Here is a 57,671-nt window from a genome sequence, read left to right as displayed (position 1 = left end):
GCCCATGTCCAGCAGGTTGGTGAAGAAGTCGTTGCTCAGCGTTTCAGTGCGCGAGGTGAACACGCCATGCCGGCTCTGTCCGACGTTGGTCCCCAATACCCGCAGACCACCGACCAGTACGGTCATTTCCGGAGCGGAGAGGGTCAGCAGTTGGGCCTTGTCGATGAGCAGGGCTTCGGCGGAAACGGTGTATTTGCCTTTGCTGTAGTTACGGAAACCATCGGCAATCGGTTCAAGGAAGCCAAACGACTCGACATCGGTTTGCTCCTGAGTCGCATCGGTTCGACCTGGATTGAACGGCACCGACACCGAGTGCCCGGCGTTTTTCGCCGCTTGCTCGACCCCGGCGTTACCCGCCAGCACGATCAGATCTGCCAGCGACACTTTCTTGCCGGATGAGCCGGCGTTGAACTCGTTCTGAATGCCCTCAAGGGTTTTCAGCACCTTGTCCAGTTGCTCCGGCTGATTGGCCTGCCAGAATTTCTGTGGGGCCAGACGCAGACGGCCACCGTTGGCGCCGCCACGCTTGTCGGAACCACGGAAGGTTGATGCGGCGGCCCATGCGGTGGACACCAGTTGCGACACCGACAGCCCGGACGCCAGCACTTTGCTTTTCAGCGCGGCGGCATCGTTGCTGTCGATCAGCGGGTGCGTGGCCTCAGGAATCGGGTCTTGCCACAGCAGTTCCTCGTTCGGCAGTTCCGGGCCGAGGTAGCGCGACAGTGGGCCCATGTCACGGTGGATCAGCTTGTACCAGGCGCGGGCGAAGGCGTCCGCCAGTTGGTTCGGGTTGGCCAGAAAGCGTCGAGCGATCGGCTCGTAGATCGGGTCGAAACGCAGCGCCAGGTCGGAAGTGAGCATGGTCGGCGAGAGCTTTTTGCTCGGATCGTGCGCATGGGGAACGGTGCCCGCCCCGGCGCCATTTTTCGGTTTCCACTGGTGCGCACCGGCCGGACTCTTGAACAGTTCCCACTCGAAACCGAACAGGTTTTCCAGGTAGTTGTTGCTCCACTGGGTCGGGGTGGTGGTCCAGGTGACTTCGAGGCCGCTGGTGATGGTGTCGGCGCCTTTGCCGGTGCCGAATGCGTTGCGCCAACCGAGACCTTGTTCTTCCAGTCCGGCCGCTTCCGGCTCAGGCCCGACATTGTCGGCAGGGCCAGCGCCGTGGGTCTTGCCGAAGGCGTGACCGCCGGCGATCAGGGCCACGGTTTCTTCGTCGTTCATGGCCATGCGGCCAAAGGTTTCGCGGATATCGCGACCCGAGGCGACCGGATCGGGATTGCCTTCCGGGCCTTCCGGGTTGACGTAGATCAGGCCCATCTGCACGGCGGCCAGCGGGTTTTCCAGGTTGCGTTCGCCCTGATCGGTGCGGCTTTCCTCTTTGCCATGCAGATCCGGTTCGGCCACCAGTGTGCCGTCCCCGGGTTCTTGCATGGCTGACTTGTCTTTGCCGTAACGGCTGTCGCCACCGAGCCATTCGCGTTCCGAACCCCAGTACACGTCTTCATCCGGCTCCCAGACATCGGGACGGCCGCCGGAGAAACCGAAGGTCTTGAAGCCCATGGATTCCAGTGCGACGTTACCGGTGAGCACGATCAGGTCGGCCCAGGAAATATTGCGACCGTATTTCTGCTTGATCGGCCACAGCAGGCGCCGGGCCTTGTCGAGGCTGACGTTGTCCGGCCAGCTGTTGAGCGGGGCGAAACGCTGCTGGCCGGAGCCGGCGCCCCCGCGCCCGTCGGCGGTGCGATAGGTGCCGGCACTGTGCCAGGCCATGCGGATGAACAGTGGGCCGTAGTGACCGAAGTCGGCTGGCCACCAGTCCTGCGAGTCGGTCATCAGCGCGCGCAGGTCTTGTTTCAGGGCCTGGAAGTCCAGGCTCTTGAAGGCTTCGGCGTAGTTGAAGTCCTTGCCCAGCGGATCGGACTTGGGCGAGTGCTGGCTGAGGATCTTCAGGTTCAGTTGATTCGGCCACCAGTCACGGTTTGTCGTACCACCACCGGCAGCGTGGTTGAACGGGCATTTCGATTCATTTGCCATGTTCGGATCCTTATCAGGTCTTGTGCGGCCGGCTCATGCCGACTTCGGACTAGTAAGGCTAGACCCGACTCGGGCAACCAGCTAATAGGCCGACTATTGGAGGTTGATAGGCGCAGTCTTTCAGCGTTTTCGCCTATTGCGCAGGCTGGATGATTGTCTGATTCGACCCTGAAATCCCCGTGCTTGAGGGCTTGCTGCAAAACGGATTGCGAGAATCGTGATGACAGAAAGAAATGTTATTGTATAACATAAAAAAGATTTCATTCTGTTTCTGCCAGCGTTACTCGCCAAACGCCGGCAGCGATCTCATTTTTCTGCTCATGGAAGTTCTGAAATGCCTGCCCGTTCCCAACCCCTTCAACGACGCCTGGCTCCTCTGGCCGCCGCGCTGCTTGTTGCTTCACCCGTGTTCGCCGCCGAGCCGCTCGAACTGCAACCGCAAGTCATCACCGGCAACCCGCTGGGCGGTCAGAGCCTGGCATCGCCCTCGACCGTCCTCAGCGGCGACGACCTCACGTTGCAGCAGAAGGGCAGCCTCGGCGAGACGCTGAACAAGCAGCCCGGTGTGTCCTCGTCGTACTTCGGCCCGGGCGCGAGTCGGCCGATCATTCGCGGGCAGGACGGTGACCGCATTCGCATCCTGCGTAACGGCGTCGGCGCGCTGGACGCCTCGTCGCTGTCCTACGATCACGCGGTGCCGCTGGACCCGGTCAACGTCGAGCGCATTGAAGTCGTCCGTGGCCCGGCGGCGTTGCTGTACGGCGGCAGCGCGATCGGCGGGGTGGTCAACACCTTCGATAACCGCATCCCCACTGAAGCCATCGAAGGCATTCACGGGGCCGGCGAGTTGCGTTACGGCGGTGCCGACACCACCCGCAGCAGCGCGGGGAAACTGGAGGCCGGCAACGGTCAGTTCGCCTTGCACCTGGACGCCAGCGCCCGTGAATTCAATGACCTGAAAATTCCCGGCTACGCCAAGACCGGCACGGCACGCGCCAACGACGACGGCGACTCGCGCAAGCATCGGCTCGCCAACAGCGATGGTCGTCAGGATGGCGGTGCCGTCGGCAGTTCCTACACTTGGGATGACGGTTACGCCGGGCTGTCCTACAGCAATTACGATTCGAACTACGGCTCGCCCGCCGAAGACGACGTGCGCATTCGCATGCAGCAGGAGCACTACGCGTTCGCCTCGGAAATGCGCAATCTCGACGGGCCGTTCAGCTCGATCAAACTCGATGCCGGCTACACCGATTACCAGCACCGCGAAATCGAGGGCGGTGAAGTCGGCACCACCTTCAAGAACAAGGGTTACGAAGCTCGGGTCGAGGCTCGGCATCAGCCGCTGGGCCCGTTCAACGGGGTGATCGGCGCCCAGGTCAGCCGCAACGAATTCTCGGCACTGGGCGAAGAAGCCTTTGTGCCGCACACCGATACCGACGCTGGCGCACTGTTCATTCTGGAAGAGTTGCAAGCCACTGAGCGCTTGCTGTTCACCCTCGGCGGACGCCTCGAACACACCAGCGTCGACCCGGACGCCAAAGGCAATGAGCGCTTTGCCAATGCCGACCGCTCCAGCAGTTTCACCGCCGGCAGCCTGTCGTCCGGCGCGGTGTACACGCTGACGCCGATCTGGTCGGTCGCCGCGACATTGGGCTACACCGAACGCGCGCCGACGTTCTATGAGTTGTACGCCAACGGCGCCCACGTCGCGACCGGCACCTATGAAGTCGGCGATGCCGGGCTGTCGAAAGAAAAAGCCGTGTCCAGCGACCTCGCATTGCGCTTCGACAACGGCACGCACAAGGGCAGTGTCGGTGTGTTTTACAGCCACTTCTCCAACTACATCGGCTTGCTCGGCACGGGCCGTACACTGAATGACGAAGGCGAAGAGGATGCTGGCGGGATTCCCGAATACACCTACTCGGGTGTGCGTGCACGTTTCAGTGGCATCGAGGCGCAGGATCGCTGGACGCTTGGCGAAAATGCCTACGGCAAATTTGCTTTGGAGCTGTCAGGCGATTACACCCGCGCCAAGAATCTCGACACCGGCCAGGACCTGCCGCGCATCGCGCCGCTGCGCTTGAACAGTGGTTTGCTGTGGGAACTGGATCGCTGGCAGGCGCGGATCGATATCGAACACGCCAGCTCGCAGCATCGTGTGCCAGACAACGAAAGCAGCACCGACGGCTACACCACGCTGGGCGCCAATGTGGGTTATCACTTTGATGTCGGCCAGAGCAAATGGCTGGCCTTCGTCAACGCCGAGAACCTGACCAACCAGACCGTGCGTTACGCCAGTTCGATCCTGCGTGATATTGCACCGGCAGAAGGGCGCAGCATTCAGGTCGGGTTGCGCACGACGTTCTGATAGCCCTTCGCCCCCCTGAAGGAGCTGCCGCAGCCTGCGGCAGCTCCTGCACGGGCATCAGCTTGATTGTGCGGTGTCATTCTCCGGCAGTGCATCCAGCGGATTTTCCTGCCCCGGCAACTCGGTGATCACACTGAAATCCGTGACCTCGACCGCGCCCAGTCCATAGCCGGCTCATACATTGTCGCAAACTGCTTTGATACCGCATTTAATTGTCTTTTTTAAACTTCTTATTTCGATTTCAGCTAATAACCTGTCAGTTATGACAGTAGCGCCCAAGATAATTGAGGCATAGCTTTTCAATCGCAGGCAACCGCCTTCAAACGGATCGGAGCGCATCGACATGCAAAATTCAAATAAATCAGAAAAGCAAATTTTCGACCTGATTAATGAAAATCACCATCAATATAAAGGAACGTTTAGTGCACACGTTGATGGAAGAGAGTTCATGGTCGCGAAGACAAACTTGCTTTTTCATACGGCAGATAAGGACTATTTCATTGTTGGGGCTGATGATTACAACCACAACGTCGTTACCTTCTGCGTTCCACAGGACTTGATAAAGGACGGCCCTCACCAGGTGAGATGGTACGAAGGTGGGCTGGTTTGGAGCGTTAGGATCTCAAACGTGTCTCACGTTATTAAACAAGGACTGGCAAATGTCACGTTCTTACGGACAGGCGAAAATCGATCCGGTGTTTCAGGTGACATCGATTTTGTTTTGCCTGATGGAAAGACAGTTACAGGTAAATTTGAAATTAAGCGTCTTTAGTAAATGCCAAGGGACGGATCCAACCAATCCGTCCCCTCCCTGATTTCAACTCGATTGCATCGTTTCATCCTCCGGCAGCGCATCCAGCGGATCTTCCTGCCCCGGCAACTCGGTGATCACACTGAAATCCGTCACCTCGACCGCACCCAGTCCATAACCCAGCAAGTGGAACGAAAACGCCTTGCGCTGTTGCGGGTTGTCGAAGCTGAAATCCATCTCCAGCGGCTGGTCCGCCGTGGCGACCATCTCGGTCGGCAGGCCCAGTTGCACGTCCTGTTCGAACTCCTTGGCCTTGAGCTGAATGTACGCCGCCTGCTGCGGGTCCACCGAGCGCACGGTCAGGCGCACGCGGGTGTGCGAGCCCTTGGGCATTTCCAGGTACTGCGCGCCGATCAGGTTGTCGGCCCAGTCATCGTTGATCTGTGCCTGCAGCGGGATGACGTTGTTGCTGCCGAACTGGTAACGCTGATTGAGCGGGGTGCGCAGCAGCGACAGGTCCAGCGCCATGGCCCGCGCGGCAATCTGCCGGGCCTGCTGGCTGCTTTCATTGCCCTTGAAGGTGGCCCGCTCGGCAATGAACCCGGCGCTTTCGTAGTAGCGGCAACGGCGCGGCATGTCGCACTCGGAGAAGATCCCCTGACCATTGTGGTAGCGCAGTTTGCCGTTGGTGTAGGACATGATTTCGCGCCCGCTGTCGTAGTCGCGAAACAGCGAGCGGCCGCTCAGCGCCGTCGGCACGGTCAAGTCGAAATAGTCGAGGATCGATGCGCTCAGATCGACATGACCGTACACCCCGGCATTCAGTCGCGGCAGTTGCTCCTGTTCGGGTGCCAGCGTCAGGTTGAAGCCCCACGACGACGCCAGACGCACGCCGTCGATGCCGTGGGATTCGTCCGAGGTGATCACCACCAGCGTGTCCCTGAGCACGCCCTGGCGTTCGAGGCCGCTGAGGAACTGCTCCAGCGCATCGTCGAGATAACCGACAGCGGCCTGCTTCGGCGTCTCGTAGCGAGCCAGATAGTCTTCCGGTGCGGAGTAGGGCTGGTGGGTGCCAACGGTCAGCAGGGTGAGCATCCACGGTTGCTTCTGCTGCTTCAGTTGACCAACGTAATCCAGAGCGCCTTCGAAGAACGCCTTGTCATCCTTGCCCCACGGAAACTCCAGATAGTTGGCGTTAGAGAACCATTCCAGGCCGTGGGTCGCATCGAAACCGATGTGCGGCATGATCTTGTCTTTGGCCATGAAACGCAGACCGGCGCCTTGCAGGTAATGAGTGCTGAAGCCGTTCTGCCGCAGTTGCGCCGGCAGGCAGGCCTGATTGCGCTCCTGCTGAGTGAGCATCTCCACGCCTTTGGGCGTGCCGTTGTTGAGCTTGTCGTAATCGCCACAGAGCATGGCGTACAGGCCGCGAATGGTCTGGTGCGTATGCAGCACGTAATCCGGGGTGTTCATGCCGCGCTCGGCCCAGCGGCTGAGGTTGGGCATCAGGTCTTCCTGATAATGGCTGCCGATGGCCTCGCGATTGGCGCGGATGTACGCGCCGGGAATGCCTTCCAAGGCGATGATCAGCACGTTGCGCGCCTGCCCCGGCGCGGCCAGCAGTTTGTGGCCATTGAGATCCAGATCGGTCAGCCCGGCCATCTGTGGCGCGGCGGGTTCGACGTCACCGTCCAGCCATTCCTCGGCCTGCAACTGCAGATCGGCGACTTGCGAGGCAAGCAACTGATGCGGCAGGTTGTACAGACGCCACGGATCTTCCTCGCTCGGCCACTGGTTTTGCACGCCCCAGTGCGCGGCGAACAGCAGCGCCGGTGCGGCCCACACGGCACGGGGCAGGGCAGCAGCGGGCTGCGCGCGATTGGCGAAACGCGTCAGCAACCAGAGCAGCAGCGCCAGCAACAGGGCCACGCCCAGCGCCGGATGGGCAAAGCCGCCACCGGTGGAGTTTTCCACGAACTGCGGGTCAATCAGGTAATGCAGGTCGGCAGGATTCGGCAGCCGGCCGACAGCGCTGACCAGCTCCGCCGTCGCCACCGCCAGCAACCCCCAGAACAGCAGCAACGGCAACGCCAGCCACCACGCACGGCGATGCAGCAACAGCACCAGCAAACTGCCAATCGCCAGGTCGGACAAATAGCCCAGCGGCGACGACCAGCCCAATGCAGCGCGCAGGCACACCGGTACAATCAGTACCAGCAGAATCAGGGAAAACAGGCGGGCATGCGGTTGCCGCAACCAACGCAAAAGAACGCTCACAAACACAGACCTTCCAGCCATCAAACCGTCATAAAAGTGTGCGCGATGATACCAAGGGTGGGCTGCGTGATCGCCCTTTTAAACGCGTGGCTGATCTGCTCGCACAGACACGGCGCAGGGCTTGAGGCCGTGACCAGCGCTGGTGTCAGCCCGCTAGTGACTGACGCACAACGTGTAACCGATGGCAGATTTATTGTTTCAGGCTGTTTAAATCAGCGCATGACGGCCCATGCGAGCGTGCTATGGATATTCGATAACGGTATTTAATTTCTGTTTTTTATAGCGATAGAGTTCGGCCTTTCAGCCAAATCCACCCTGCTGCGAGGTTGTCATGGCCACACCGTTCAAACGTTCTGCGCTGACCCTGTTGGCCGCATCTCTGGCGAGCAGCATGCTGTTCAGCAGCGGTGCGCAGGCCGAAGGCAAGATCAGCATCGCCCAGCAATTCGGCATCGGTTATCTGATTCTCGATGTGGTTCGTGATCAGCAACTGATCGAAAAACACGGCAAGGCGCAGGGGCTGGAGATCAAGGTCGACTGGAACAGCATTTCCGGCGCCACTGCCATGAACGAAGCACTGCTCACCGGTGCGCTGGACGTGGTCTCCGCCGGGGTGCCGCCGATGCTTACCGTGTGGGATCGCACCCGCGGCAAACAGAACGTCAAGGCCATTGCCTCGCTCGGCTCGATGCCCAATTACCTGCTGACCAACAACCCGAATATCAAGACCCTGAAGGACTTCAGCGACAAGGATCGCATCGCCGTACCCGCAGCGGGCGTGGGGTTCCAGTCGCGGACCCTGCAGATCGAAACGGCCAGGGAGTTCGGCAATGACCAGTACAAGAAATTTGACGACATCTCGGTCAGCCTGCCGCATCCGGACGCCACGGCGGCGCTGATTGCCGGCGGTTCGGAAATCAACGCGCATTTCTCCAGTCCGCCGTTCCAGTATCAGGCGCTGCAAAACCCCAACGTGCACAAAGTGCTGAGTTCCTACGACGTGCTCGGCGGTCAGGCCACCTTCAACGTGCTCTACACCACGGAAAAATTCCACGACGACAATCCCAGGACCTACAAGGCGTTCTACGATGCGCTGGCCGAAGCGGAAAAAATCATCAAGGCCGACAAACCCGCCGCCGCCCAGGCGTACATCCGCGTCGAACAGTCGAAGCTGCCGCTGGCGCTGGTCGAGAAGATCGTCACCGATCCGGAAATCGACTTCACGGTGGTGCCGCAGCGCACGTTCATCTATGCCGAAAAACTGCAGGAACTGGGCGTGCTGAAGAACAAGGCCGGCAGCTGGAAGGATTACTTCTTTGAAGAGGCGCATGGTGGCGCGGGGAGTTGATGCATAAAAACAGCCGCTGAGCGGCGGCTGCCGGAGTTGAGTGATCAGGACTGCAAGGCTTCCATCAACACCTGCACCAGTTGGCCACCCTCAGGGGTTGCCCAACTGCCGGCCAGTTCGGCGATCAACTGATTGGTCGTGGTCAGGGTCACCCCCCCTTTGTCCATGCGGCGCAAGGCGATATCGTCGGCCATGACGCTCGGCGATCCGCCGCCATCGGCAACCACCTGCACTTCATAACCGTCGCGCACCAGACTCAACGCCGGGTATACCGTGCAGACGTCGTTGGTGACCCCGGCAATAATCAGCTTCTTGCGTCCGGTCGCCTTGACGGCGCCGGCAAAGTTTTCATCATCCATGGCGTTGACGATGCCAAGGCGTTTGACTCGTGCGGCGAACTCGGCAGGCAGGATCGTCTCAAGTTCGCTGAGCAATGGACCCTGAGCGTATTCCTCCATACTCGACGTCAGCACCACCGGCAGTTTGAGAATGCTTGCGGTTCTGGCGAGCATCAGGGCATTGCGTTTGAGTTCTTCGAACGGAATGGATTTCACCCAGCCCATGGTGCCCACCTGATGGTCGATCAACAGCAGGGCAGCATTATTGGCACTGAATTTCTCGTAACTCATGGTATCTCTCCTGGCAGATGTTACGGGGCACGGCGCCCCGGTCGATGGAACGGTTCAACGGGGTTGCAGAGTTCCGAACTCACCGCGCTGATAGGCCGCAACCGCCCGGCTCAGCGCGTCTGACGAGGCAAGTGCCAGCGGCCCCTGCCAATACACCGGTTGATGCAATGGCACACCACGAAACACCACGGCGTGGGCGGGCGCATCTGTAGCCCGCAGGGTGATGCTGTGCGCTTCGCCGATGGCCAGGCTCACGGGTACCTGCGCGTTGTCGATGGTGAAACGCTGGTCGTCGATCCAGATGTCGCCGTCGATTGGCATGACGAACGCCGACTCGCCGCTGGCAACGGGAATCCGCACTTCGTGCCTCGGCTTGATGCTGATATCGAGCAGGCTTACGTCGGTCGGCAGATCCAGCGGCGAGCGGGTGTCGAGAAAGGCACCCAGTGGCACCCGGATTTCGGCCCCCGGCAAACGCAAGACCGGCACGTCTTCAGGGGCAAGACTGAGGGCAAAAGGCGCAGCCTCCTGAAATGCGAGCGGCAAATTGATGAAAATTTGCAGCATGTGTACGGTCTTGCCGCTTTCGTTCGGGACCTCTTCGTGAACGATGCCTTTGCCGGCGGCTGTCCAGTGCAGGCCGCCCGGTCGAATCAAGTTGCGGTTGCCCAGCGAATCACGGTTGTCGATTGCGGTTTGCGAGTCGGCAAACAGATACGACACCGCGCTGAACCCAGCGTGTGGGTGGGGCGCAAACGTCGGCCCGCTGATCCACGCATGGTCTACGGCAAGAAACGGGTCGATGCTGACACCCGGCTGCCCGCCGTGCAGAGAAAAGGCACGGAAATGGCTGCCGTGACGCATGGACTTCAAGGAGGCGCGGGCGGACATGGCAGACTCCTTACACTTGGCTCAATGTCGGATAGTCGATATAGCCCTTGGCGCCCGGGGTGTAGAACGTATCTTTGTCCGGTGCATTGAGTTCGGCACCGAGACGCAGACGCTCGGGCAGATCCGGGTTGGCAAGGAACGCACTGCCGAACACCACAGCATCCGCTTGTGCGTTTTCGATCAACGCCTGGGCGGCGGCTTGATCGAGTCCTCCACCGATCAAGTAGCGACCATCGAAGAGTGGCCGCAGCAACGCGTGATAGTCGGTCTTGGCGCCAAACAAGGCGACGTGCAAATAAGCAAGGTCGAGACTGTGCAGGTGCTCGACCAGATAGGTGTACGTTGCTTGTGGGTCGGCATCGATGATGTCGTTGAAATTCATCTCGGGGGAGATTTTCAAGCCCACGCGATCACTGCCAATTTCCGTGGCAACTGCCGCCAGCACTTCGAGGAGGAACCGCGCGCGGTTTTCCACCGAGCCGCCATATTCATCGCTGCGCTGGTTGCTGCCAGAGGAGAGAAACTGCTCTGGCAGATACCCGGAGGCCCCATGCACTTCAACACCATCGAAACCGGCCTCAATCGCCCGGCGAGCTGCCTGACGGTAGCCTTCAACCACTGCGGCAATTTCGACCACGCTCAGTGCATGCGGCGTGACGAAGTCTTGCAGGCCATTCGAGGTCCAGGTCTGACCAGCCGGTTTGATCGCCGACGGTGCCAGGGGCAGGGCGCCGCGGGGTTGCAGCGACGGATGGGAGATTCGTCCACTGTGCATCAATTGCATGAAAATTCGGCCGCCTTGAGCATGCACCGCGTCGGTGACCTGTTTCCAGGCGCTGACCTGTTCGTCGGTCTCGATCCCGGGAGTACGCACGTAGCCTTTTCCCGTCGCCTCGGGATACACGCCTTCACTGATGATCAGGCCGGCGCCGGCGCGCTGCGTGTAATAAGTGGCGACCAGATCACTGGGTACGCCGTCGTCATCGGCACGGGATCGAGTCATCGGCGCCATCACCAGACGGTTCTCAAGTACAACGCGACCCATCTGGACGGGCGTGAATAGCGAACTCATTTTGCTGCTCCTCGGTAATTGATGTGGCTATCATTGATCAATCCGTTTTCGGGATAAATCCGCTAAAGATGAAATGACTATTCCACTCATGGAGCAATTTCCGTGGAGCTTTTGAACGATATGGCGCTGTTTGTGGAGGTAGTGAAGGTGCGCAGCTTTCGTCGCGCGGCCGAGGCACTGGGCATGCCCAATTCGACTCTATCGCGGCGCATCAGCGGCCTTGAAAAGGCCATTGGCCTGCGTTTGCTACATCGCACCACGCGCAAGCTTGAACTGACTGAAGCCGGGCAGCTGTACTTTGACCGCTGCAAGCGGATCGTCGAGGAGGCGCGCCTGGCGCACGAGCAACTGGGTGAAATGCTGGCGCAGCCCAGTGGACTGTTGCGCGTGTCGATGCCGGTGGATTTCGCTAACGTTTATCTGGCACCGCTGATCGCCGAATTTGCCGGGAATTACCCGGGCATCAGCTTCGATTTCGACCTTACGCCACGCCAGGTGGATCTGGTCAGCGAGCCGGTGGATGTCGTGATCCGCATGGGTGAGCCGGCGACGTCCAATCTGATCGCCCGCAAGCTCACCACGTTACGACGCGGGTTGTATGCATCACCGGGGTATCTGCAGCGTTTTGGTACGCCGCGGCAACCGAGTGATCTGGTGAAGCACGAGTGCTTGCGTTTGCGCACGCCAAGGCCGGACAACTGGATCCTGTCTACGGCCGGAGAGACGATTGAAGTCGAAATCGCCGGACGCTTTCAGCTCAACAGTGTCGGCATGCTCAGGCGCCTGGCCATGCTTGATCAGGGAATCGCCGTGTTGGCCGAAGGCATTGCCGCCGAAGATCTGGCCAGCGGCGCGTTATGCCGGGTGTTGCCAAAGTGGCAGTCCAGTTCAATTGCGGTATACGCACTGACGGAAACCCGCTTGTTGCCGGCCAAGACCCAGCGTTTCATCGAGTTTTTGCGTGAGCGGCTGGTGGATGCCTGAGGATGTTGTCGGCGCCAACCTGAAGCTGTTCACCTGGAAAACCGTACTGATCACCCTTGGGCTGTGGACAGTGGTCAACCTGATCACTGGTTGGCTGGGGTTCTTTGCGGCGGCCGGTTATCTCGGTTATCGCTGGAGTCAGGTGTTGAAGCGCAAGCAGCAGTTGGCTGCGGCGCCCGTGGAGAAAACTGCGGCGGCACCGCGCTCGGGGATGTCGAGAGAAAGTGTGCGCAACGCACTGGCTCGCAAACGCGGCTGACTTGCGCAATAAAAAGGGGCGACCTGATCATCAATCAGGCCGCCCCTTTTTATTGCCGCGCAGTCAGATCAATGCATCTTGCTGTGATCGTGACCTTCCATGTGCGTCAGCGCACGGACTTCGGCTTTGACTTCGACGGTTTCCTTCTCGCCCTTGGCGTTTTCCACGGTCAGGGTCAGCGGCACGCTTTCGCCTTCCTTGAGCTGAGCGGTCAGGCCCATCAGCATCACGTGGTAGCCGTTCGGGTCGAGGCTGACCGCTTTGCCGGCCGGCAGGTCGACCGATTTGACCGGGCCCATGCTCATCACGTCGTTCTTCATGGTCATTTCGTGGATCTGTACATCTTTGGCCACTGGCGAGGCCACGCTCAGCAGTTTGCTGTCGCTGTCGGCGGTGACGGTCATGAACGCGCCGCTGGCCGATTGGGTCGGCACGGTCGCACGCACCCAGGCGTCGTCGACCTTGGTCTGAGCGCTGGCCTGAAACGCCAGGCCCAGCAGGGACAGGGCGAAAACGGCGCGTTTGATGTTGTTCAAAACGGGGTGCATCAGCAGACCTCCATAACGGTGAGCAAATCTTCCGTGCACTCTTGTGCCGAAAGCGATACAGACAGACCCAGGCGCAACTGGCCGCGCGAGTCGTAGACGTAACTGGTGGACGTGTGGGAGATCGTGTAGGTATCGCCCGCCGGGACCTTCTCGTAGAACACGTCGAATTCCTTGGCCGTGGCCTTGGTTTCCTCGACGGTGCCGTACAGCGCGACGAAGCTCGGGTCGAAGGCTTTGACGTAGCTGTCGAGGATCTGCGGAGTGTCGCGTTCCGGGTCGAGGGTGATGAAGATCACCTGCAGACGGTCGCCGTCCTTGCCCATCAGTTTCTTGATTTGCGCGGCGCGGGCGAGGGTGGTCGGGCACACGGCCGGGCATTGGGTGAAGCCGAAGAAGATCATCGGCATCATGCCGCGAAAGCTCGACAGCGTCATGGTTTCGCCGTCGGTGTTCTTCAGCTTGAAGGTGCGCCCGAGGATCTTGTCGCTCAGGTCCTTGCCGTACTTGTACGACAGTTGGCCACGGGTGTCGCAGCCGGCGAGCAGGCCCAGGCCCAGCACGCCCATTCCCGCAAGCACCTTGCGGCGAGTCAACAAAGCCGTCATCTAATACCGCCTTTTGCAGCCCGTCAGTCGGCAGGACTGGCGGGGGGTTAACCGTAAAAGCGGCGCATGATACCAAACTGACGGCAGACGCCGGCCACGGATCGCTGCGTGGCGCAGGATCGGGCGACAAAAGGTGTAAGAAAAAGTGACGGGGGGCTAATTAAAACTCGCCTCATCGGCCCGCCAGCCGCCGCCCAGCACGATGTACAGGTTGACCTCGGCGACCAGTTGCGCGAGCCGATCGGTGATCAGCCCCTGCTGTGAACTGAACAGCGAACGCTGTGCATCGAGAAACGTCAGGCTGCTGTCGACGCCATTCTGATACCGATGCTGCGCCAGGTTGTAGTAGTCCTGAGTGGCCTGCACCAGATCGCGTTGCGCCTGCAATTGCTGCTGATAAGTGCTGCGCGCCGCCAGGCCATTGGCGACTTCCTGAAATGCGGTCTGAATCGATTTCTCGTATTCGGCGACTGCGACGTCTTTCTGCAATTTCGAATAATCCAGGCTCGCGCGCAGGCTGCCGGCGTTGAAAATCGGCAGGTTGATTTGCGGCTGGAACGTCCAGGCGCCGGAGCCGGCGCTGAACAGCCCGGACAGATCGCGGCTGGAGGTGCCGGCACTGGCGGTCAGGCTGACACTGGGGAAAAACGCCGCGCGCGCCGCGCCGATATTGGCGTTGGCCGCCTTCAGTTGGTACTCGGCCTGGAGAATGTCCGGGCGCCGTTGCAGCAGATCCGACGGCAACCCCGCCGGCAGTTGCCGGATCAGATCGCTGGCCAGTGGTTGCGCCGGCAGTTGCTCGGGGACTGGCGCGCCGACCAACAGCGTCAGGCTGTTGAGATCCTGCGCCACCTGGCGTTTGTAGCGCGCCAGATTGGCTCGCGAACTGTCGACGCTGGTCTTGGCCTGCGCCTGTTCCAGCGCCGAAGACTTGCCGGCGTCACGGTTGCGCGTGGTCAGGCGCAGGCTCTGTTCATCGGCGGCGAGGGTCTGGCGCGTCAGTTCGAGCAACTCCTGATCGGCGCGCCAGGTCAGGTAGGCATTGGCGACGTTGGCCACCAGACTCAGCTCGGCACTGCGCCGCGCCTGCTCGGTCGCCAGCCAGGTTTGCAGCGCCTGCTCGCTGAGGCTGCGCACCCGGCCGAAAAAATCCAGCTCATAGGCACTGACGCCGAGATTCGCCGCATAGGTCGAATTGATCATGGCTTTGCTGCGGGTCACGCTGGGCGGCAGGCGTTGGCGCGACTCGCTGGCATTGGCCGACACTGCCGGCAGCAGATCGGCGCGCTGGATCCGGTACTGCGCCTGGAACGCCTCGACGTTCAGCGCCGCCACGCGCAGGTCGCGATTGTTCAGCAGTGCGCTTTCAATCAGCTGTTGCAGCGCCGGGTCGTTGAACAGCGTGCGCCAGTCTTCAGAGCGCGCTGCGGCGGTTGTCTGTGTCGGGTAAATCGCGCCTTGCGGGTACTGCGCCGCGCTCGGTGAGGCCGGACGCTGGTACTCGGGAATCAACGAACAACCGGCCAACAGGACGGCGAGGGACAGCAGGGACATGCGCAACATCGAACGCTCTCATGCAGAAAAAATACGTGCCGGGGACTCAGTCTCCATACACCCTCGCGAACACCGTTGAAGCCTGACTTCGCCGTTACGCCCCCGCCATCCAGCGCGCCAGGCCATGCCGTCCGCTGACGCCCAGTTTGGCGGTGGCACGCTTGAGGTAGGTCTCGACCGAACTGCTCTTGACCCGCAGCTGCTCGGCCAGTTGCGGCACAGTGCCGCCGGTCAGCAGCCCGAGGCAGACTTCCTTTTCCCGGGCCGAGAGGACAATGGCGCCCAGCGCCAGGCGCTCGTCGAACACCTGCTGCAACGGCGCCTGCTCCAGATCGGCCAGGGGCAGGCGCGGTTGTTTGGCGACGATCTGTCGACTGAGTTGCGCGTGCCGTTCAATCAGCGGCAACAGGGTGTCGGACAGGCTTTTGAGAAACGACAGCTCCGGCAGGGAAAACACCCGTTGCGTATGCGGTCGGTAGAACGAGATGACACAACGGCGGTTGGAGGTGCGCGACACCAGATTGCACTGGTGCACGCTGTGCTGCGGATGGCGGGGCTGGAGTGAGGCTTTGAGTTGAATCAGCAGGGAATCATTCATCTCGATCATCTTCTGCAATAGCGGATGATCGTCCGGACTCGTCAACGGGTCTGGCGGCGGAAAGGTCTGCGGCAGGCCAGCGCTGCCCAGCGCCTTGATCTCGACCACGCTGGCCTGGCGTTCGTCCAGCGTCCACTCGCTGAGATCGACGCGATTGACCGGCACCAGGGTGTCGACCAACTGGAACAGGTTATTGGCGAAATGATCATCGCCGGTGCTGGCAATCAGTTCCCCCAGTTGCCAGTAAAAGTGCGGGTTTTCCATGTTGCGAATGCTGCCGGTCAGATTCATATCCTTGTCATCCCTGGTTCCGAGTCATCACCGAGTCGTCCGCTGTTGATGCAAAAGCCGCCCACGCAATCGTCTCTCCTTGAAACTGATCTGGGGCGGGATTTAAGCCTATGGATTTGTCCTACGTCTGTAGGGGAAAACAGGGACACAAAGTGCCATCATTTCTGAAAATTGGCGCCGGCCTTCTGACGGTTCCTGGTACAGCGGTCGCGCTTTGCGTGACTGTTCGGTCACGGCAAAGGCTTGAAAACCGGGGCAGTTACCTTTTCATATGCTGACTGCGCTGGTCGATGGCGGCGTCAGCGTGTGGCATTTTTCCTACAAGAATTTCAGTATTTCCTCTCCGAACTTTTAGTGTGTTCCCACCCAATAAGGCTGTTCAAGCGCGGACTGGCCGGCGCGTGGGACGAGGTTGTCCGGGTTTCAGGTGTCATGTCGGCCTCGGGGCCGATGCTTGAATAGGCGCAAAATCACCTGAGAAGGATCTTATGCCGCCTATTTCCGCCCCTGCGGTGGCCACGCCGTCCGCATCGCTCCAGACGTATCCGCTGACCGCTGCGCAGCTGGATATCTGGCTGGATCAGCTGAGTCGCGGTGATTCGCCGCTGTACAACATCGGCGGCTACATGGACCTCAGTGGCCCGCTGGAGCCGGCCCGGATGCAGGCCGCGCTGGAAACGCTGGTGGCCCGGCATGACGCAATGCGCACGGTGCTGTTGCCCGGCGCCGGTGCAACAGGCTTGCCGCTGCAGCAGTTTGCCCGGTCAGTCGCGGTGCCGATGCCGATCCACGATGTGTCGACGCACGGCGAGCCTGAATCGGCGGCGCGGCGATTGGTTCAGGCGCGCATCGATCAACCCTTCGTGCTGGACGGCGGCTGCCTGTTCCGCTTTCAGTTGATCCACCTCGATGACCAGCGACATTGGTTAGCCGTGCAGGCTCATCACTTGATCTTCGATGGCTGGAGCTTTGGCGAAATGTTCAAGTCGCTGGACGAGATCTATAACGCGCTGGCGCACGGCCAACCGGCACCAGTCGCGGCGCCGTCGTACATCGACTTCATCGAAGACAATGCGCGCTACCAAGCGTCGCCGCGTTATGCGCAGGATCGCGCCTACTGGCTGGACAAGTACCGACAATTGCCCGAGCCGCTGTTGCTGCCACGGCATCAGCAGAGTCTGGCCGGTCAGACCGCGCAGACGCAGGTCTACGCGCAGCCCTTGCCGGCGTTGCTGCATGAGCGCATGCAGCAGGTGGCCCGAGCGTTCGGCGCGTCGGCGTTCCATGTGTTGCTGGCGGCGCTGCATGTTTACTTCAGCCGTACCGCGCAGCGTGACGAATGGGTAGTTGGATTGCCGATTCTCAACCGCTCGGGTGCGCGCTTCAAATCCACCCTCGGGCTGTTCGCCCAGGTCAGCGCGGTGCGCATGGGTTTCGGTCGCGAATCTACCTTCGCTGAACTGGTGCGCGCGATCCGTGATGAGCTGCGCAAGGATTTCCGCCATCAGCGCTTCCCCGTGAGTGAAATGAACCGCGCCCTGGGTTTGCTGCGCGAAGAGCGCTCGCAGCTGTTCGAGGTCACGGTTTCCTACGAACAGGGCACTCATGATTATCGCTACGGCGAGGCATCGGGACGGATCATCAAGGCCTCGAACGTCGAGGAGGCCACGCCGCTGGCGGTGCACCTGCTGAGCAGTCTTGCCAACGACGATGCGCGCCTGTACCTGATCTACAGCGAGGCATATTTCAGCGCCGATCAAGTCAAGGCCCTGGCGGAACGCTGGTTGTTGATTCTGGAGCAGGGGCTGGAGGCGGTGAACCTGCCGGTGGCGGATTTCGACCTGAGCACGCCCGAGGAAACCGCGCTGCTGCAACAGTGGAATGCCACGCGGGTGGACTACCCGGCTCCGACCCCCCTTGCGCAGCGTATCGAAGCGCAGGCAATGCTGCGGCCGCAGGCACTGGCGGCGATTGCTCAAGGGCAATGCCTGAGCTATATCGAACTCAATCAACGTGCCAATGCGCTCGCTCATCATCTGCTCGACCTCGGTGTGCGCCCGGATGACCGGGTGGCGATCATCGCCCGTCGCGGGCTCGACACACTGGTCGGGTTGTTGGCGATTCTCAAGGCTGGCGCCGCTTATGTTCCGCTGGATCCGGCGCATCCGGCCGAGCGCCTGAGCTATCTGCTGGAGGACAGCGCGCCCATCGCGGTGCTGACCCAGCGTGTGCTGCGCGAGCATTTGCCGGCGCTGTCGGTGCCGGTGATCGAGCTGGATCAGCCGACCTGGCCCGTCGAACATGTCGGCGCGCCGAAGATGCCGGGGCTGACCCCGGCCAACCTCGCTTATGTGATTTACACCTCTGGTTCCACCGGCCTGCCCAAGGGGGTGATGGTCGAGCATCGCACCCTGTGCAATCTGGTCGATTGGCACGCTGACGTTTTCGACCTGCGCGCCGGCAGCCATACCTCAAGCCTGGCCGGCTTCGGTTTCGACGCGATGGCCTGGGAAGTCTGGCCGGCGCTGTGCGTGGGCGCGACCCTGCACCTGGCGCCGGTCAGCGAGGGTGGCGAAGACATCGATGCGCTGCTCGACTGGTGGTGTGCGCAGCCGCTGGAGGTGAGCTTTTTGCCGACCCCCATCGCCGAATACGCGTTCAGCCGCCAACTCGCTCACCCGACGTTGCGCACGCTGCTGATCGGTGGCGATCGCCTGCGCCAGTTCCCGCGTCAACAATCCTTCGAAGTGATCAACAACTACGGGCCGACCGAAGCCACCGTGGTGGCGACCTCGGGTCGCATCGACGCCGGGCAGTCGCTGCACATCGGCAAACCGGTGAGCAATGCCACGGTGTATCTGCTGGATGAACAGCAGCAACCGGTGCCGCTGGGCGTGAGCGGCGAGTTGTACATCGGCGGGGCCGGCGTGGCTCGCGGTTATTTGAACCGCGCCGACCTGAGCGCCGAGCGCTTCCTGCGCGATCCGTTCAGCGCTGAACCGGGGGCGCGCATGTATCGCACTGGCGATCTCGCACGCTGGCGCGCCGATGGCAATCTGGAATACCTGGGGCGCAATGACGATCAGGTGAAAATCCGTGGCGTGCGCATCGAACCGGGGGAAATCGAGAGCGCACTCACCAGCCATCCAGCGGTGCGCGAAGCGGTGGTGCTGGTGCGCGACGGACAATTGTTGGCGTGGTTCACCGAGCGGGCGCCGTTGAACATCAATGAACTGCACGCACACCTGAAAACCCGCCTGAGCAGCGCCATGCTGCCGAACGCCTACGTGCGTCTGCCGGCGCTGCCGCTGACCGCCAACGGCAAGGTCGATCGCAAGGCGCTGCCCGCGCCCGAGGCAGGAGATTTGATCCGCCGCGAATACGAGGCACCGCAAGGCGAGGTCGAAATCGCCCTGGCGCAGATCTGGGCCGAAGTCCTGCAAGTGGAGCGGGTCGGGCGTCACGATCACTTCTTCGAACTGGGCGGGCACTCGTTGCTGGCGGTGATGCTGATCGAACGCATGCGTCAGCTCGATCTGAGCAGCGACGTGCGCGTGCTGTTCAGCCAGCCGACGCTCGCTGCACTGGCCGCTTCGGTCGGCAGCGGTCGGGAAATCGAAGTGCCGGCCAACCGCATCGCCGCCGATTGCACGCACATCACGCCGGCGATGTTGCCGCTGGTACAACTGCAGCAGATGGACATCGAGCGGATCGTCGCCAGCGTTCCGGGGGGCGCCGCCAATGTGCAGGACATCTACCCGCTGGCACCGTTGCAGGAGGGGATTCTCTACCACCACATCACCGCTGAGCAGGGCGATCCGTACCTGCTGCAGTCGCAACTGGCGTTCGACAGTCTTGAGCGCGTCGAGGCCTTTGCTGCGGCGCTGCGCGAGGTCATGGCGCGCCACGACATTCTGCGTACTTCGGTGCTCTGGGAAGGCCTGACCACCCCGGTGCAAGTGGTGTGGCGTGAAGCGATTGTGCCGTTGCAGGAGGTCGAGCTTGATCCGCGTGACGGGCCGGTCCTTGAACAGTTGCACGCGCGTTTCAACGCCCGGCGTTATCGCCTCGACGTCAGTCAGGCGCCGTTGCTGCGTCTGGTGTATGCCCGTGATCCGGCTATGGAGCGAGTGGTGGGGATTCTGCTGTTCCATCATCTGGCCATGGACCACATCGCCCTTGAAGTGATGCGCGGCGAGCTGCAGGCCAGCCTGTGCGGACACACTGTGGCGCTGGCGCCGCCAGTGCCGTATCGCAATTACGTGGCGCAGGCGCGGCTGGGCGTCAGCGAGCAGGAACACGAGGCGTTTTTCCGAGCGCAACTGGCGGACATAGACGAGCCGACCCTGCCATTCGGGCTGATGGAAGTGCAGGGCGACGGACGCGGCATTGACGAAGCGCAGCAGACCCTGCCGGCTGACGTCTATCAACGCTTGCGCACCCAGGCGCGCCAGGCGGGGGTCAGCGTGGCGAGCCTGGTCCATCTGGCGTGGGCGCGGGTGCTGGCGGCGACGTCCGGCCAGCAGCGTGTGGTGTTCGGCACGGTACTGATGGGGCGCATGCAAGGCGGCGAGGGCGCTGACCGCGCTTTGGGCGTGTTCATCAACAGTTTGCCGTTGCGCATCGATGTCGATGCCGGGGTGCTGGACGCCGTGCGCGCCACCCACGCGCGACTGACCGCGCTGCTCGGGCATGAGCACGCGTCGCTGGCACTGGCCCAGCGCTGCAGTGGCGTCGCTTCGCCGTCGCCGTTGTTCAGCGCGCTGCTCAACTACCGGCACAGTGACGAAACCGAACTGCTGGAGCCGTCGCGGCAAGCCTGGCAAGGCATTGAAACCCTGGCCAACGAAGAGCGCACCAACTATCCGCTGACCATGAGCGTGGATGATTACGGCAACGGCTTGCGCCTCACCGGCAGGGCCGTGGCGCAGATTGGCGCGCAACGGATTTGCGGCTACATGCAAACCGCGTTGCACGGTTTGCTGCAGGCCCTGGAACAGACACCGCAGCAGCCGTTGAACCGCTTGCCGATCCTGCAAGCCGAAGAGCTGCAACGCGTGCTGATCACGTTCAATGCCACTGAGGTCGATTGTCCGCTGGATCAGCCGTTGCACGTGTTGTTCGAAGCAAAGGTGCGGCGTAAGCCAGACGCCATCGCGCTGCAATCCGCGCAGGGAACCCTGACTTACCTCGAGCTCAATCAGCGCGCCAATCGTCTGGCCCATCACCTGCGCGAACTCGGTGTGCAACCGGATGCGCGGGTGGCAATCTGTGTCGAGCGCGGGCTGGATCTGGTGGTCGGTCTGCTGGGGATTCTCAAGGCCGGCGGCGCTTATGTGCCGCTGGATCCGGACTATCCGCTGGAGCGCCTGAACTACATGTTGCAGGACAGCGCGCCTGTCGCACTGTTGGTGCATGGCCCCACACGGCAATTGCTGGGTGAGCCGGGTGTGACGATGATCAATCTGGATCACGGCAGTTGGGAGCAGCAGCCGTCAGACAACCCTCAACTGCCGGGTCTGAATGCTTCGAACCTCGCTTACATGATCTACACCTCGGGTTCTACCGGGCTGCCGAAGGGCGTGATGATCGAGCACCGCAGTGCCTGCAACATGGTGCATTGGGGTTCGCAGATTTCGCCGCCGACCGAGCACGGCGCGCTGCTGCAAAAAGCGCCGTTCAGCTTCGACAGTTCGGTGTGGGAGATCTTCTGGCCGCTGTGTTCCGGCATGCGCCTGGTATTGGCGCGACCGGACGGCAACCGCGATTCGGCGTATGTGGTGCAGACCATTCGTGAGCAGCAGGTGACGGTGGTCAAGTTCGTCCCGGCGCTGTTGCAGCAGTTCATTGAACAGGACGGTGTCGAGCAATGCACCAGCCTGACCGATGTGCTTAACGGTGGCGGCGAACTCAGTGCCGCGCTGGCGCGTCAGGTGCGCGATCGCCTGCCGTGGGTGCGGTTGCATAACGTTTATGGCCCGACTGAAACCACCGTGGACAGCACGGGCTGGACGCTGGAACCTGACATGCCGGTGCCGGACAACGTGGTGCCGATCGGCACAGCACTGAGCAATACCCGGCTGTACGTGCTCGATGGGTACGGTCAACCCGTGCCGCAAGGCGTCAGCGGTGAGTTGCATATCGGAGGCGTCGGTGTGGCGCGCGGTTATCACGGGCTGCCGGAGATGCAGGCCGAGCGCTTCATCGACAGCCCGTTTGTGCCGGGGGATCGGCTGTACCGCACCGGGGATCTGGCGCGCTACAACCACGCTGGCGAGCTGGAATTCCTTGGTCGCAACGACTTCCAGATCAAGCTGCGTGGCTTGCGTCTGGAGCCGGGGGAAATCGAGGCGCGGTTGATCGAGCATCCGGCAATTCGCGAGGCGGTGGTGATGGTCCGTGATGAGCGTCTGGTGGCCTGGTACACCGTGCGCGCCGGCATCGACGCGCCATCGTTGGAAACCTTGCGCGGCCATGTGCTGGAGCGTTTGCCCGAGTACATGGTGCCCGGTGCGTTCGTAGTGCTCGACGCTTTGCCGCTGACGCCGAACGACAAGATCGACCGCAAAGCCCTGCCGGAGCCGGGGGCAGATGCAGTCATCAATCGCCCATACGTGGCGCCACAGGGTGAAGTCGAAACCGCGCTGGCGCAGATCTGGGGCGAGGTGCTTGGCGTCGAACAGGTCGGACGGCACGACAACTTCTTTGAACTCGGTGGGCATTCGTTGCTGGCGGTGAGTCTGGTGGCGCGCATGCGCCAGAGCGGTTTGCACACCGACGCCCGGGCGCTGTTCAGCCAGCCGACCCTGGCGGCGCTGGCGCTGAGCACCACACCCGAGGCGCAGCAAGTGGTGATCCCGCAAACCACCATCCCGAGCCTCACCCGCAAACGGCGGCTCTGAACTCTGCGTCTGACACCGAACCTGTGGCGAGGGAGCTTGCTCCCGCTGGGGCGCAACGCGTCCCCCGGCTCCTGATGCAAACCATCGGGGCCTGCTACGCAGTCCAGCGGGAGCAAGCTCCCTCGCCACAGGTATGCGGTTGCTCAGCCGCAGGGAGGCCGGCTTGTCCCCGCTTCCCATGTCAGCCCCGCAAGCCCCGATGTTTTAGTTTTTCCAGGCTGCGCGCAGCAGGCACGGACTCGCGGCTGCGCGCTCCTTTTTCTCGTATTTACAGCAGGTTATCCCATGCATTTCAGCGAACTGATGGCTGTTCTTTCCACCCATGCGATCCGCCTTCAACAGGAAGATGAAGACCTGGTCATTCTGGGCAGCGACGACGCCCTGGACGATGCGTTGTGGGACAGCCTCAGCGAACACAAGGCGCAACTGCTGGAACTGGTCGCGCAGCACGGTGGCGACTGGTTGAGCCCGGCGTTTCGCATCACCCCGGACATGCTGCCGCTGGTGACGCTGGATCAGCCGACCATCGACCGGCTGGTGGCCAATGTGCCCGGCGGTGCCGCCAACCTGCAGGACATTTACCCGCTGGCGCCGCTGCAGGAAGGCATGCTCTACCTGCACCTGTCGGCACCCGCCGGCGATCCTTACGTGTCACAAGCACGGTTCGCCTTCGACAGCCGCGAACGGCTGGAGGCCTTCGCTGAAGCGTTGCAGTGGATGATCGAACGCCACGACATTCTGCGCACTTCCTTCGTCTGGGAGCGTCTGGACGAACCGTTGCAAGTGGTGCAGCGGCAGGCTCGTCTGCACTGCGAGGAAATCGCCCTCGACCCGGGCGCGGATGTACTGGCGCAACTGCTGGAGCGCCACGACCCGCGGTTCTTCCGCCTCGACATCCGGCAGGCGCCGCTGCTGCGTCTGGTGTACGCCATGGATCCGGCCAATGGGCGCGTGGTCGCGCTGTTGTTGTTCCATCACCTGATCATGGATCACGTCGCGCTCGATGTGGTGCGCCGCGAAACCCGCGCGCACCTGCTCGGCCAGACCGCGCGGGTCGGGCCGCCGGTGCCGTACCGTGATCATCTGGCCAAAGCCCGTCTGCGTCTGGACGAGCAGGTTCACGAAGCGTTTTTCCGCGAGATGCTCGCCGACATCGACGAGCCGACCTTGCCCTGTGGTCTGCAGGATGTGCAGGGCGATGGCCAAGGCATCGAAGAAGCCTTGCTGATGCTCGACACCGATTTCAGCCGGCAACTGCGCGGCCAGGCGCGTCAGCTCGGCGTCAGTGTGGCGAGCCTGATGCACCTGGCGCTGGCGCGGGTGCTCGGCCAGTTGTCGGGCCGCACCGCCGTGGTGTTCGGCACCGTGTTGCTGGGGCGGATGGAGGCGGGCGAGGGCGGCGAACAGGCGCTGGGGATGTTCATCAACACCTTGCCGCTGCGGGTGGATGTCGGGGCGGACGGCGTGCGTGCCGGGGTGCTGGCCACCCATCGACGCCTGACCGCGTTGCTCGGCCATGAACAGACCTCGCTGGCCCTGGCCCAGCGTTGCAGTGCGGTGGCGGTGCCGACGCCGTTGTTCAGCGCGATCCTCAACTATCGCCACAGCAGCAGTGAAGAGATCGCCGAGGTCAGCGAACTGGCCCCCGGCGTGCAAGTGCTGGGCGCGCGCGAACGCACGAACTACCCGCTGACGATCAACATCGACGACCTCGGCGAAGACTTGCGCATCACTGCGCTGGCGGATACGGCGCTGGGCGCGCAACGCATTGCCGCTTACCTGCACACCGCGTTGCACAGTCTGCTGCAGGCCTTGCAAGCGACCCCGGATGCGCCGCTGCATCAGCTGAATATCCTGCCGGCCGCCGAGCGCGAATTCTTGGTGCACGGGGTCAACTCGCCGTTGCCGCAATTCCCGGAAACGCCGTTGATCCATCAGCAGTTCGAAGCGCATGCGGCGGCACGCCCGGAGGCCACAGCGCTGCTGTTCGAGGAGCAGACGCTGAGCTACGGCGAGCTCAACCGCCGCGCCAACCAGCTTGCGCACCACCTGCTGGCGCTGGGGATTCGCCCGGATCAGCGCGTGGCGATCTGTGTCGAGCGCGGCCCGCAAATGCTCATCGGCCTGCTCGGTATCCTCAAGGCGGGCGCCGGTTATGTGCCAATCGACCCGGCGTATCCGCTGGAGCGCATCGCCTACACCCTGCAGGACAGCGCCCCGGTGGCGGTGCTGACCCAGGCCGATACGCTGGACCGGGTTGGCGCGCTCAACGTGCCGAGCATCGATCTGGACAGCGTGCAGTTGCAGGCTGAACTCAGCAGCAATCCGCAGATTCCCGAGCTGAGTCCGAGTCATCTCGCCTACGTGATCTACACCTCGGGCTCCACTGGGCTGCCCAAAGGCGTGATGGTCGAACACCGCAACGTCACGCGCCTGTTTTCCGCGACCCACGACTGGTTCAACTTCAACCCGCAAGATGTGTGGGCGCTGTTCCATTCCTTCGCCTTCGATTTCTCGGTGTGGGAAATCTGGGGCGCGCTGGCGTTCGGCGGCCAGTTGCTGCTGGTGCCGCAGGCCGTCAGCCGCTCACCGGACGACTGCTACGCGCTGCTGTGCCGCACTGGCGTCACCGTGCTCAATCAAACGCCGAGCGCCTTCCGCCAGTTGATCACCGCGCAGGGCCGCAGCCCGCTGCAGCACTCGTTGCGCGAAGTGATCTTCGGCGGCGAAGCGCTGGAACCGGGCCTGCTCAAACCGTGGTACGCGCGGGTCGGCAATGCCGGTACGCGGCTGGTGAACATGTACGGCATCACCGAAACCACGGTGCACGTGACCTATCGGCCACTGGAGGCAGCGGACGCGCTGCTGGTCGGGCGCAGCCCGATCGGTGTGGGCATTCCCGACCTGCAACTGTACGTGCTCGACGCGCAGCGCGAGCCGGTGCCGGCCGGCGTGATCGGCGAGTTGTACGTCGGCGGCGCCGGGGTTGCCCGGGGTTATCTCAATCGTGACGCGCTGACTGCTGAACGCTTTATCGCCGACCCGTTCAGCGGCCGTGCCGAGGCGCGACTGTACAAGACCGGTGACCTGGCGCGCTGGTCAGCGGATGGCAGCCTCGAATACCTCGGGCGCAACGACGATCAAGTGAAGATCCGTGGTTTCCGCATCGAACTCGGTGAAATCGAAGCTCGCCTGGCAGCCTGCGCCGGTGTGCGCGAAGCGCTGGTGATCGCTCGCGAAGACAGCCCCGGTGACAAGCGTCTGGTCGCCTACTGGCTGGCCGCCGCAGGCACTGAACCGAGCGCCGCGCAATTGCGCGACGCGTTGCTGCAATCGCTGGCCGACTACATGGTGCCAAGCGCGTTTGTGCGCCTCGACGCCATACCACTGACCACCAATGGCAAGCTTGATCGCAAAGCCTTGCCACAACCGGACAGCGATGCCTTCGCCCGTCGGGGTTTCGAAGCCCCAGTGGGGGAAGTTGAAACCCTGATCGCCGGCATCTGGCAGACCTTGCTCGGGATTGAACTGGTCGGGCGACACGACAATTTCTTCGAGCTCGGCGGCCATTCGCTGCTGGCGGTGAAACTGATCGAGCGCATGCGCCAGCACGACTTGCAGTGCGACGTGCGCGTGCTGTTCGGCCAGCCGAGCGTTGCGGCGCTGGCGGCGACCTTGAGCCACCGTCACGCCTGGCAGGTGCCGGACAATCTGATTGCTGCCGATTGCACGCGGATCACCCCGGACATGTTGCCGCTGGCCACGCTGGATCAGGCCGCCATCGACCGCGTGGTCGCCAGCGTGCCTGGCGGCGTCGGCAATGTGCAGGACATTTACGGCCTGGCACCGTTGCAGGCGGGGATTCTCTACCACCATCTGGCGACCAGCGCCGGTGACCCCTACGTGTTGCAGGCGCAATTCGCCTTCGCCGGTCTGGCGCAGATCAAGGCCTTCGTCCGTGCGTTGAATGCGGTGATCGAGCGCCACGACATTCTGCGCACCAGCGTGGTCTGGGAAGGACTTGAAGAGCCGGTGCAAGTGGTCTGGCGTGAAGCGCCGCTGGCGCTGGAACGGGTCGATGCCGACCTGCTGGAAGGCGATGTGCTGGAGCAGATGCAGGCGCGGTTCGATCCACGGCACTACCGCCTCGACCTGCGCCGCGCGCCGCTGATGCGTCTGGCCTACACCGAAGACCGTGAACAACAGCGCTGGGTCGGCATCCTGTTGCTGCACCACATCGTCCTCGACCACACCGCACTGGAAGTGCTGCTCGCGGAAATGAACGACAGCCTGTACCCGAGCGGCGCCGATTTGCCGATGCCGGTGCAGTACCGCAACTACGTGGCGCAGGCGCAACAGCAGGCCGATACCCAAGCGCACGAAGCGTTTTTCCGCGACATGCTCGGCGACATCGACGAGCCGACCGTGGCCTTCGGTGTGCAGGACGTGCATGGCGATGGCAGCAGCATCGTCGACAGCGAGCAGGCGCTGGATGCCGGCGTGGCCGAGCGCTTGCGCGAGCAGGCGCGCCGCCTCGGCATCAGCGCCGCCAGTCTGGTGCACCAGGCCTGGGGCCAGGTGCTGGCGCAGGTTTCGGGGCGCGAAGAGGTGGTGTTCGGCACCGTGCTGCTCGGGCGCATGCAGGGTGGCGAGGGCGCCGATCGCGCACTCGGCATGTTCATCAACACCCTGCCGTTGCGGGTCAGTGTTGGCGCGACCGACGTGCAGCAAGGCGTGCGCGCTACCCATGAACGTCTGGCGCAACTGCTGGCGCATGAGCAGGCCTCGCTGTCGCTGGCCCAGCGTTGCAGCGGTGTGGCGGCGTCGCTGCCGCTGTTCAGCAGCTTGCTCAACTATCGCCACAGCGCGGCCGAACCGGCAGGCGTGACTTGGGACGGGATCGAGATTCTCAGCTCGCGCGAGCGCAGCAACTATCCGCTGGTGGTCAGCGTCGATGACCTAGGCGCAGGTTTCCGTCTAAGTGTCCAAGCGGTGCCGCAAGTGGATGGCGCGCGGGTCTGCGATTACCTGCAGACCGCGTTGCACAATCTGCTGACGGCGCTGGAGCACAATCCGGCCACGCCGCTGCGGCAGATCTCGGTGCTGTCGCCGAGTGAACGCCAGCGGGTCGTGGTCGGGTTTAACATCACCGGTCGCCAATACCCGCCGGCGCAATCCGTGCAGCATTTGGTCGAGGCCCAGGCGGCCGCGCACCCCGAGGCATTGGCGACGGTGCAAGGTGCGCAGCAGGTGAGCTATGGCGAACTCAATCAGCGGGCCAATCGTCTGGCGCATCACCTGATCGGCCTTGGCGTGCAGCCCGATGACCGGGTCGCCCTGTGTGCCCGGCGCAGCCCGGACATGCTGGTCGCGCTGCTGGCGATCCTCAAGGCCGGCGCCGGTTATGTGCCGGTCGATCCGGCGTATCCGCCGGAACGCATCGCCTACCTGTTGCAGGACTGCGCCCCGGTGGCGGTCGTGGCGCAGGCATCGACTCGCGATCTGCTCGGTGGCGTGCCGGTCATCGATCTGGACCGCGACCTCTGGCAGCACCTGTCGGATGCCAATCCGCAGGTGCCGGCATTGACGCCGAAGCATCTGGCTTACGTGATCTACACCTCCGGCTCCACCGGCCAACCGAAAGGGGTGATGGTCGAGCACGCGACCCTGGAAAACCTCGTGCACTGGCACGCTGAAGCCTTCGACTTGCAGGCCGGCAGCCAGACCGCGAGTGTCGCCGGCTTCGGTTTCGATGCGATGGCCTGGGAAGTCTGGCCGGCACTGTGTGTCGGCGCGACCTTGCACCTGCCGCCGCCGTCGATCCGCAACGAGCACCTCGACGAACTGCTCGACTGGTGGTGCGCGCAGCCGTTGCAGGTCAGCTTCCTGCCGACGCCGGTGGCCGAATACGCATTCAGCCGGCAATTGCAGCACCCGACCTTGCGTACGCTGCTGATCGGCGGCGACCGCCTGCGTCAGTTCAGTCGCGCGCAAACCTTCGAGGTGATCAACAACTATGGCCCGACCGAAGCGACGGTGGTCGCCACCTCGGGGCCGGTCGAACTGAATCAGCCGCTGCATATCGGTCGGCCGATCGCCAATGCCAAAGTCTATGTGCTGGACGCCGAGCAGCGCCCGGTGCCGGTGGGTGTGGCGGGCGAGTTGTATGTCGGCGGGGCGGGCGTGGCGCGCGGTTATCTGAATCGCCCGGAGCTTAGCGCTGCGCAGTTCCTCTTCGATCCGTTCAGCGACGAGCCACAGGCGCGCATGTACCGCACCGGCGATCAGGCGCGCTGGCTGGCCGACGGCAACATTGAGTATCTGGGGCGCAACGACGATCAGGTCAAATTGCGTGGCGTGCGTATCGAACTCGGTGAAATCGAAGCCGCGCTCGGCAGCCACGCTGCGCTGCAGGAAGCGGTGGTGCTGGTTCGCGATGGACGGCTGATTGCGTGGTTCACCGAGCGCACGGCGGTCGATATTCAACTGTTGCACACGCATTTACAGGCGCGCTTGCCGGATGCGCTGTTGCCGGCGGCTTACGTGCGGCTGGACGCATTGCCGCTGACCGCCAACGGCAAGATCGACCGCAAGGCCTTGCCGCAACCGGAGCACGGCGCGTGGCTCAGCCGCGAATATGAAGCGCCACAAGGTGCGGTGGAAACCGCGCTGGCGCAGATCTGGATCGACGTGCTGAACGTCGAGCGGGTCGGGCGTCACGACAACTTCTTCGAACTGGGCGGGCATTCGCTGTTGGCAGTGAGCCTGATCGAACGCATGCGTCAGATCGACCTCGCGGCCGACGTTCGCGTGTTGTTCAATCAGCCGACCCTGGCCGCATTGGCCGCCGCGGTCGGCAGCGGTCGCGAAATCGAGGTGCCAGCCAACCGCATTCCGCCGGGTTGCACGCACATCACCCCGGACCTGCTCAGCCTGACCGAGCTCGATCAGGCGAGCATCGAGCGCATCGTCGCCACCGTGCCCGGTGGCGCGGCCAATGTGCAGGACATCTATCCGCTGGCACCGTTGCAGGAAGGCATCCTTTATCACCACTTGAGCGCCGAACAGGGCGATCCGTACCTGCTGCAATCGCGGCTGATCTTCGACAGCGTCGAGCGTCTGCGCACCTTCAGCCAAGCCTTGCAGCAGGTCGTCGCCCGTCACGACATTCTGCGCACCAGCGTGGTCTGGGAAGGCTTGCCGAGTCCGCATCAGGTGGTGTGGCGCGAGGCGCCGCTGGTGGTGCAAGCGGTGCCGCTGGATCCGGCTCAGGGCGACGTCCTCGAACAGTTGCACGCGCGCTTCGATGCCCGCCACAACCGTCTCGACCTGAGCCAGGCGCCGCTGATGCGCATCGTCTACGCCGAAGACCCGGCGCAGCAACGGGTGGTGGCGATCATATTGTTCCAGCACCTGATTCTCGACCACACCGCCATGGAGGTGGTCGGCCAGGAAATGCGTGCTTTCATGTTCGATCAGGCCGACCGCCTCGGCACGCCGATGCCGTACCGCAACTACGTGGCGCAGGCGCGTCTGGGCGCCAGCGAGCAGGAGCACGAAACGTTCTTCCGCGACATGCTCGGCGATATCGACGAACCGACCCTGCCGTTTGGTCTGCACGACGTGCAAGGCGATGGAGGCGACATCGAGGAGGCGCAGCAAGCCGTCGATGCCGGGTTGACTCTGCGCCTGCGGGAACAGGCGCGGCAGTTGGGTGTCAGCCCGGCGAGCCTGATGCATCTGGCCTGGGCGCAGGTGCTGGGCGTGCTTGCCAACCGCCGCGACGTGGTGTTCGGCACGGTGCTGTTGGGGCGGATGCAGGGAGGCGAGGGCGCGGATCGCACCCTGGGCGTGTTCATCAACACCTTGCCGCTGCGGGTGGATGTCAGCGAAGGTGTGCAGTCGGCTGTCAAGACCACCCACGCACGGCTGACCGCGCTGCTGGCCCATGAACACGCGCCACTGGCGCTGGCCCAGCGCTGCAGCGCGGTGTCCGGCGCGCCGCTGTTCAGCGCACTGCTCAACTACCGGCATACCGTCGCCGAGGCGCAGCCGCGTGACGGTCAGGGCATCTGGGAAGGCGTGCAATTGCTCGGCGGCGAAGAGCGCAGCAACTATCCGCTGACCCTCAGCGTCGACGATCTCGGCGCAGACTTTTCCCTGTCCGTGCTGGCGTTGGCGCAGATCGGCGCGCAACGCATCTGCAGCTACATGCACACCGCGCTGGAGCATCTGCTGCACGCACTGGAGCAGGCGCCGCAACGTCCGCTCAACCGCTTGCCGATTCTTGCGGTGGAGGAATACGAGCGCTTGCTGGTCGGTTTCAATCCGACTGCGGCGGCGTATCCGCGCGGTGCAACGATTCAGGCGTTAGTGCAAGCGCAGGCCGAGCAGCAGCCGCAGGCATTGGCGGTGGTGCAGGGCGCGCAGCAACTGACCTATGCGCAACTCAATCAGCAGGCCAATCGCCTGGCCCATCACTTGCTGGGCCTCGGCGTGCAGCCGGACGACCGGATTGCCGTGTGCCTGCAACGCAGCCCGCAGATGCTGGTGGCGCTGCTGGCGATTCTCAAGGCCGGCGCCGGTTACGTGCCAATCGACCCAGCGTACCCGGCGGAGCGCATCGCCTACCTGTTACAGGACAGCGATCCGGTGGCGGTGCTGGCGCAGGGCTCGACCCGCGAGCTGCTGGGTCGAGTGCCGATGATCGATCTGGACAACGCCCTCTGGCAACACCTGCCGGCTACCAATCCGCAACTGCCGACGCTGACCCCGGCGCATCTGGCCTACGTGATCTACACCTCGGGTTCGACCGGTCAGCCGAAAGGCGTGATGGTCGAACACGCAACCCTGGAAAACCTTGTGCACTGGCACTGTGAGGCGTTCGACCTGCGCGCCGGCAGCCACACCGCCAGCGTCGCCGGTTGCGGTTTCGACGCGATGGCCTGGGAGGTCTGGCCGGCGCTGTGTGTCGGCGCGACCCTGCACCTGCCGCCGCCGTCGATCAGCAACGAACACCTCGATGACCTGCTCGACTGGTGGCGCGCGCAGCCGTTGCAGGTGAGCTTCCTGCCGACGCCGATTGCCGAATACGCCTTCAGTCGTGAGCTGGGGCATCCGACCTTGCGTACGCTGTTGATCGGGGGCGACAAGTTGCGCCAGTTCCCGCGTGAGCAGACCTTTGCCGTGATCAACAACTACGGCCCGACCGAGGCTACGGTGGTCGCGACCTCTGGGCCGGTTGCCGCCGGCACGCTGCTGCACATCGGCCGGCCAATCAGCAACGCCAGGGTTTACTTGCTCGATGAACAGCAACGTCCGGTGCCGGTTGGTGTGGCGGGCGAGCTGTACGTCGGTGGCGCGGGTGTCGCCCGTGGTTATCTGAACCGTCCCGAGCTGACCGCCGAACGCTTCCTCGAAGACCCGTTCAGTGACGAACCGCAGGCGCGCATGTACCGCACCGGTGACCTCGCGCGCTGGCTGGCCGACGGCAATATCGAGTACCTGGGGCGTAACGACGATCAGGTCAAACTGCGCGGCGTGCGGGTGGAACTGGGTGAAATCGAAGCCGCGCTGTCCAGCCATCCGGCGGTGCAGGACGCGGTGGTGCTGGTGCGCGAGGCGCGGTTGATTGCCTGGTTCACTGCTCGAACAGCGGTCGATATCGAGGATCTGCGCAGCCATCTGCAGACGCGTTTGCCGCAGGCACTGCTGCCGGCAGCTTACGTGCGGCTTGAGACGCTGCCCCTGACCGCCAACGGCAAACTCGACCGCAAGGCCTTGCCCGAACCGGATCAGGACGCCTGGCTCAGCCGCGAATACGCAGCGCCGCAAGGGCCGGTGGAAACCGCGCTGGCGCAGGTCTGGGCCGAGGTGCTGCAGGTCGAACAGGTCGGACGTCACGACAACTTCTTCGAACTGGGCGGCCATTCGTTGCTGGCGGTGACCCTGATCGAGCGCATGCGTCAGCTCGGCCTGAGCACTGACGTGCGCGTGCTGTTCAGCCAGCCAACCCTCGCCGCGCTGGCGGCCGCCGTCGGCAGCGGTCGCGAAGTCGCGGTGCCGGACAACCTGATTCCGTTTGGTTGCACACATATCACTCCAGACATGCTGACCCTGCTGCAACTGGATCAGGCCAGCATCGAGCGTATCGTGGCCACGGTGCCGGGCGGTGCCGCCAATGTGCAGGATATTTATCCGCTGGCGCCGTTGCAGGAAGGCATTCTTTATCACCACTTGAGCGCCGCGCAGGGCGATCCGTACCTGCTGCAATCACGCCTGGCATTCGACAGCCTTGAACGCCTGCAGGCCTTTGCCGCCGCGCTGCGTCAGGTCATGACTCGCCATGACATCCTGCGCACCGGGGTGGTCTGGGAAGGGCTGGCGACGCCGGTGCAAGTGGTCTGGCGCGAGGCTCAACTGCCGGTGCAGGAAGTCGCACTCGACCCGGCCGCCGGTGATGTTCTGGCGCAGTTGTATGAGCGTTTCGACGCGCGGCATTACCGCATCGACCTCAGTCAGGCGCCGTTGATTCGCCTGGTCTATGCACAAGACCCGGCCAATGATCGAGTGGTCGCCATGCTGCTGTTCCATCACATCGCCATGGATCACACGGCGCTGGAAGTGGTGCAGCAGGAACTGCAGGCGCTGCTTTTCGGTCACGGCGAAGCGCTGATACCCGCCGTGCCGTATCGCAATTACGTGGCGCAGACCCGGCTGGGCGTCAGCGAGCAGGAACACGAAGCGTTTTTCCGCGCGATGCTCGGCGAGATCGATGAGCCGACGCTGCCGTTCGGTCTGCTGGACGTGCACGGTGACGGCCATGACATCGAAGAAGTCCGTCAGCGCGTGCCCGAAGCCTTGGCGCGGCGCCTGCGCAGCCAGGCGCGGCAGCTGGGCGTAAGCGTCGCGAGCCTGTTCCATCTGGCATTCGCTCAGGTATTGGCGGCGACCTCCGGACATGCGCGCGTGGTGTTCGGCACCGTGCTGCTGGGGCGAATGCAGGGCGGTACCGGCGCTGATCGCGGTCTGGGGATGTTTATCAATACGCTGCCGCTGCGGGTGGATCTGGGCGATGTTTCGGTGCGTGCCGGGGTGCGCGCCGCCCATGCACAACTGACCGCATTGCTCGGCCATGAACATGCGTCACTGGCATTGGCCCAGCGTTGCAGCGGGGTGGCGGCGCCGTCGCCGCTGTTCAGCGCCATGCTCAACTACCGGCACAGCGTCAGCGAGGAACAGTTGCAGGCCAATCGTCTGGCCTGGCAAGGCATCGAAAACCTGTCCAACGAGGAGCGCACCAACTATCCGCTGAGCTTCAACGTCGATGACCTGGGCCAGGGCTTTGACCTTACGGCAATGACCCCTTCACAGATCGGCGCGGCGCGGGTGTGTGGCTACATGCAGCAGGCGTTGGCGGGGCTGGTCGAAGCGCTGGAGCAGACACCGCAGCAGGCCCTGAATCGCCTGCCGGTGCTGGCGGATGCCGAGCGCCAGCAGTTGCTGTTCGGCCTCAATGCCACGGACGTCGATTACGACCTTAAGCAGACCATTCATGGTCTGTTCGAAGCGCAAGTGGCGCGCACGCCGCAGGCTATTGCGCTGCAAAGTGACGAGCAGCGTCTGAGCTTTACCGAACTCAATGCCCGGTCCAATCAACTGGCGCGGCATCTGCGTGAATTGGGCGTAGGGCCGGACTCACGGGTGGCGATCTGCGTCGAGCGTGGTCTGGACATGGTGGTCGGGCTGCTGGCGATCCTCAAGGCCGGCGGCGGTTACGTGCCGCTGGACCCTGCTTATCCGCTGGAGCGTCTGGCCTACATGCTGGAAGACAGCGCGCCGCTGGCGGTGCTGGTGCAGGGTTCGACGCGTTCGTTGCTCGGCGATGTAGCGGTGCCGCTGATCGATCTGGATCAGCCGCATTGGCAAGCGCTGCCGACAGACAATCTTGAGATAGCCGAACTGGCCCCGCAGCACACCGCGTACGTGATCTACACCTCCGGTTCCACTGGCCAACCGAAAGGCGTGATCAACGAACACAGCGGGGTAGTCAACCGCCTGCTGTGGATGCAGGACGCTTACCAACTGAGTTCCATTGACACGGTTCTGCAAAAGACCCCGTTCAGCTTCGACGTCTCGGTCTGGGAGTTCTTCTGGCCGTTGATTACTGGCGCCCGACTGGTCATGGCCCGGCCCGAGGGGCACAAGGATCCGCAGTACCTCAGCGAAATCATCGAACGCGAACACATCACCACGCTGCACTTTGTCCCGTCGATGCTCGACGTCTTTCTCGCTCACGCTGACACCGCACGTTGCAGCAGTCTGCGTCAGGTCATGTGCAGCGGCGAAGCGTTGCCGGGCAGCGTGGTGCGGCGCTTCAAACAGCAACTGCCGGGCAGCGAACTGCATAACCTTTACGGCCCGACCGAAGCAGCTGTCGACGTGACCGCGTGGAATTGCGCCGGGCCGCTGGAGCAAACCCCGGACAACACACCGATCGGCAAACCGATCGCCAACACCCGCATGTACATCCTCGATGCCCAGCAACAACCGGTGCCGCACGGCGTGGTCGGTGAGCTGTACATCGGTGGCGTGCAGGTAGCGCGCGGTTATCTGAATCGCCCGGAACTGAACGCCGAACGCTTCCTCACCGATCCGTTCCAGAGCAACGGGCGGATGTACCGCACCGGCGACGTCGCCCGCTATCTGCCGGACGGCAATATCGAATACCTCGGTCGCAATGACGATCAGGTGAAGATCCGTGGCCTGCGTATTGAACTCGGTGAAATCCAGGCGCGTTTGACCCAGATCGACGGCATCCAGGAAGCCGCCGTGCTCGCCCGCGAAGATGCATCCGGCGACAAGCGTCTGGTGGCGTACTACACCGGGGCACGCCTGGAAATCGACGTGCTGCGCAGCCACTTGCTGGAGCATCTGCCGGACTACATGGTGCCTGCGCTGTTCGTGCATCTCGATGCATTGCCGCTGAGCCCCAACGGCAAACTCGACCGCAAGGCGCTGCCGGCGCCGGATCAGGGCGCATTGCCTGTGCGCGAATATGAAGCCCCGGTGGGCGAGGTGGAAATCACCCTCGCACGGCTCTGGGCCGAGTTGCTCAACGTCGAGCGGGTAGGGCGCCACGATCATTTCTTTGAACTGGGTGGTCACTCGCTGCTGGCGGTCAGTCTGATCGGCCGGCTGCGTCAGGAAGGCATGGAAGCCGATGTCAGGTCGCTGTTCGAACATCCGACCCTGGCCGGCTACGCCGCAATTACCGAACGAATGGAGATCGTCCTGTGAACGTGATCGAACTGTTGGCCACATTGAAGGCTAAAGATATTCAGCTGGCGGTCGCGGACGACCAATTGCGGGTCAACGGCAACAAGCAGGCCTTGAACGACCCGGCGTTGCTGGCGCTGTTGCGCGAGCACAAACCGGCGCTGATCGAGCTGATCAAGGCCGGGCAGTACTCGGCCAGCAAGCATGGTCTGGTCGAGGTGCCGGTCAACGGCATCGTTGCCGGCACCACGCGCATCACTCCGGCGATGCTGACGCTGGTCGAACTCGACCAGACGATCATCGACCACCTCGTCGCACAAGTCCCCGGCGGCGCAGCCAACGTGCAGGACATCTACCCGCTGGCGCCGCTGCAGGAAGGCATCCTGTATCACCACGTCAGTGGCGGTGACGGTGATCCGTATGTCATGCAATCGCATTTCGCCTTTGCCAGCCGCGAGCGTTTTCAAGCGTTCGCTCAAGCGCTGCAAGCGGTGATCGATCGCCATGACATTCTGCGCACCGCTGTGCATTGGGCAGGGCTGGACGCGCCGGTGCAGGTGGTCTGGCGTCGGGCCGAACTGCCGGTGGAAGAAGTGACGCTGCCAGAACCCGCCAGCGACGTTCTGGCGTATCTGCATGAGCGTTTCGACGCCCGGCACTTCCGCCTCGACGTGACCCAGGCGCCGCTGATGCGTCTGGCCCACGCCTGGGATGAGGCCGGGCAACGGGTGATCGCCACGCTGTTGTTCCATCACATGGCGCTCGACCACTCGGCCCTCGACGTGGTGCGCCACGAAATGCGCGCCTGCCTTACCGGGCAGCGTGAACGGCTCGGGCGCCCGGTGCCGTTTCGCAACTACGTGGCGCAGGCGCGTCTGGGCGTCAGCGAGGCCGAGCACGAGGCGTTTTTCCGCGAGATGCTCGGCGACATCGACGAACCGACGCTGCCTTACGGCTTGCAGGATGTGGAAGGTGACGGCAGCGAAATCGTCGAACTCAGCGTGCCGGTCGCGGCGCTATTGGGCCAGCGTTTGCGGGCGCAGGCACGGACGCTCGGCGTCAGTGTCGCCAGCCTGTTCCACCTCGGCTGGGCGCAGGTGCTGGCCGCGCTGACCGGCAAGCAGCAGGTGGTGTTCGGTACCGTGCTGATGGGCCGCATGCAGGGCGCCGAGGCGATTGACCGGGCGCTGGGGATTTTCATCAACACCTTGCCGTTGCGGGTGAATGTCGACGGGCAGGATGTGCGCGCGGCCGTCAACGCCACCCACGCACGGCTGACCACGCTGATGCGGCACGAACACGCACCGCTGGCCGTGGCTCAGCGCTGCAGTCACGTGGTGGCGCCGACGCCGCTGTTCAGCACACTGCTCAATTATCGCCACAGCCACAACGTCGCCACCGCCAGCGCCGAAACCCTCGCGGCGTGGGACGGCATCTCCACGTTGCACTCCGAAGAGCGCAGCAACTATCCGCTGACGATGAGCGTCGATGACCTCGGTGACGCCTTCAGCCTGACGCTGCTGGCCAGCACCGAGACCGATCCGCAGCGTATCTGCGACTACCTACTCTGCGCACTGCAGAACTTGCTGCTCGCCCTGGAGCAGGCGCCGCAGACACCGGTCAATCAATTGCCGATCCTGCCGGCGGCAGAGCTTGAACAGCTGTTGCGCGGGTTCAATGCCACTCAAGTGGATTTCCCTGCGCCACAGACCCTCCAGCAACGTTTCGAGGCGCAGGTGGCCGAACGGCCGGACGCGCTGGCGGCGGTGTTTGCCGATGCGCAATTGACCTATGCCGAACTCAATCAGCAGGCCAACGCCTTGGCGCAGCACCTGATCGGCTTGGGTGTGAAGCCGGATGATCGCGTGGCGATTGTTGCCCGCCGTGGGCTGGACACCCTGGTCGGGCTGGTGGCGATCCTCAAGGCGGGCGCCGGTTACGTGCCGATTGACCCGGCGCACCCGGCGGAGCGCTTGAACTACCTGCTCGACGACAGCGCGCCAGTGGCGGTGCTGACCCAAAACAATCTGCGCGAGCGCTTACCGACGCTGACCGTGCCGGTACTCGAACTCGACCGCTGCAACTGGCCGCAGGACGTGACCCATAATCCGCGCGTTCCCGGCCTGAGCACCGCGAACCTGGCCTACGTGATCTACACCTCCGGCTCCACCGGTCTGCCCAAAGGCGTGATGGTCGAGCATCACACCTTGAGCAATCTGGTTGACTGGCACTGCGCGGCGTTCGACCTGTGTGCCGGGCGTCACACCTCAAGCCTCGCCGGTTTCGGTTTCGATGCGATGGCCTGGGAAGTCTGGCCGGCGTTGTGCGCAGGCGCGACCCTGCATCTGGCGCCGACTCACGAGGGTGGCGAAGACATTGATGCCATGCTCGCGTGGTGGTGCGCGCAGCCGCTGGACGTGAGCTTCCTGCCGACGCCGGTGGCCGAATACGCCTTCAGTCAGAACCTCGAACACCCGACCCTGCGCACGTTGCTGATCGGCGGCGACCGCTTGCGTCAGTTCAATCGCAATCAGCATTTCGACGTGATCAACAACTACGGCCCGACCGAGGCCACAGTGGTCGCGACTTCAGGTCGGGTGCAAAGCGGCGACGCGCTGCACATCGGCAAACCGCTGAGCAATGCCACGGTGTACCTGCTTGACCAACAACAACGCCCGGTGCCGGTTGGCGTGGCTGGCGAGTTGTACGTTGGCGGTGCCGGGGTCGCCCGTGGCTACCTGAATCGCCCGCAAATGACTGCCGAGCGCTTTTTGCGTGACCCGTTCAGCAGCGCACCCAATGCGCGGATGTACCGCACCGGCGACTTTGCACGCTGGCGTGAAGACGGCAACCTCGAGTACCTGGGGCGCAACGACGATCAGGTGAAAATCCGTGGCGTGCGCATCGAGCTGGGCGAGATCGAAACCTGCCTCAATCAGTTGCCGGGGATTCAGGAGGCGGTGCTGCTGGCCCGCGAAGATCAACCCGGCCAGCCGCGACTGGTGGCCTACTTCACCGAGCAGACGCAGGTCGAGGCGCTGCCGGTGGGCGAGTTGCGCGCGCAATTGCTCAGCCGGTTGCCGGAGTACATGGTGCCGACCGCGTTCGTCAAACTCGCCGCGCTGCCGCTGACCGCCAACGGCAAGGTCGACCGCAAGGCCTTGCCGGCGCCGGATCTGGCGGCGCTGTTCACCCGTGAATACGCGGCGCCCGAAGGCGAGGTGGAAACCGCGCTGGCGCAGATCTGGGCCGACGTGCTGCAGGTCGAGCGGGTCGGGCGTCAGGATCACTTTTTCGAACTCGGCGGGCATTCGTTGCTGGCGATGCGCATGGTTTCGCAAGTGCGCCAGCATCTGGGTGTCGAGCTGGCGCTGAGCGATCTGTTCGCCAACGCCGAACTGGCGGCGGTCGCGTCAGTGCTCAGCGAGGCCGGACGCTGTGCGCAACCGCAGATCGTGCCGGTACCGCGTGACGGCGCGTTGCCGCTGTCGTTCGCCCAACAACGCCTGTGGTTCCTCGCGCAAATGGAAGGCGCCAACACCGCCTACAACATTCCCGTGGCCCTGCGTCTGCGTGGTCGTCTCGACGACGCGGCGCTGCAACGCGCACTGGCGCGGATCGTCGCCCGCCACGAAACCCTGCGCAGCCGCTTCGCCCAATTCAACGACGAGGCGCAGGTGCAGATTGCCCCGGTGGACACCGGCCTGCTGCTGCGGGTCGAAGACCTGCGCCAGCACCCGCAACCCGAGGAAACCCTGCAGGCGCTGATTCAGGGCGAAGCCTCCGGGCCGTTCGACTTGCAGGACGATCCGTTGATTCGCGGGCGACTGGTACGCCTGGCCGACGATCACCATGTGTTGTTGCTGACCCTGCACCACATCATCTCTGACGGTTGGTCGATGGGGGTTTTGACCCGCGAGCTGATGGCGCTGTATCAGGCGTTCAGTCATGGCCAGCCGGATCCGTTGCCGCCGCTGGCGCTGCAATACACCGACTACGCGGTGTGGCAACGGCGCTGGCTCAGCGGCGAAGTGCTGCAACGCCAGAGCGAGTACTGGCAACAGACCCTCGCCGGCGCCCCGGCGCTGTTGATGCTGCCGACCGATCGGCCGCGCCCGGCGCAGCAGGACTATGCCGGCAGCAGCGTTGCCGTCGTGCTCGACGAACGCTTGAGCGCCGGGCTCAAAGCTTTGGGCCAGCGCCACGGCGTGACCCTGTACATGACGCTGATGAGTGCCTGGGCGATGCTGCTCAGCCGCTTGTCCGGGCAGGCGGACGTGGTGATCGGTTCGCCAGTGGCCAACCGCACCCGCGCCGAGATCGAAGGCCTGATCGGCATGTTCGTCAACACCCTGGCCCTGCGCATCGACACCTCGGGCGAGCTGAGCGTCGAAGCGCTGCTGGCGCGGGTCAAGGCGCAAACCCTGCAAGCGCAGGCGCATCAGGATCTGCCGTTCGAGCAAGTGGTGGAAATCACCCGGCCCGTGCGCAGCCTGGCGCACAGCCCGTTGTTCCAGACCTTGCTCAGTTGGGATGGTCTCGAAAGCCCGGCGCTGGCCCTCGGCGAACTGATGCTGGAAGGCGTGGCCGAGCCGAGCCACTTCGCCAAGTTCGACCTGTCGCTGAGCCTGAGTGAGTCCAACGGCATCATTCGCGGATCGCTGGAATACGCCACGGCGTTGTTTGACCAGAGCACGGTCGAGCGCTTCGTCGGTTACTTCCAGCGCCTGTTGCAGGCGATGGTCGGCAATGATCAGGCGCTGCTGGAACAGGCGCCGTTGCTGGCGGAGGAGGAACAGCAGCGTTTGTTGGTCGAGTTCAATGCCACCGAGGTCGATTACGACCTTGAGCAGACCATTCATGGTCTGTTCGAAGCGCAAGTGGCGCGCACGCCGCAGGCTATTGCGCTGCAAAGTGACGAGCAGCGTCTGAGCTTTACCGAACTCAATGCCCGGTCCAATCAACTGGCGCGGCATCTGCGTGAATTGGGCGTAGGGCCGGACTCACGGGTGGCGATCTGCGTCGAACGTGGTCTGGACATGGTGGTCGGGCTGCTGGCGATCCTCAAGGCTGGCGGCGGTTACGTGCCGCTGGACCCGGCGTATCCGCTGGAGCGTCTGGCCTACATGCTGGAGGACAGCGCGCCGCTGGCGGTGCTGGTGCAGGGTTCGACGCGTTCGTTGCTCGGCGATGTAGCGGTGCCGCTGATCGATCTGGATCAGCCGCACTGGCAGTCGCTGCCATCGGACAATTTGTCGTTCGCTGACTTGACCCCGCAGCACACCGCGTACGTGATCTACACCTCCGGTTCCACTGGCCAACCGAAAGGCGTGATCAACGAACATCGCGGGGTGGTCAACCGCCTGCTGTGGATGCAGGACGCCTATCAACTGACCGCCAGCGACACGGTGTTGCAGAAAACCCCGTTCAGCTTCGACGTCTCGGTCTGGGAGTTCTTCTGGCCGTTGATGACTGGCGCACGACTGGTCATGGCGCGGCCCGAGGGGCACAAGGATCCGCAATACCTCAGCGAAATCATCGAACGTGAACACATCACCACGTTGCACTTCGTACCGTCGATGCTCGATGTGTTTCTCGCTCACGGTGACAGCGCACGTTGCAGCAGCCTGCGGCAAGTCATGTGCAGCGGCGAAGCGTTGCCGGGCAGCGTGGTACGGCGCTTCAAACAGCAACTGCCGGGCAGCGAACTGCACAACCTCTACGGCCCGACCGAAGCGGCAGTGGACGTGACCGCGTGGAACTGCGCAGGGCCGCTCGAAAGCACCCCGGACAACACGCCAATCGGCAAACCAATCGCCAACACCCGGATGTACATCCTCGATGCCCAGCAACAACCGGTGCCGCACGGCGTGGTCGGCGAGCTGTACATCGGTGGCGTGCAGGTGGCGCGCGGTTATCTGAATCGCCCACAGCTGAACGCCGAACGCTTCCTCGACGATCCGTTCCAGGCCAATGGGCGGATGTACCGCACCGGCGACGTCGCCCGCTATCTGGCGGACGGCAATATCGAGTACCTCGGTCGCAACGACGATCAGGTGAAGATCCGTGGTTTGCGTATTGAACTCGGTGAAATCCAGGCGCGTTTGACCCAGATTGACGGCATTCAGGAAGCCGCCGTATTGGCCCGCGAGGACGTGCCGGGGGACAAACGTCTGGTCGCGTACTACACCGGCGCACCGCTGGAAATTGAAACACTGCGCAGCCATCTGCTGGAAAACCTGCCGGACTACATGGTGCCTGCCGTATTCGTGCATCTCGATGCACTGCCGCTGAGCCCCAACGGCAAACTCGACCGCAAGGCGTTGCCGGCGCCGGATCTGGCGGCGCTGACCGCCCGTGAATATGAAGCGCCGGTCGGCGAAGTGGAAATCGCCCTCGCGCAGCTCTGGGCTGACCTGCTCAAGGTTGAGCGGGTAGGGCGCCACGACCATTTCTTCGAACTGGGTGGCCACTCGCTGTTGGCAGTAAATCTGGTGGCGCGCATGCGTCGCGCCGGTCTGACGGCCGACATCCGCGTGCTGTTCAACCAGCCGACCCTCGCCGCACTGGCCGCTGCGGTGGGCGGTGAACCGGAGGCCGAAGTCGCGGCCAACTTCATCACCACGGACTGCACACGCATCACTCCCGAGCTGCTGCCACTGGTAGCGCTCGACCAGCCGAGCATTGACCGCATCGTCGCCAGCATCCCCGGCGGCGTGGCCAATGTGCAGGACATCTATCCGCTGGCGCCGTTGCAGACTGGCATCCTCTTTCATCACTTGTCCGCCGCACAGGGCGATCCGTATGTGTTGCAGGCGCAGTTTGCATTTGCCGACGAGCAGCGCCTGAACACCTTCACCCAAGCCCTGCAGAACGTAATCCAGCGCCACGACATCCTGCGCACTTCGCTGTTCTGGGACGGCCTGCAAGACCCGGTGCAAGTGGTCTGGCGTGAGGCACCGCTGGCGTGCGAAGCGCTGGAACTGGATGGCGCGAACGGCGATGTACTCGAGCAATTGCGCCGTCGCTTCGACGCCACGCAGTACCGCCTGGCCGTCAATCAGGCGCCGCTGATGCGCGTGGTACACGCCTGGGATTCAGCCAATCAGCGGGTGGTGGCGTTGTTGCTGTTCCATCACCTGATCATGGACCACGTGGCGCTGGAGGTGCTGCAACACGAGATGCAGGCGTTCCTGATCGGTCAGCCGCAACGTCTGGCCGAGCCGGTGCCGTATCGCAATTACGTGGCGCACACCCTGTCGGGGATGAGCGACCAGCAGCACGAAGCGTTCTTCCGCGAGATGCTCGGTGACGTCGACGAACCCACCTTGCCTTACGGGCAGAACCCGGCGCAGGAAGGGCTGGCCACGCAGGCTCGGTTGAGCCTCGACGCCACGCTGAGCCGCAACCTGCGCAGTCAGGCGCGGCGCCTGGGTGTCAGCGCTGCAAGTCTGATGCACCTGGCATGGGCGCAGGTACTGGGGCCATTGTCCGGTCGTGACGACGTGGTGTTCGGTACGGTATTGCTCGGTCGCTTGCAGGGCGGCGAGGGCGCCGAACGGGCGCTCGGGGTGTTCATCAATACCTTGCCGCTGCGTATCGATCTGCGCGCGCACAGCGTCAAGGGCGCAGCACTGGCGACGCATCAATTACTCAGCCAGTTGCTCCAGCACGAACACGCACAACTGGCGCGCATTCAGCATTGCAGCGCCATGGCGCCGAGCACGCCGCTGTTCAGCACGTTGTTCAATTACCGTCATGGTGCCTCGGCGGGTGGCGGTTCTGCCGAGGCCCGGGCGGCCTGGCAGGGCATGCAATTGCTCGAGGCCGAGGAGCACAGCAACTACCGCCTGACCCTTAGCGTCGACGACCTCGGCGAAGGCTTCAGCCTGACCGCACTGGCCGGTGCCGGTATCGATGCGCGGCGCATTTGCGACTATCTGCAATGCGCCTTGCACGCGCTGGTGGAGGCGCTGGAGCACTCGCCGCATCAAGGCTTTGAACCGCTGTCGATCCTGCCGGGCGCGGAGCGCGAGCAGGTGTTGCACAGCTTCAACACGACCCGCGCCGATTACCCGCAGGGGTTGACGATTGCCCAGCGTTTCGAGCAGCAAGCCATTGAACGGCCGCAGGCGCTGGCAGCGGTGTTTGCCGGTGCCTCGCTGAGCTATGCCGAGTTGAACCGCCAGGCCAACATGCTGGCGCATCATTTGATTGCATCGGGTGTACAGCCTGACGACCGCGTGGCCATCGTCGCCCGGCGCGGTCTCGATACGCTGGTCGGGCTGGTGGCGATTCTCAAGGCGGGCGCCGGTTATGTGCCGGTGGATCCGGCGCACCCGGCGGAGCGCCTGAGCTATCTGCTGCAAGACAGTGCGCCTGTCGCGGTGCTGAGCCAAAGCGCTCTGCGTGAACGCCTGCCGGCATTGTCGGTGCCGCTGATCGACCTTGATCTGCGCCAGTGGCCAAACGAGCCAATCGACAACCCGTCGCTGCCGGCCCTGACCCCGCAACACCTGGCCTACGTGATCTACACCTCCGGCTCCACTGGCCTGCCGAAGGGCGTGATGGTCGAGCATCAGACCCTGAGCAACCTCGTGGACTGGCACTGCGCGGCCTTCGATCTGCACGCTGGCAGCCATACTTCAAGCCTGGCCGGGTTCGGTTTCGACGCCATGGCCTGGGAAGTCTGGCCGGCCTTGTGCGTTGGCGCGACCGTGCATCTGGCGCCAAACCATGACGGCAACGAAGACATCGACGCGCTGCTGACCTGGTGGCGTGCGCAGCCGCTGGACGTGAGCTTCCTGCCGACCCCGGTGGCCGAGTACGCCTTCAGTCAGGAGCCGGCGCATCCGACCCTGAAAACCCTGTTGATCGGCGGCGATCGTCTGCGCCAGTTCAACCGCAACCAGCCGTTCCGGGTGATCAATAACTATGGCCCGACCGAAGCCACGGTGGTGGCGACCTCCGGCCTGATCGAGGCGGGCGACGTCTTGCACATCGGTAAACCGGTGAGCAATGCCACGGTGTATCTGCTCGACGCGCAGCAACGCCCGGTGCCGCTGGGCGTGATGGGCGAGTTGTATGTCGGCGGTGCCGGCGTGGCCCGTGGGTACCTGAACCATCCGCAGATGACCGCCGAACGCTTTCTGCGCGATCCGTTCAGCAGCGTGCCGAATGCACGCCTGTACCGCACCGGCGACCTGGCGCGCTGGCGCGAGGACGGCACCCTCGAATACCTCGGGCGCAACGACGATCAGGTGAAAATCCGTGGCGTGCGTATCGAGTTGGGCGAGATCGAAACCCGCCTCAATCAGCTCGACGGCGTTCAAGACGCGGTGCTGCTGGCCCGAGAGGATGAACCCGGCCAGCCACGTCTGGTGGCGTATTTCACCGAACAGGGCGACGCGCTGAGCGTTGGCGATCTGCGCGCCCGGCTGTTGGCGCAACTGCCGGAATACATGGTGCCGGCGGCATTCGTCAGGCTTGACGCATTACCGCTGACCGCCAACGGCAAGGTCGACCGCAAGGCGCTGCCAAAGCCGCAGCTGACTGCGCTGTTCAGCCGCGCATACGTCGAACCGCAAGACGCGCTGGAAACCGCGCTGGCGCAGATCTGGGCCGAGGTGCTGCAGGTCGAGCGGGTCGGTCGGCATGATCACTTCTTCGAACTCGGCGGCCATTCGCTGCTGGCCATGCGCATGGTCGCGCAGGTGCGTCAGCAACTGGGGCTGGAGCTGGTGCTGGCCGATCTGTTCGCCAACCCTGAACTGGCGGCGGTCGCCGAGTGCCTGGGCGTAGCGCAGGTCAGTAGCCAACCACCGATCGTCGCGGTGCCGCGTGACGGCACGCTGTCCTTCGCCCAGCAGCGCCTGTGGTTTCTCGCGCAAATGGACGGCGGCAATTCGGCGTACAACATTCCGCTTGGCCTGCGCCTGCGTGGACGGCTCGATGGCGAAGCCTTGCAGCGCGCGCTGACGAAGATCGTTGCGCGCCACGACACCCTGCGCAGCCGTTTCGTCAGCGTCGACGATCAGGCGCAGGTGATGATTGCACCGGTCGACAGCGGTCTGCTGTTGCAGGTGGAGGACCTGCGCCAGGATCCACAGGCCGAAGCCACGGTGCAGGCACTGCTCGCGCAGGAAGCCGCGACTGCCTTCGATCTGCAGCACGATCCACTGATTCGCGGACGCCTGATTCGTCTGGCCGACGAGCAGCATGTGCTGTTGCTGACCGTGCATCACATCGTCGCCGACGGTTGGTCGATGGGCGTGTTGACCCGTGAGCTGATGGCGCTGTATCAGGCCTTCAGTCACGGTCAGCCGGATCCATTGCCACCACTGGCGCTGCAATATGGCGACTACGCCGTGTGGCAGCGGCGCTGGCTCAGCGGTGACGTGCTGCAGCGGCAAAGCGATTACTGGCAGCAGACCCTCGACGGCGCGCCGGCGCTGCTGACCCTGCCCACCGACCGTCCGCGTCCGCCACAGCAGGACTTTGCCGGCAGCAGCGTCGAAGTACGGCTGGACGAGCGCCTGAGCACCGGGCTCAAAGCCTTGAGTCAGCGTCACGGCGTGACCCTGTTCATGACCCTGATGAGTGCCTGGTCGCTGTTGCTGAGTCGTTTGTCCGGGCAGTCCGACGTGGTGATCGGCTCGCCGGTGGCCAACCGCACCCGGGCCGAGATCGAAGGCCTGATCGGCATGTTCGTCAACACCCTGGCGCTGCGTATCGACACCTCGGGTGAACCGAACGTGGCCACGCTGCTGGCACGGGTCAAGGCGCGCACGCTGGAGGCGCAGGCGCATCAGGATCTGCCGTTCGAGCAAGTGGTGGAAATCGCCCGGCCGGCGCGCAGTCTGGCGCACAGCCCGCTGTTCCAGACCACGCTGAGTTGGGACAGCAGCGTCGGCCCGCACCTGGCGCTGGGCGATCTGAGTCTTGAGGGTGTGGCTGCGCCGGGCCGGGTGGCCAAGTTCGACCTGACCCTGACCCTGGGTGAGGTCAACGGGGTGATTCGCGGTTCGCTGGAATACGCCACGGCGTTGTTCGATCAAGCGACCGTCGAGCGTTATGTCGGCTACTTGCAGCGCCTGCTGGCGGCGATGGTCAACGATGAGCGGACAGTGCTGGAGCATGTGCCGTTACTCACCGAGTCTGAGCGTCAGCGCTTGCTCTACGACTTCAACGCCACTGCACGCGAATACCCGCAAGCGCTGACCGTGCACGGGATTTTCCAGCAGCAAGCAGCGGCGCATCCGAAGGCGGTGGCGGCGGTGCATGGCGAGCATTCGCTGAGCTACTTTGAGCTGAACGCCCAGGCCAATCGTCTGGCGCATCATTTGATCAGCCAAGGCGTACAGCCGGGCGATCACGTGGCGATCCTGCTGCCGCGTTCGCTGGAACTGCTGGTGGCGCAACTGGCGATTGCCAAGTGCGCGGCGGCCTATGTGCCGCTGGACATCAATGCCCCGAGCGAGCGGCAGGCGTTCATGGTCGAGGACTGTCAGGCAGCGGCGTTGCTGACCCTCAGCAGTGAAGTCATCGACTACGCCGCGCCACGCATCGACCTTGACCGCTTGACCCTCAGTGGCCAACCGACGCACAACCCGAATCTGGCGCAGTCCTCGGAGTCGCTCGCGTACATCATGTACACCTCCGGCTCCACCGGCACGCCGAAAGGCGTGATGGTGCCGCACCGCGCCATCGGCCGTCTGGTGCTGAACAACGGTTACGCCGATTTCAACCCGCAGGACCGCGTGGCGTTTGCCTCCAACCCGGCGTTCGATGCGAGCACCATGGACATCTGGGGGCCGCTGCTCAACGGCGGGCGCGTGGTAGTGATCGATCACCAGACCCTGCTTGATCCAAACGCGTTCGGCCATGAGTTGAGCGCCTCCGGGGCGACCGTGCTGTTCGTCACCACGGCGCTGTTCAATCAGTACGTGCAGTTGATTCCGCAGGCGCTCAAAGGCTTGCGCATTCTGCTGTGTGGCGGTGAGCGTGGCGACCCGGCGGCGTTCCGTCGACTGCTGGCCGAGGCGCCAGAGTTGCGCATCGTGCATTGCTACGGCCCGACCGAAACCACCACTTACGCCACGACGTTTGAAGTGCGTGAAGTGGCGGAAAACGCCGAGAGCGTGCCGATTGGCGCGCCGATCTCCAACACTCAGGTGTACGTGCTCGACGCGCATCAGCAACCGGTGCCGATGGGCGTGACCGGCGAGTTGTACATCGGCGGGCAGGGCGTGGCGTTGGGTTACCTGAACCGCGCCGATCTGACCGCCGAGAAGTTTCTGTGTGATCCGTTCAGCGAGCAGCCGGGCGCGCTGCTGTATCGCACCGGCGACCTCGCACGCTGGCTGGCACCGGGGCAGCTCGATTGCATCGGGCGCAATGACGATCAGGTGAAGATTCGCGGTTTCCGTATCGAACTGGGCGAAATCGAAAACCGCCTGCTCAACTGCCAGGGGATCAAGGAAGCGGTGGTGCTGGCGCGCCGCGATGGTCAGGACATCACGCGTCTGGTGGCCTACTACACCGCGCACGCCGGGCGCCTGGACAGCGCCGATCTGCACGCGCAGTTGCTGGCGCGACTGCCGGAATACATGGTGCCGAGCGCGTGGGTACAACTGGATGTACTGCCGTTGAACAACAACGGCAAGGTCGACCGCAAGGCGCTGCCGGCGCCGACACAGGCAGCGATGCTCAGCCGGGTGTATGTCGCGCCGATGTCGGCGCTGGAACAACATTTGGCGCGGATCTGGGCCGGTTTGTTGCAGCTCGAACAGGTCGGTCGTCACGACAACTTCTTCGAACTGGGCGGGCATTCGTTGCTGGCAATGCGCATGCTGTCGCAGGTGCGCCAGCAACTAGGCGTCGAGCTGACACTGGCCGAGTTGTTCGCCAACCCCGAGCTGGCCGCTGTCGCCGAGGTGTTGAGCCGGGCGGGGCGCAGCACCTTGCCGGAGATTTTGCCGGCACCGCGTGATCAGCTATTGCCACTGTCCTTCGCCCAGCAACGTCTGTGGTTCCTGGCGCAGATGGATGGCGGCCACAGCGCCTACAACATCCCGGTCGGTCTGCGCCTGCGTGGTCGGCTGGATGAAGACGCGCTGCAACGGGCACTGGCACGCATCGTTGCGCGTCACGAAACCCTGCGCAGCCGCTTCAGCCAGATCGACGATCAGCCGCAGGTGCTGATTCTGCCGGCCGAGAGCAGTTTGCTGCTGGCGGTAGAAGACCTGCGTCAGCACCCACAGGCTGACAACGCCTTGCGTGGCCTGATTGAGGAGCAGGCCTGCGCCTCGTTCAATCTGCAGCACGATGCGCTGCTGCGCGGACGTCTGGTGCGTCTGGCCGACGACCATCATGTGCTGTTGCTGACGCTGCACCACATCATCGCCGATGGCTGGTCGATGGGCGTGCTGACCCGCGAGTTGGCCGCGTTGTATCAAGCGTTCAGCCGTGGCGAAGACGATCCGCTGCCGCCGCTGGCCCTGCAATACACCGACTACGCGGTGTGGCAACGGCGCTGGCTCAGTGGCGAGGTGCTGCAGCGCCAGAGCGATTACTGGCAGCAGACCCTGGCCGGCGCGCCAGCCCTGCTGACCCTGCCCACCGACCGTCCGCGTCCGCCACAGCAGGACTATTCCGGCAGCCGCGTCGACATACTGCTCGATCAACACTTGAGCACCGGTTTGAAAGCCTTGTGTCAGCGTCGTGCGGTGACGCCATACATGGTGATCATGAGCGCCTGGGCGATGTTGCTCAGTCGTTTGTCCGGGCAGGACGACGTGGTGATCGGCTCGCCGGTGGCCAACCGCACCCGCGCGGAGATCGAAGGGCTGATCGGCATGTTCGTCAACACCCTGGCGCTGCGCATCGACACCTCGGGCGAGCCGAGCGGCGAGGCGCTGCTGGCGCGGGTCAAGGCGCAGACTCTGGACGCTCAGGCGCATCAGGATCTGCCGTTCGAGCAAGTGGTGGACATCAGCAAGCCAGTCCGCAGTCTGTCGCACAGCGCGTTGTTCCAGACCATGCTCAGTTGGGACAACAACGACGATCCGAGCCTGACCCTCGGCGACCTGACCCTGGAAGGCGTGGCCGGCGAGAGCCATTTTGTGAAATTCGACCTGTCACTGAGTCTTGGCGATTCGCCCGACGGGATTCGCGGTTCGTTGCGCTACGCCACGGCCTTGTTCGACGAGGCGACCATTCGCCGCTTCGTCGGCTACTTCCAGCAACTGCTGGCGGCGTTGGTCAATGATGATCAGGTGCTGTTGACGCAGGTGCCGTTGCTGGCGACGGATGAGCGTCAGCGCTTGCTGGTGGATTTCAACGCCACCGAGGTTGATTGCCCGCTGGAGCAGCCGTTGCACGGCTTGTTCGAAGCGCAAGTGCGGCGCAAACCGGACGCTGTCGCGCTGCAATCCGCGCAAGGCAACCTGACCTACCGCGAGCTCAATCAGCGCGCCAACCGCTTGGCCCGGCATTTGCGTGAACTCGGTGTGCAACCGGATGCGCGGGTGGCGATCTGTGTCGAGCGCGGGCTGGATCTGGTGATCGGTCTGCTGGGGATTCTCAAGGCGGGTGGCGCCTATGTGCCGCTGGATCCGGGGTATCCGGTGGAGCGTCTGGCGTACATGCTCAAGGACAGCGCGCCGACCGCGGTGCTGGTGCAGACCGCTACTCGCGAGTTGTTCAATGAAGCGACCGCCACGGTAATCGACCTTGACCGCAGTACCTGGCAGCACCTGCCGGATCATGATTCGCCAGTGCCGCGTCTCAGCGCCTCGAACCTTGCGTACATGATCTACACCTCGGGCTCTACCGGATTGCCGAAAGGCGTGATGATCGAGCATCGCAGCGCCTGCAACATGGTGCATTGGGGCTCGCAGCTCAGTCCGCCAACCGAGCACGGCGCGCTGCTGCAAAAGGCGCCGTTCAGTTTCGACAGTTCGGTGTGGGAGATCTTCTGGCCGCTGTGTTCCGGGATGCGCCTGGTACTGGCGCGACCGGATGGCAACCGCGATTCGGCGTATGTGGTGCAGACCATTCGTGAGCAGCAGGTCACCGTAGTCAAATTCGTTCCGGCGCTGTTGCAGCAGTTCATCGAGCAGGACGGTGTCGAGCAATGCACCAGCCTGACCGATGTGCTCAACGGTGGTGGCGAACTCAGTGCAGCGCTGGCCCGCCAAGTGCGCGATCGCCTGCCGTGGGTGCGTTTGCACAACGTTTACGGCCCGACCGAAACCACCGTGGACAGCACCGGCTGGACGCTGGAGCCGGACATGCCGGTGCCGGACAACGTGGTGCCCATCGGTAAGGCATTGAGCAACACCCGTCTGTATGTGCTCGATGCCTACGGTCAACCGGTACCGCAAGGCGTCAGCGGTGAGTTGCACATCGGTGGCGTCGGCGTGGCGCGCGGTTATCACGGTTTGCCGGAGATGCAGGCCGAGCGCTTCATCGACAGCCCGTTTGTGCCGGGGGATCGGCTGTACCGCACCGGGGATCTCGCGCGCTACAACCACGCTGGCGAGCTGGAATTCCTCGGTCGCAACGACTTCCAGATCAAGCTGCGTGGCTTGCGTCTGGAGCCGGGAGAAATCGAGGCACGGTTGATCGAGCATCCAGCGATTCGGCAAGCGGTGGTGATGGTGCGTGATGAGCGTCTGGTGGCCTGGTACACCGTGCGCGCCGGCATCGACGCGCCATCGTTGGAAACCTTGCGCGGGCATGTGCTGGAGCGTTTGCCCGAGTACATGGTGCCCGGCGCGTTTGTGCTGCTCGACGCTTTGCCACTGACACCGAACGACAAGATCGACCGCAAGGCCCTGCCGGAACCGGGGGCCGATGCCGTCATCAACCGGCCTTACGTGGCGCCCGAGGGTGAAGTCGAAACCGCGCTGGCGCAGATCTGGGGCGAGGTGCTTGGCGTCGAGCAGGTCGGACGGCACGACAATTTCTTCGAACTCGGCGGGCATTCGTTGCTGGCGGTGAAACTGGTCAATCTGCTGCAACGGGCCGGGCTGCAACTGTCGCTGGCCGAGCTGTTCCAGCACCCGAGCATTGAGTCTGCCGCCGCGCTGCTCAGTCAGGACGAGGCACTCAGTCAGCCTGACGGGCTGGTCGTAGTGCGCGGCGGGGCGCACGGTACGCCGCTGTTCCTGCTGCATGAATTCAGCGGCAGGGACGTGTACTTCCCGACGCTGGCCCAGCACATCGGTGGCGAGTTCCCGATTTACGGCCTGCCCGGCGTGCCGTTGGGGCAAGCGCAATTACGCACGCTTGAGTGCATGGCGCAGCGCATGGTCGGGATCATCCGCGCGGTACAGCCACACGGCCCGTATCAGCTGGCGGGCTGGTCGTTCGGCGGGGTGCTGGCGCATGAGGTCGCGCAGCAATTGCTTGGCCTCGATGAACCGGTGGAGTTTATCGGCATGCTCGACAGCTACGCACCGAACCCGCTGGCTCAGGACAAGGCCATGTGGAGCGGCGAGGGCCTGGACAAGCGCCAGTTACTCGGCCATTGCCGTGGCCGTTCGCTGATGCTCGGTGCTGAAAGCGAGGCAGCGCTGGCGGCGGTGCAAACGCTGGAAGCGCAAGTCGAACAACTGGACTTCCCCGAGCTGTTCCAGCGCTGTCAGGCGCAACAACTGACCGACCCGGAACTGGCCACGGTCAGCGCGGCGGACGCCTGGCATTACTTTGATCGCGAAGCGGCGCATCGTCTGGCGCTGGCGCATTACCGGGTCAGCCCGGCGAGCCAGCCGATCCACTTGTTCCGTGCCCAGGAACTGATGGACGGCCAGTCATTGCCGAGCCCGACTCGCGGCTGGGAAGAGCGCTTCGATATCGGCTTGCTGCGTTGCATCGACATCCCCGGCGATCACCGGACCATGATGAAGCATCCGCACATTCAGGCACTCGGTCAGGCCATTACCGGGGCGCTGGAAACCCTGGTGACGCCGCAGCCGACACTGTATCAACCGCTGCTGACGATTCAGACCGGGCAGCCGGGGCATGCGCCGATTTTCTGCGTGCCGGGGGCGGGTGACAGTGTCACCGGGTTCATTCACCTGACCGAGGCCATCGGCCCGGAATGGCCGATCATCGGCTTGCAACCGCGCGGGCTGGACGGCGTCAGTGTGCCGCACAGCGCAGTGGAAGCGGCTGCGGCGTTCTACCTGCGGTCCATCGAGCAGATCCACCCGCAAGGGCCGCTGCACCTGATCGGGCATTCGTTCGGCGGCTGGGTCGCGCATGCCATGGCCGCGCAGTTGCAGGCCGCCGGGCGTGAAGTGGCGTCACTGACCTTGATCGACAGCGAGGCGCCGGGTGGTGACGGCACGGCGGGCAAGCCGTACACGGCCACTGCCGCGCTGCAACGGCTGATCGACACCCTGCAATTGTCCTGTGGCAAATCGCTGGGCATCGATCCGGCGACCTTCGCCAACGCCGATGACAGCACACAACTGCGCCTGCTGCACGCCGGCATGGTGCGCGCCGGGGTGTTGTCGGAGCGCGCGGCACCGGACGCGATGCACGGCCCGGTCCGCACGTTCGCCAGCGCCTTGCGCACGGTCTATCAGCCGCGTCTGGCCTACAGCGGGCCGGTGCGGCTGGTGCTGGTCGATGACCCGACGCTGGACGAGTGGGGCAATCAGCGCGAACAGGCGGCGATGTTCGAAGGCTGGCAGCGGCAGGTCAGTGATCTGGCGGTGTGGTACGGGCCGGGCAACCACTTCACGATTCTCAAGGCGCCCAACGTCTTCAGTTTCGCCGCGTGGTGGCATGACGGCCTGGCGCTGGCGGTCGGCGAAGCGCTGTCCTGAGTGTGGTTTTTCTATCAAGGCCCGGCCGCTGGCCGGGTCCATCCCTGAACGGACTTGTGGTTATTTATGGAAAAGTCGAAGTTGCGCAAAGTCGGTATGGGGTTGGCGTTGGCGGCGGTGGCCGGGTTGGTGCTGTACACGGTGCAGGCCCCGGCCGAAGCGCCGAAATACCAGACGGCGCCGGTCGAACGCACGGACATCGAAAACACCGTGCTCGCCACCGGTTTGCTGGAAGGCGTCAAGCAAGTGGATGTCGGCGCGCAGGTGTCGGGGCAGTTGAAGTCGCTCAAGGTCAAGGTTGGCGACAAGGTGAAGAAGGGCCAGTGGTTGGCCGAGATCGATCCGCTGGTGCTGCAGAACACCCTGCGTCAGGCGCAGGTCGATGAGGAAAACCTGCAGGCGCAAAAGCGCGCCACGCAAGCCCAGCTCAAGCAGACCAAAGCGATTTACCAGCGCTATCAGAACTTGCAGGAAGACGCGTCGATCTCGCGTCAGGATTTTGAAACCGCGCAATCGAACTACGAGGTGCAGCAGGCCAATCTGTTGTCGCTGGACGCGCAGATCAAGAGTGCGCACATCCAGATCGACACCGCCAAGGTCAACCTCGCGTATACGCGGATCGTCGCACCCATCGATGGCGACGTGGTCGGCATCGTCACCCAGGAAGGCCAGACCGTGATCGCTAACCAGTTGGCGCCGATCCTGCTGAAACTGGCGGATCTGGACACCATGACCATCAAGGCGCAGGTCTCGGAAGCGGACGTGATCCATATCGCACCGGGACAGCAGGTGTACTTCACCATTCTCGGCGAGGACAAACGCTATTACGGCAAGCTGCGCGGTACTGAACCAGCGCCGCAGAACTTCCTCGAAACGCCGCCGGCCGGCACCCCGAAACAAAACACTGCGGTGTTTTACAACGCGCTGTTCGAGGTGCCCAATCCCGACCATCGCTTGCGTATCTCGATGACCGCGCAGGTGCGTATCGTCCTTGATACCGCGCAATCGGTGCTGACCGTGCCGGTGGCCGCGCTCGGGCCACGCAATGCCGATGGCAGCTTTCCGGTGCGGGTGCTGGACGCCAAGGGCCAGGCGCAGTCGCGCAACGTGCAGACCGGGATCAACAACAACGTCAAAGTGCAGATCAATCAGGGCCTGAATGAAGGCGAGCGGGTGGTGATCGGCGATCCGCTGCCCGCCGTGGCGGGGGCTTGAGCATGACGCAGCCGTTACTGCAACTGACCGGCATCACCCGCAGTTTCACTGCCGGCGACCGCGAGTTTCTCGCGCTGAAGGACATCAACCTGACGATCAATGCCGGAGAAATGGTGGCGATCATCGGCGCCTCCGGCTCCGGCAAATCAACCCTGATGAACATCCTCGGCTGCCTCGATTACGCCACCGCCGGCAGCTACAGGATCAACGGTCAGGAGACCCGCGACCTCGACGATCAGGCGCTGGCCGAACTGCGCCGCGATTACTTCGGCTTCATCTTCCAGCGCTATCACTTGCTGCCGCACCTGAGCGCGATGCACAACGTCGAGATGCCGGCCATCTACGCTGGCATTCCCGCGCCGCAACGCCACGCCCGCGCCCGCGAGTTGTTGGCGCGACTGGGTCTCGACGGGCACCTGACCCACCGGCCGAGCCAGCTCTCCGGTGGTCAGCAGCAACGGGTGAGTATCGCCCGGGCCTTGATGAATGGCGGTGAAGTGATTCTCGCCGACGAACCCACCGGCGCCCTCGACACCGCCAGCGGCAAGGAGGTGATGCGCATTCTGCTGGAGCTGCACGCAGCCGGGCACACGGTGATTCTGGTGACCCACGACCCGAAAGTCGCGGCCAACGCCGAGCGCATCATCGAAGTCAGCGACGGCGAAATTCTCAGCGACCGGCGCAACCAGCGCGACACCGGGCAACTGTCGGACGAAGAGCAGGTGCCGGCCAAACCACCGGCGACCCGCCGCCTGGTGGCCAGCCTCGGGCTGTTCAAGGAGGCCTTCAACATGGCCTGGGTGGCGCTGATTTCGCACCGCATGCGCACCTTGCTGACCATGCTTGGCATCGTCATCGGTATCACCTCGGTGGTGTCGATTTCGGCGATCGGTGAGGGCGCGAAAAATTACGTGCTCAAGGACATTTCGGCAATCGGCAGCAACACCATCGATATCTATTCCGGCAGCAGTTTCGGCGACAAGCGCGCCGCCTCGATCGAGACACTGGTGCCGGCCGACGTTACCGCGCTGAATCAGCTGTATTACGTCGACAGCGCCACCCCGGTGGTCGGCCGCAGCATGCTCCTGCGTTACCGCAACATCGACCTCGACGCGCAGATCAACGGCGTCAGCGACCAGTACTTTCAGGTGCGTGGGATCAAACTGGAGGCGGGCATTACCTTCAGCGAAAGCGATGCGCGGCGCCAGGCGCAGGTGGTGGTGATCGATTACAACACTCGGCATCGGCTGTTCGCCGAGGGCGTCGATCCGCTGGGGCAGGTGATCCTGATCGGCAACCTGCCGTGCACGGTGATCGGCGTGGCGGCCGAGAACAAAAACCTGTTTGCCTCAGGCAAAACCCTCAACGTCTGGGTGCCCTACGAAACCGCCGCCGGGCGTATCCTGGGCCAACGTTTTCTCGACAGCATCAGCGTACGGATCAAGGACGGCCAGTCGAGCAAAGTCGTGGAAAATCATGTCACCCAATTGCTGCTGCAACGCCACGGCATCAAGGACTTCTACACCAACAACCTCGACAGCGTGATGCAGACCGTACAGAAAACCAGCCGCTCGCTGGCCTTGCTGCTGTCGCTGATCGCGGTGATTTCGCTGGTGGTCGGCGGCATCGGGGTGATGAACATCATGCTGGTGTCGGTCACCGAGCGTACCCGCGAGATTGGCATTCGCATGGCGGTCGGCGCACGGCAGTCGGACATTCGTCAGCAGTTTCTGGTGGAGGCGGTGATGGTCTGCCTGCTCGGCGGGGCCATCGGCATTTCCCTGTCGTACGCCATCGGCCACCTGTTTTCGCTGTTCATCAAGGAATGGGAAATGGTCTTCTCCATGGCCTCGGTGTTGACGGCGGTGATCTGCTCGACGCTGATCGGCATCGTCTTCGGTTTCGTTCCTGCGCGTAATGCTTCGCGCCTGGACCCGATCGAGGCGCTGGCGCGGGACTGATTGCCGGAGCTGATTGGCCGGGCTCGTGCCTTAAACGCACAAATCGAAAGGGACGGGTCATGACCCCGTCCCTGTTTTTCGCCCTCAATCCAACTGTGGGAGCTGGCTTGCCAGCGATGACGGCCTACCAGCCGACCAACCTCCCACCTGAATGCACTCGGTCAAATGGTGGGAGCTGGCTTGCCAGCGATGACGGCCTACAAGCCGACCAACCTCCCACTGAATGCACTCATTCCAACTGTGGGAGATTCTATGTT

19 protein-coding genes (1 of these 19 running past the window's edge) are annotated in these 57,671 nt (G+C 63.4%); 10 read left to right on the top strand and 9 right to left on the bottom strand.

Annotation, left to right across the window (positions count from 1 at the left end; all coding sequences use genetic code 11):
• Positions 1 to 2,040: the 5' portion of a catalase/peroxidase HPI gene (gene katG, locus OC71_RS08670; RefSeq protein WP_041067239.1), read on the bottom strand. It extends 231 nt beyond the left edge of the window; only the first 2,040 of its 2,271 coding nucleotides appear in the window; it begins with the start codon at positions 2,038 to 2,040; the stop codon falls past the left edge of the window.
• A gap of 334 nt (positions 2,041 to 2,374) precedes the next feature.
• On the opposite strand from katG, the gene OC71_RS08665 reads away from it, so the two are divergent.
• A complete protein-coding gene (locus OC71_RS08665) occupies positions 2,375 to 4,411 on the top strand; it encodes a TonB-dependent receptor (protein WP_041067236.1) in 2,037 nt (678 codons plus the stop codon).
• A gap of 343 nt (positions 4,412 to 4,754) precedes the next feature.
• A complete protein-coding gene (locus OC71_RS08660; RefSeq protein ID WP_152620439.1) occupies positions 4,755 to 5,183 on the top strand; it encodes a hypothetical protein in 429 nt (142 codons plus the stop codon).
• Between the two features lie 45 nt (positions 5,184 to 5,228).
• Here OC71_RS08660 and OC71_RS08655 read toward each other — a convergent pair whose 3' ends face one another.
• Positions 5,229 to 7,460, bottom strand: a complete 2,232-nt coding sequence (locus OC71_RS08655; protein ID WP_152620438.1) for an LTA synthase family protein — start codon at positions 7,458 to 7,460, stop codon at positions 5,229 to 5,231.
• 310 nt (positions 7,461 to 7,770) lie between these two features.
• Here OC71_RS08655 and OC71_RS08650 point away from each other — a divergent pair, with 310 nt between their 5' ends.
• Entirely contained in the window at positions 7,771 to 8,787 is a 1,017-nt protein-coding gene (locus tag OC71_RS08650; protein ID WP_041067230.1) for an ABC transporter substrate-binding protein, read from the top strand.
• Positions 8,788 to 8,831: 44 nt separating this feature from the next.
• Here OC71_RS08650 and OC71_RS08645 read toward each other — a convergent pair whose 3' ends face one another.
• The 3 genes from OC71_RS08645 to OC71_RS08635 are packed head-to-tail and all read right to left on the bottom strand — an operon-like array spanning position 8,832 to position 11,379.
• Entirely contained in the window at positions 8,832 to 9,416 is a 585-nt protein-coding gene (locus OC71_RS08645) for an isochorismatase family protein (RefSeq protein WP_041067227.1), read from the bottom strand.
• Positions 9,417 to 9,470: 54 nt separating this feature from the next.
• Positions 9,471 to 10,307, bottom strand: a complete 837-nt coding sequence (locus OC71_RS08640; RefSeq protein WP_041067224.1) for a pirin family protein — start codon at positions 10,305 to 10,307, stop codon at positions 9,471 to 9,473.
• 10 nt (positions 10,308 to 10,317) lie between these two features.
• Positions 10,318 to 11,379, bottom strand: a complete 1,062-nt coding sequence (locus OC71_RS08635; protein WP_041067221.1) for an alkene reductase — start codon at positions 11,377 to 11,379, stop codon at positions 10,318 to 10,320.
• 102 nt (positions 11,380 to 11,481) lie between these two features.
• Between OC71_RS08635 and OC71_RS08630 the strand changes: the two genes are divergently transcribed.
• Positions 11,482 to 12,363: a LysR family transcriptional regulator gene (locus tag OC71_RS08630; RefSeq protein ID WP_041067218.1), complete on the top strand. Its 882-nt coding sequence runs from the start codon at positions 11,482 to 11,484 to the stop codon at positions 12,361 to 12,363.
• The gene (locus OC71_RS08625) at positions 12,356 to 12,622 is read left to right on the top strand and encodes a hypothetical protein (RefSeq protein ID WP_174377184.1); all 267 of its coding nucleotides are present in this window, start codon (positions 12,356 to 12,358) and stop codon (positions 12,620 to 12,622) included. The genes OC71_RS08630 and OC71_RS08625 overlap by 8 nt, the downstream gene beginning before the upstream one ends.
• Before the next feature lie 68 nt (positions 12,623 to 12,690).
• On the opposite strand, the gene OC71_RS08620 is transcribed toward OC71_RS08625, so the two are convergent.
• The 4 genes from OC71_RS08620 to OC71_RS08605 form a co-directional block, all read right to left on the bottom strand.
• Positions 12,691 to 13,170 carry a copper chaperone PCu(A)C gene (locus OC71_RS08620; protein ID WP_041067215.1) on the bottom strand — a complete coding sequence of 160 codons (480 nt, stop codon included), beginning with the start codon at positions 13,168 to 13,170 and terminating at the stop codon, positions 12,691 to 12,693.
• Complete coding sequence (locus OC71_RS08615) at positions 13,170 to 13,775, bottom strand: SCO family protein (protein ID WP_041067212.1); 606 nt, start codon at positions 13,773 to 13,775, stop codon at positions 13,170 to 13,172. The genes OC71_RS08620 and OC71_RS08615 overlap by 1 nt, the downstream gene beginning before the upstream one ends.
• Positions 13,776 to 13,931: 156 nt before the next feature.
• Complete coding sequence (locus OC71_RS08610; RefSeq protein ID WP_041067209.1) at positions 13,932 to 15,338, bottom strand: efflux transporter outer membrane subunit; 1,407 nt, start codon at positions 15,336 to 15,338, stop codon at positions 13,932 to 13,934.
• An 85-nt stretch (positions 15,339 to 15,423) separates the two neighbouring features.
• The gene (locus OC71_RS08605) at positions 15,424 to 16,218 is read right to left on the bottom strand and encodes a helix-turn-helix transcriptional regulator (protein WP_041067206.1); all 795 of its coding nucleotides are present in this window, start codon (positions 16,216 to 16,218) and stop codon (positions 15,424 to 15,426) included.
• Positions 16,219 to 16,706: 488 nt separating this feature from the next.
• Between OC71_RS08605 and OC71_RS08600 the strand changes: the two genes are divergently transcribed.
• From OC71_RS08600 to OC71_RS08580, 5 genes are all read left to right on the top strand, one after another.
• Entirely contained in the window at positions 16,707 to 23,120 is a 6,414-nt protein-coding gene (locus OC71_RS08600) for a non-ribosomal peptide synthetase (RefSeq protein ID WP_041067203.1), read from the top strand.
• Between the two features lie 285 nt (positions 23,121 to 23,405).
• Positions 23,406 to 36,419 (top strand): non-ribosomal peptide synthetase, encoded by a 13,014-nt coding sequence (locus OC71_RS08595; RefSeq protein WP_041067201.1) that lies wholly within the window; start codon positions 23,406 to 23,408, stop codon positions 36,417 to 36,419.
• On the top strand, positions 36,416 to 54,238 hold the full coding sequence (locus tag OC71_RS08590; RefSeq protein WP_041067198.1) for a non-ribosomal peptide synthase/polyketide synthase: 17,823 nt from the start codon (positions 36,416 to 36,418) through the stop codon (positions 54,236 to 54,238). Before OC71_RS08595 ends, OC71_RS08590 begins: the two co-directional genes overlap by 4 nt.
• Before the next feature lie 66 nt (positions 54,239 to 54,304).
• Positions 54,305 to 55,453, top strand: a complete 1,149-nt coding sequence (gene macA, locus OC71_RS08585) for a macrolide transporter subunit MacA (protein WP_041067195.1) — start codon at positions 54,305 to 54,307, stop codon at positions 55,451 to 55,453.
• A gap of 2 nt (positions 55,454 to 55,455) precedes the next feature.
• The gene (locus tag OC71_RS08580) at positions 55,456 to 57,414 is read left to right on the top strand and encodes a MacB family efflux pump subunit (protein ID WP_041067192.1); all 1,959 of its coding nucleotides are present in this window, start codon (positions 55,456 to 55,458) and stop codon (positions 57,412 to 57,414) included.
• Positions 57,415 to 57,671 lie beyond the last annotated feature (257 nt).

It is taken from the genome of Pseudomonas sp. W15Feb9B (assembly GCF_000828175.1).
Classification (GTDB): domain Bacteria; phylum Pseudomonadota; class Gammaproteobacteria; order Pseudomonadales; family Pseudomonadaceae; genus Aquipseudomonas; species Aquipseudomonas parakoreensis.
The sequence above is the reverse complement of the archived record's forward strand: the minus strand, read 5'-3'. Positions and strand labels throughout refer to the sequence as shown.

Coding starts and splice junctions, on each gene's coding strand:
- OC71_RS08645 (WP_041067227.1), bottom strand. CDS start 9,416: ATGAGTTACGAGAAATTCAGTGCCAATAATGCTGCCCTGCTGTTGATC.
- OC71_RS08665 (WP_041067236.1), top strand. CDS start 2,375: ATGCCTGCCCGTTCCCAACCCCTTCAACGACGCCTGGCTCCTCTGGCC.
- OC71_RS08655 (WP_152620438.1), bottom strand. CDS start 7,460: ATGGCTGGAAGGTCTGTGTTTGTGAGCGTTCTTTTGCGTTGGTTGCGG.
- OC71_RS08625 (WP_174377184.1), top strand. CDS start 12,356: ATGCCTGAGGATGTTGTCGGCGCCAACCTGAAGCTGTTCACCTGGAAA.
- OC71_RS08635 (WP_041067221.1), bottom strand. CDS start 11,379: ATGAGTTCGCTATTCACGCCCGTCCAGATGGGTCGCGTTGTACTTGAG.
- OC71_RS08595 (WP_041067201.1), top strand. CDS start 23,406: ATGCATTTCAGCGAACTGATGGCTGTTCTTTCCACCCATGCGATCCGC.
- OC71_RS08600 (WP_041067203.1), top strand. CDS start 16,707: ATGCCGCCTATTTCCGCCCCTGCGGTGGCCACGCCGTCCGCATCGCTC.
- OC71_RS08580 (WP_041067192.1), top strand. CDS start 55,456: ATGACGCAGCCGTTACTGCAACTGACCGGCATCACCCGCAGTTTCACT.
- OC71_RS08620 (WP_041067215.1), bottom strand. CDS start 13,170: ATGCACCCCGTTTTGAACAACATCAAACGCGCCGTTTTCGCCCTGTCC.
- macA (WP_041067195.1), top strand. CDS start 54,305: ATGGAAAAGTCGAAGTTGCGCAAAGTCGGTATGGGGTTGGCGTTGGCG.
- OC71_RS08640 (WP_041067224.1), bottom strand. CDS start 10,307: ATGTCCGCCCGCGCCTCCTTGAAGTCCATGCGTCACGGCAGCCATTTC.
- OC71_RS08660 (WP_152620439.1), top strand. CDS start 4,755: ATGCAAAATTCAAATAAATCAGAAAAGCAAATTTTCGACCTGATTAAT.
- OC71_RS08650 (WP_041067230.1), top strand. CDS start 7,771: ATGGCCACACCGTTCAAACGTTCTGCGCTGACCCTGTTGGCCGCATCT.
- OC71_RS08615 (WP_041067212.1), bottom strand. CDS start 13,775: ATGACGGCTTTGTTGACTCGCCGCAAGGTGCTTGCGGGAATGGGCGTG.
- OC71_RS08610 (WP_041067209.1), bottom strand. CDS start 15,338: ATGTTGCGCATGTCCCTGCTGTCCCTCGCCGTCCTGTTGGCCGGTTGT.
- OC71_RS08605 (WP_041067206.1), bottom strand. CDS start 16,218: ATGAATCTGACCGGCAGCATTCGCAACATGGAAAACCCGCACTTTTAC.